Here is a 56,487-nt window from a genome sequence, read left to right on the forward strand (position 1 = left end):
ATGATCACACCACGCCCACCCTCAATGATCAACATGACGGACGGTCGCACACGGCCCAACCAGCAGCACAGCCCGTGAACGGCCTGAATGCTTACACTCACACCGTCACCACACTCACAACGTCGCACGTCACTCCCGGGGAGGTGCGTAGGATCGGTGTGGCCATGGAGCTTCGGCAACTGGAATATGTGCTGGCCGTCGCGGAGGAACTCCACTTCGGGCGCGCCGCCGCACGCATGCATGTGACGCAGCAGTCGGTGAGCGAGCAGGTCCGCCGGCTGGAGCGGGAGTTGGGCAGTCCGCTGTTCGTGCGTACCAGCCGACGGGTGTCCCTCACTACGGCCGGTGAAGCGTTCCTGCCCGAGGCCCGCCGGGTCGTCGACGCCGCTCGGCACGCCTTGGACGTCGGACGCCGCGCCGCCCGCGGGGCCGTGGAGATCCGCGTCGGCTACGCGGACGATCTCGGCCCCCGGCTCTTCGGCCTCGCGGTGCCGCGTACCCCGTCCATCACGGTGACGCCTCGGCCGATGACGACACCGGAGCAGATCGCGGCCCTGTCCGAGCATCGCCTTGACCTGGGGCTCGGCTGGACGCCGGATGTCGGCCCCGGCCTGTCCAGCCTGCTGGTCGCCCGTGAGCCGCTCGTGGTCGCGCTCACCGAGGGCCATCCCCTAGCGGACGGGACCGTCGTGGACCCGGCTGATCTGTCGCACCAGCCGCTCGCCGTCGTCCCCCGCGATGTGAACCCGTTGCTGCACGACCGCATCATCGGACAGCTCGTGACCCTCGGGACGGCCGTCACCGTCCACCAGGAGATTCCCAGCCTCGACCGGATGCTGCCGCTCGTCCTCGCCGGTTCCGCCCTGGGGATCACGGTTCCGAGCGCCACGGCGGCGAATCCGTTCGCCGGGGTGGTCTACCGGCACTTCATCGACCCCGTCCCGCACATCGACTGCAGCCTCATGTGGCGGCGTGACGACACCAGCGCGGCGGTCGCGGAGCTCGTTCGTGTGGTGCGCGAACTGCGTGACGAGGGCGCGTTCCTGCCGCCCGACCTGGATGGCGGACGCCGTGAGAACCGGGCGTAGGCGTGAGAACCGGGCGTAGGGTCGCGGGATGAATGAGCCGCGTGGGGATGTGCGTCCGCCTGGTCTGAACTCCGATGAGAGGACGACCCTGCTGGCGTTCCTCGACTATCTGCGGGACGCGGTGATGGCCAAGGCGTCCGGTGTCCCGGACGTGGCAGCGCGCACGCCCGGGGTCGCGTCCGGCACAAGCCTGCTGGGCCTGGTCAAGCACCTGACGCACACCGAACTGAACTGGTTCGTCTGGGCCTACGAGGGCGCCGACGTTCCGCGGTGGGACGGCGGGGAACCGCCGCGTGAGGAGGAGACGGCCGAGAGTCTCGTCGCTGCGTACCAGGCGGCCATCGACCGCAGCAACGCGATCATCGCGGGGTGCCCGGATCTCGATCGGGTGTGTGCCCGGTCGCTGCGGGAGTCGCCGCCGCCCTCGATGCGCTGGCTGCTGGTCCACATGATCGAGGAGACCGCGCGTCACGCCGGGCACGCCGACATTCTGCGGGAGCAGATCGACGGTTCGGTGGGCCGCTGACCAAGCCGTTCACCAAGCGGTTCACCATGCCCTTCACCAACCCTTGCTCGAGCCGTTCACCACGCCGTTCACCAAACCCTCCGCCGAGCCGTTCACCAAACCCTTGGCGGCCCCTTCGCCGAACCCTTGGCCGAGCGTCCCAGCGAGCCGTCCTGTCAGGGGTTCACTTCGACGAATTCGATCTCCATTAGGTCGGCGACGGCCTTCAGGTCGGCGATGCGGTGGCCGGTGCCGAGGGCCCAGTGGTGGGAGATGCCGGTGGCGCTCCACGCGTCGGTCCACTCGCCGGGGTCGCAGCCGAAGTCGACGCGGGAGGTGGTGTTGCCGATCTGCAGCAGGGGGCCGTCGACGGTCTCGCCCTCGGACGCGGCGAACGCGAAGCGGCCGTCGCGGCGCTGGATGATGCCGAACGCGGTGACGGGGCCGTGCTTGACGTCGAACTCGACGGACACGCCGTAGCCGCGCTTGCCGTGGTAGACGCCGAGGCCGCGCAGCAACGGCCGGCGGGCGCTGATCGCCAGGTGGGCGGGCCCGTCATGGCCCATCTCGACGTGGCCGCGTTGGAAGTCCAGGGCCTGCAGCTCGGTGAAGGAGCCGCCCGCGCCGAGCCGGTCGGCGATCAGCATGGCGAGGGACGTGCGCAACTCGTACTCGCCGGCCGCCGGGATCCCGCGCGCGGTGAGCAGCGACGCGCCGAGGATCATTCCGGCGCCGAGCCGCTCGTGAATCTCGCCGTCGAGCCCCCGGTGGTAGTAGGCGAGGCTGTCGAGCTCGAAGTCGTCCGCGAGCCGGTCGAGGCCGGCGGAGACGCGGGCCGCCCAGGTCAGGTCGTCGTCGTTGACGGACGGGTCCAGCTCGAAGATCTTCTCCGCCTCGGCCTTCTTGGCGGCGGCCTCGGCGGCTGAGACCTTCTCCACCCGGACGCGCAGGTCGTCGAACTCCAGTACCTCGACGTGCCCGCCGAAGTTGGCGCTGACGAGCGTCAGGTCGGTGGAGACGTCCAGCATGCCCGGGTAGAGGTGACCCATCAGGCCGTGCCGGCCGCGGCGCAGCGCGGCCCGGACCCCGGCGGCGCGGACCCAGCGACCGATCTTCGTCCAGGCCCGCTCGTCCTCCAGGTATCCGGAGACCGAGCGGAACGGGACGCCGCAGCGTTCGAACGCGTTCGCCATCTCCGGCAGCGGGCAGGCGCCGCAGTAGGCGAGCCACTGCCCGGTGTCGAAGGAGGCGTGGTCCATCGACTCGGTCGGCTGCAGGTTGATCAGCAGGACCGGGGCGTCCGCCCGCTGCGCGACGGGAACCAGCATCGTCGCGGTCATGTAGGTGGTGAGGAAACCGACGATGATGTCGCAGCCGGCGGCGCGGAGTTTTTCGGCGGCCGCCGCACCCTCCTGCGCGTCGGAGATGAAGCCGACGTCGACGACCTCGGCGCCGAGGCCGCGCATCCGCTCCGAGACCCGCTCGGCGGACCGCTGGAGTTGCGGCAGCAGGTCCGGGAACTGGGGCCAGTAGGCACCCAGCCCGCCGGCCACCAGGCCGACCTTCACCGGCGGCACCTTCACCGGCGGCATCACCGGCTGGGCGGTGTTGTCTGTCATTCCTGTCCTCCTGTCGGTCAACGGGCCGCGGCGCTCCCGGCCGGTCCCGCGTCCTCCCCAGCGCGGGAACACTTCCCCAGCGCGGGAACACTTCCTCGGCGCGGGAACACTTCCTCGGCGCAGGGACGCTGCTTCAGTGCAGGGGCGCTGCTTCAGTGCAGGGACGCCGCTTCAGTGCAGGGGCGCCGCTCAGCGCAGGAACGCTGCGGCGACGCCTGCGTCGACGGGGATGTGCAAGCCGGTGGTGTGGGTCAGGTCCCCGCCGGTGAGGGCGAAGACGGCGGCGGCGACGTGCTCGGGCAGCACCTCGCGTTTGAGCAGCGTCCGCTGGGCGTAGAACTCGCCGAGCTTCTCCTCCTCGACGCCGTACACGGCGGCGCGCTTGGCGCCCCAGCCGCCGGCGAAGATGCCGGAGCCGCGGACGACGCCGTCGGGGTTGACGCCGTTGACGCGGATGCCGTGCTCGCCGAGTTCGGCGGCCAGCAGCCGCACCTGGTGGGCCTGGTCGGCCTTCGTCGCACCGTAGGCGATGTTGTTCGGCCCGGCGAACACCCCGTTCTTGGAAGAGATGTAGACGATGTCGCCGCCCATCCCCTGCTCGATCATGACACGGGCGGTTTCGCGGGCGACCAGGAACGAGCCGCGCGCCATGACGTCGTGCTGCAGGTCCCAGTCGGCGGTGGTCGTGTCCAGCAGCGGCTTGGAGATCGACAGCCCGGCGTTGTTGACGACAAGGTCGACGCCCCCGAAGGCGAGGACGGCGTCGTGGACGGCCGCGGCGATCTCGTCCTCGGAGGTCACGTCGGCGACGACGGCGACGGCGGCGTCGAAGGGACGCGGCGCGTTCGCGCCGATCTCGGCGGCGACCTTCTCGGCGGCGGCGACGTCCCGGTCGGCGACGACGACGCAGGCGCCCTCGGCGGCGAGGCGGCGGGCGGTGGCGGCGCCGATGCCGGAGCCGCCGCCGGTGACCAGCGCGACCCGGGTGGCGAGCGGTTTCGGCTTGGGCATCCGGCGGAGTTTGGCCTCCTCCAGCTCCCAGTACTCGATGCGGAACTTCTCCGCCTCGTCGATCGGCGCGTACGACGACAGGGCCTCCGCGCCGCGCATCACGTTGATCGCGTTGACGTAGAACTCGCCGGCGACCCGCGCCGTCTGCTTGTTGGCGCCGAAGCTGAACATGCCGATGCCGGGGACCAGCACGATCGCCGGGTCCGCGCCGCGCATCGGCGGAGTCCCGGGGGTGGCGTGCCGGTCGTAGTAGGCCGTGTACTCCTCGCGGTAGGCGGTGTGGAGTTCCCTGAGGCGGGTGCGGACGTCGTCGAGGGGGGCGTCCGGCGGCAGGTCCAGGACCATCGGGCGGATCTTGGTGCGAAGGAAGTGGTCGGGGCACGATGTGCCGAGCGCGGCGAGCCGGGGGTGCTCGGCGCGGGACACGAAGTCCAGGACGGTGTCGCTGTCGGTGAAGTGCCCGACCTGCGGACGGTCGGTGGACGCCAGCCCCCGCAGCAGCGGGAACAGCGCCGCGGCGCGGGCGCGGCGCTTCTCGTGCGGCAGCGGCGGGTGGACGACGACGCCGAACGGGTCCGCCTCACCGTGTTCGGCGGCGCCGTGTTCGGCGGCGCCGTGTTCGGCGGTCCCGTGCTCGCCGGTCCCGTGCTCGGCGGTATGGGTCTTTGCGGCGCAGGTCTCGGCGATGTAGGCCTCGGCGGTGCGGATGATGTCTAGGGAGTTGGCCTTGCACTCCTCGCTCGTCGCGCCCCAGGCGGTGATGCCGTGGCCGCCGAGGATGACGCCGATCGCCTGCGGGTTCGACTTCTTGATCTCGGCGATGTCCAGGCCGAGCTGGAAGCCGGGACGCCGCCACGGCACCCACGCGACCCGGTCTCCGAAGATCCGGCGGGTGAGTTCCTCCCCGTCCGCCGCCGTCGCGATCGCGATGCCGGAGTCGGGGTGCAGGTGGTCGACGTGGGCGGCCTCGACCAGGCCGTGCATGGCGGTGTCGATGGACGGGGCCGCGCCGCCCTTGCCGTGCAGGCAGTAGTCGAACGCGGCGACCATCTCGTCCTCGCGTTCGATGCCCGGGTACACGTCGGCGAGGGCGCGCATCCGGTCGAGCCGCAGCACGGCCAGGCCCGCCTCGGTGAGGGTGCCGAGGTCGCCGCCGGACCCCTTCACCCACATCAGCTCGACGTCGCGGGCCGTCACCGGGTCGGTGACGGTCCCCTTCGCTGAGGCGTTGCCGCCCGCGTAGTTGGTGTTGCGCGGGTCCGAGCCGAGGGTGTTGGCGCGTTCCAGCAGCTGCTCCACCTCACGTGGGGTGGACGTCATCGGTTCGTTCTCCTTCACGTCAGGCGCCCCAGCCGGCGGCGTGGCCGTCCTTGCGCTCTTCGGCGATCCGCTCGTAGTACCCGGACGCCTTGTAGGCGGCGACCGGGTCCGGCGCCAGGCCCATCTCCTCGCGCAGTTCCGCCAGCAGCGGGCGGACGTCGGTGTTGTAGGCGTCCATGAAGACCGCGTTGGCTTCGAGCACGTCACCCGACGTCTGCGCGGCCGAGAGCGCCTCACGGTCGACCAGCAGCGCCTTCGCCGTGGCCTCCTGGACGTTCATCACCGAGCGGATCTGGCCCTGGATCTTGGGTTCGATGTTGTGGCACTGGTCGAGCATGAACGCCACGCCCGTCTCCGCGGTCCGGCCGGGCAGCGGGTAGCCTCCGCCCCGCACCACCTCGTACATGATCCGGAACAGCTGGAACGGGTCGGCGGAGCCGACCATCAGGTCGTCGTCGGCGTAGAAGCGGGAGTTGAAGTCGAACCCGCCGAGCTTCTCCTCCCGCAGCAGGAACGCGACGATGAACTCGATGTTGGTGCCGGGCGCGTGGTGCCCGGTGTCCACCACGACCTGCGCCTTCGGGCCGAGCCTCAGGCAGTGGGCGTAGGACGCGCCCCAGTCCGGCACGTCGGTCATGTAGAACGCCGGCTCGAACAGCTTGTACTCCAGGAGGAACCGCTGGTCGTCGCCGAGCCGCTCGTAGACGGCGGCGAGGGCTTCGGCCATCCGGTCCTGGCGGGTGCGGATATCGTCCTGCCCCGGGTAGTTCGTGCCGTCGGAGAACCACAGCTTCAGGTCGCGGGAACCCGTCATGTCCATGATGTCGACGGCTTCGAGCAGGTGGTCGAGGGCCTTGCGGCGGACGGCGGGTTCGGGGTTGGTGACGCTGCCGAGCATGTAGTCGTCGTCCTGGAAGACGTTGGTGTTGACGGCGCCGATCCGTACCCCCTTCTCTTCGGCGTGTGCGGCCAGTGCGGCGTAGTCGTCCACCTTGTCCCAGGGGATGTGCACGGCCACGCTGGGCGCGACACCGGTGAAGCGATGCACCTGCGCGGCGTCGTCGATCTTCTCCTGCGGGGTGCGGGGGACGCCCCGCTGGGCGAAGACCTTGAAACGGGTCCCCGAGTTCCCGTAGGCCCACGAGGGAGTCTCGATCTGCTGGCGGCGCAGGGCCTGCTTCACCGCGCTGGTGTCGTTCACGATTACCTCTCTCAATCCAGCACTTCACTCAATCCAGGTGGAAGACCTCGGGGAGCGGCCGCATCCCCTCATCGGGGCGGCCGTCGAGGTCCTCGAAGTACTGCGCCATCTCCGCCTGCCACCGCGCGTTGACATCGGTGCGGGCCATGCGCTCCTGCGCGGCTTCGAAGTCGTCGGTTTCCAGGTAGCCGACGAGCAGGCCGTCCTCGCGCAGGAACAGCGAGTAGTTGTGCCAGCCGGTGTCGCGGAGCGCGGCCCGCATGTCGGGCCAGACCGCCTGGTGGCGCAGCTTGTACTCCTCCAGGCGGTCCTGCCTGACCTTCAGCAGGAAGCAGATCCGCTTCTTGCGCGAAGTGTCCGTGTCCATGTGCTCAGAAGTGGTACTCGTCGATGTTCTTGGCGTCGAAGACCGTCGGCGGGCCGAGGATGATCTCGCCGTTGGCGCCGATGGTGCGCTCGCCGAGCTTGCCGGCCTTCAGCGTCTCGCCCTGCTTGCCGGTGATCTGGCCGGACGCCAGCGCCGCCGCCGCGTAGGCGGCGAGGTGGCCGAGGTCCTTCGGGTCCCACAGCGCGAACGACTCGACCGTGTCGTTCTTGATGAACTTGCGCATCTGGTCCGGGGTGCCGAGGCCGGTCAGGACGACCTTGCCCTTGTACTCGGAGCCGGAGATGTAGCGGGCAGCGGCGGCGATGCCGACCGTGGTCGGCGAGATGATGCCCTTGAGGTTCGGGTACGCCTGCAGCAGGCCCTGCGTCTGCTGGAACGACTTCTGGTCGTTGTCGTCGCCGTAGGCCACCTTGACGAGTTTCATGTCGGCGTACTCGGGCTTCTTCAGTTCCTCCTTCATGAACTCGATCCAGGTGTTCTGGTTGGTGGCGTTCGCGGTCGCCGACAGGATCGCGATCTCGCCCTTGTGGTCGATCTGCTCGGCGAGGAGCTTGACCTGGCTGCGGCCGATCTCCTCGGAGCTGGCCTGGTTGATGAACACGTCCCGGCATTCGGGGTTGGTGTCGGAGTCGTAGGCGACGATCTTGATGTCCTTCGCCATCGCCTGCTTGAGCGGGCCGCACACCGCGTTCTCGTCGTTGGCGGCGATGAGGATCGCGTCGTGCTGCTGCTGGATGAGCGTGTTGATGTAGGACACCTGCGAGGACGCCGACGCGTCGGACGGGCCGACCTCCTTGGCCTCCGCGCCGAACTCCTTGGCCGCCGCGATGCCGGCGTTGTCGACGATCGTCTCGTAGGGGTTGTTGACCTGCTTGGGCAGGAACGCGATCTTCAGGCCCTTCTTGAGGGGCGCGTTCGGGTCGGCGGTGGCGTTCCCGCCGGTCTTGCCCTCCCCGGAGGCGGACGAGGAGTCCTTGGTGGTTCCGCCGCAGGCGGCCAGGCTGAGGGCCAGGACACCGGCCGCGGCTGTGGCCGTCAACCGGGCCGCCAGCCGCCGCGGGGCGCGCGAACGAGTGGTCATTTGGGTGCCTTTCGCAATCCGTGTCGTGCTTCGGGGGTGGGTGGACGGGGTGGGTGGACGCGGCGGGGGGCTTGCGGGGGTCGCCCCCCGAACTAGGGCGCGGCGGCGGGGGTGGCAGGTCGCGCTCCCCTCCGTCTGCCTTGGGCCTCGCGCACCACGGCGATCAGCCGTGGCGTGAGGACGCTGATGATGAGCAGGAGGCCGGTGACGATCGACTGGACCTCGGTGGAGACGTCGTTGAGCATCAGCAGGTTGCGCAGCAGGCCGATCAGCAGCACGGCGGCGATGACGCCGCCGAGGGTGCCCTTGCCGCCCTCGAAGTCGACGCCGCCGAGCAGCACCGCCGCGATGACGGCCAGTTCCAGGCCGAGTCCGTTGTCGGCGCGGGCACTGCCGTAGCGGAGCGTGTAGACGATGCCGGCGAACCCGGCGACCAGGCCGGACATCACGAACAGGATCATCTTGATGCGCTTGACGCGGATGCCGGCGAAGTAGGCGGCGTCCTCCTGCGCGCCGATCGCGAACAGCGACCGTCCGATGCCGGTGGCGTGCAGGACGACGCCGGTGGCGATGGCGAGCAGGACGAACAGCGCGATCGGGTACGGGATCGGGGTACCGGGGATGGACGAGGTCGCGAGGTCGGTGTAGGTGAACGGGAACTCGGAGATGGCGCCGGTCCCGAGCGTCACGTAAGCGAGACCGCGGTAGAGGGTCATCGTCCCGATCGTGACGGCGAGGGACGGCAGCCCGAGCCTGGTGACGAGCAGCCCGTTGACGAGGCCGCAGACGACGCCGACGACCAGCACCAGCGGGATGATCGTCTCGATCGCCATGCCGCCGTCCCACATCTTGCCGGTCAGCGCGCTGCACAGGCCGAGGATGGAGGCGACCGACAGGTCGACCTGCCCGCACACGACCAGCAGCGTCATCGGCAGCGCGATCAGCGCGATCTCGCTGAGGTCGAGCAGCGCGAACGACAGGTTGCCGTTGCTCGCGAAGTCGGGTGAGAATCCGGCGCCGCCGAAGAAGACCGCGATCAGCAGCGCGGTGATGGCGGTCTCCCACCGCACCAGGTGTCCCAGTCGGCTCATGACCGGCCCTTCCCTTCCGGAGCCGTGGTCTCGGTGGTCCCGGCCGCCGTGTCCATGTCCCGGCGCGCGTCCCGATCGGCCTGCGCATCACCGTTGGGCCGCGCGTCCCGATCGGGCTGCGCATCACCGTTGGGCCGCGCCGCCACGTCGTGGTGCGCGGTCGACTCCAGGGACCGCTGTTTCAGCGCCCGCGTGACGCGGAGCGCCAGCAGCCGGTCGACGCTGATGGCCAGCAGCAGGAGGACGCCGGTGATCGCCTCCTGCCAGAACGAGTTGACCTTGAGCACCACCAGGACGCTGCCGATGGTGGTGAGCAGCAGCGCGCCGAGCGCCGCCCCGTACACGGTGCCGACGCCGCCGGTGATCGCGACGCCGCCGACGACGACGGCGGCGACGACCGTCAGCTCCCAGCCGTGCGCGGCGTCCGCGACGACGGTGCCGAACCGGGCGAGCCACAGCACCCCGGCGAGGCCGGCGAGCGCTCCGCTGACCAGGTAGGCGGTGAGGATGCGGCGGCGGATCGACACACCGGCGAGCATCGCGGCCTCGGGGCTGGACCCGATCGCGTAGTACTCGCGTCCGGACGAGTAGGAGCGCAGGTAGTAGCCGGCGGCCAGCATCACGGCGACGGTGATGATCGGCAGGTAGGGGATGCCGAGGATGCCGTCGTTGCCGAGGCTGAGCACCGACGCGGGAAGCTCGGAGGCGCTGATCTGGTCGCCGTGGGCGATGCGGTAGTCGAGCCCTTGGATCACGTACAGCGTGCCGAGGGTGACGACCAGGGACGGCACCCGGCAAAAGCTGACGAGCAGGCCGTTCACCAGCCCGCAGGCCAGTCCGATGAGGACGCCGGCCAGGAGGACGAGCACGACGTTCCGGTCGCCGCCGGAGGCGAACTTGCCGGCGGTGAACGCGACGAGCCCGACGACGGAGCCGACCGACAGGTCGATGTTGCGGGTGACGACGACCATGCTCTGCCCGACGGCGAGCAGGACCAGGATCGAGGCGTTGAGGAAGATGTCCTTCACGCCCTGCTCCGACAGGAACCGAGGGTTGGCGATCGTGGTGCCGACGACGAGGACGACCAGGGCGCCGAGGATGCTGAGCTCGCGTGCGCGCAGCACCAGTTCGACCAGGCGGCGCCCGCCCCCGCGGGCACCGCCCGATCCCGGCCGGGCCGGTGACTGGGTGAGTACGGTCATCGGTTCAGGCCGCCTTTCCGGTGCCGGCGCGGCCGGTCGCGGCGGCCATGACGCTCTCCTCGGTCGCGTCCGCGCGGGGGATCTCGGCGGTGAGCCGGCCCTCGTGCATGACGAGCACGCGGTCGGCCATTCCGATCACCTCCGGCAGGTCGGAGGAGATCATCAGTACGGCGAGGTCCTGCGCGGCGAGCTCCGACAGCAGCCGGTGCACCTCGGCCTTGGTGCCGACGTCGATGCCGCGGGTCGGCTCGTCCACGATGAGGACGGCCGGCTCGGTGGCCAGCCACTTGGCGAGCACGACCTTCTGCTGGTTGCCGCCCGACAGGACGCCGACGGCGTCGGTGAGCCGGGAGTACTTGAGCTGGAGGCGCAGCCCCCAGTCGGCGGCGCGGCTGCGTTCCACCTTCCGGGAGATCAGGCCGCCGCGGCCGGTCTCGCGGCGCAGCGTGCGCAGCTGGGTGAGGCCCATGTTGCGTTCGATGGACATGTCCATGACCAGGCCCTGCTGGCGGCGGTCCTCGGGGACGAGCGCGAGGCCCGCCGACATCGCGGCGGTCGGGCTGCCCGGGGGCAGCGGCCGGCCGGTGACCTCGACGTTCCCGGCGTCCCAGCGGTCCACGCCGAAGATCGCGCGGGCGACCTCGCTGCGGCCGGCGCCGACCAGCCCGGCCAGCGCGACGATCTCGCCGCGGCGGACGTCGAAGGAGATGTCGGTGAAGGCGCCCTCGCGGGTCAGCCGGCTGACCTTCAGCGCGACCTCTCCGGGTGTCACGTCCTGTTTGGGGTAGAGGGTGTCGAGGTCGCGGCCGACCATCCGGCGGACGAGGTCGTCGGGGGTGAGGCCGTCGGTCGGGTCGGTGCCGACGTGGGCGCCGTCGCGCAGCGTCGTGACCCGGCGGCACAGCTCGAAGATCTCTTCCAGCCGGTGCGAGATGAACAGGACGGCGCAGCCGTGCTCGCTCAGGGTGCGGGTGACGGCGAACAGGCGGGCGACCTCCTGGCCGGTGAGCGCGGCGGTCGGCTCGTCCATGATGAGGACCCGCGCGTCCCGGGAGATGGCCTTGGCGATCTCGACGACCTGCTGGTCGGCGATCGACAGGCCGCGGGCGGGCTGCTGCGGGTCGAGCGCGACGCCGAGGCGCCGGAACAGCTTCGCGGTCTCGGCGTGCATGGCGCGGCGGTCGATGCGGCCGAGCCCCGAGGGGAGAGAACGGGTGCGCGGCTGGCGGCCCATGAAGATGTTCTCGGCGACCGACAGGTCGGGGAACAGGGTGGGTTCCTGGTAAATGACGGCGACGCCGGCGGCCTGCGCGTCGGCGGGGCCGTGGAACGTCACCGGCTCGCCGTCGACGCGCACCTCGCCCGCGTCGGGGCGGTACACCCCTGCGAACGTTTTTACGACCGTGGACTTGCCGGCGCCGTTCTCGCCGGCCAGGGCGTGCACCTCGCCCGGGTACAGCTCCAGGGTGACGCCCTGGAGGGCGCGCACAGCACCGAACGACTTGCTCACGTTGACCAGTGCCAATGTCGGTGGTGCCGACCGGCCGGGTGCACCCATCGCGGCCCTCCTCGCGGGGCAGGTCTATGACGTACTGATGAAAAACGTTTTAACGAGATGTTGCGGAGGACGCTAGAGTCAGGCCGCGCAGCCGTCAAGAGGGAACCGGCCTCCAGATTCGGCTCGATCCAGCGAGAACCGCGTCGACACAGGGGCGCGGCGCATTTCGAAGTCACTCGCGGGCGGGGCTCGCGGGCGGGGCTCGCGGCCTCGTCCGGTACCCCGGCGCGGCGACAGCGGGCTTGACACGTTTTAATTCGATGACCACAGTTTCGATGACCACACTTCACCGACCACACTTCACCGACCACACTTCACCCACCACAGCTCGACGACCACAGCTCGGTGATCACGCTGAAGCGGCACCACCACGCGGACGGACCGGGGGCACACAGATTGAGCACAGACGGCCGCACAGACGGCCGCACGGACGGCACCGGGCGTCCCGGGCCCCTCAGCCGGACCGTCGGCATCAAGCAGGTCGCGGCGCACGCCGGCGTCTCACCGGGCACCGTGTCCAACGTGCTCAACCGGCCCGAGCGGGTCGCCGAGCCGACCCGGATCCGGGTCGAGCAGGCCATCCGCGAGCTCGGGTTCGTCCGCAACGGCTCGGCGTCGACGCTGCGCGCCGGGCACAGCAGCACGATCGGGCTGATGGTCCTCGACCTCGCCAACCCGTTCTTCACCGACGTCGCCCGCGGCGTCGAGGACATCGCCAGCGAACGCGGCTACGCGGTGATCCTGTCGTCGTCCGGCGAGTCGGACGAGCGCGAGCAGCGCAACCTGCGGGTGCTCGCCGAGCAGCGGGTCCGCGGCGTCCTGCTGACCCCGGTCGGCGATGACGGCGAGGCCGCCGACCGGCTGCAGGAGCGGGGCGTCCCCGTGGTGCTGCTCGACCATCCGACGCCCCGCGCGAACCAGTGCTCGGTCGCCGTCGACGACGTCGCGGGCGGCGAACTCGCGGTCGGCGAGCTGCTGGACGGCGGCGCCCGCACGCTGGCGTTCGTCACCGGCCCCAGCGTGCTGCGGCAGTGCACCGACCGCCGCAAGGGCGCGCTGCGGGCCCTGCGCGCCGCCGGTCTCGGCCGCGAGGTGATGCGCGAGGTGACCGTCGGGGCGATGAACGCCCGGTCCGGGCAGGAGGCGGCGCGGCGGCTGCTGGAGGCCGGCCCGCCGCTGCCCGACGCGATCTTCTGCGCGAACGACCTGCTCGCGCTCGGGGTGCTGCGCGTCCTGCTGCAGGCCGGGCTGAAGGTCCCGGCCGACATCGCGCTGATCGGGTATGACGACATCGAGTTCTCGGCGGCGGCCGCGGTCCCGCTGAGCTCGGTGCGGCAGCCCACCTACCAGCTCGGCCGGATCGCGACCGAGCTGCTGCTGGAGGAGTGCGACGAGGCGGGCGGGCATGCTCACCAGCAGGTCATGTTCCAGCCCGAGCTGGTGGTCCGCGAATCCAGCCGGCCGGGGACCGGAGGCGACGCGGGCACCGCGGGAGGCACCACATGAAGGTCGCACTGTTCCTCACCTGCGTGAACGACACGATGTACCCGGAGACGGGCAAGGCGATGGTGCGGCTGCTGCGGCGGCTCGGCCACGACGTCGAGTTCCCGGCCGGGCAGACGTGCTGCGGGCAGATGCACCTCAACACCGGCTACCGGCGGCAGGCCCTCCACCTGGTGAAGGGGTTCGCGGAGACGTTCGAGCCCTACGACGCCGTCGTGACGCCGTCCGCGTCATGCGCCGCGATGATCCGCGACTGGCATCCGAAGCTGGCGCCGCGGACCGCCGGGGTGGCGTCGCGCGTGCGTGAGCTGTCGGAGTTCCTCGTGGACGTGCTGGGCGTCACCGATGTGGGCGCCTACTATCCGCACCGCGTCACCTACCATCCGACGTGCCATTCGCTGCGGATGCTGCGCGTCGGGGACCGGCCGCTGCGGCTGCTGCGGGAGGTCCGCGGCATCGACCTGGCCGACCTGCCGGACGCCGCCGAATGCTGCGGGTTCGGCGGGACGTTCGCGCTGAAGAACTCCGAGGTGTCCGCCGCGATGTGCGCCGACAAGGTCACCGCCGTCCGGAAGACCGGCGCCGAGACGCTGTGCGCCGCCGACAACTCCTGCCTGATGCACATCGGCGGCGCCCTCACCCGGACCCGCGCCGGTGTGCGGACCGTCCATCTGGCCGAGATCCTGGCCTCCACCGAGGAGGACCCCTCATGACCTCCGGTTCCGCGATGCCCACGTACGTCGGGATGCCGTCCTTCCCGGACGCGGCCCGCCGCGCGGTGGCCGACACGCGGCTGCGCGGCAACCTCGCCCACGCGACCACCACGATCCGGGGCCGGCGCGAGTCCGCCGTCGCCGAGCTGAGCGACTGGCCAGAGCTGCGCGAGGCGGGCAAGCAGATCAAGGACCACGTCCTGGAGAACCTCGGCCACTACCTGCGCCTCCTGGAGGAGAAGGTCACCGAGGCGGGCGGGACGGTGCACTGGGCGCGGGACGCGGGCGAGGCGAACCGGATCGTCGCCGGCCTCGTGAAGGCGACCGGCGAGACCGAGGTCGTCAAGGTCAAGTCGATGGCCACGCAGGAGATCGGCCTGAACGAGTTCCTCGCCGGGGAGGGCGTCACCGCCTACGAGACCGACCTCGCCGAGCTGATCGTCCAGCTCGGCGACGACCGGCCGTCGCACATCCTCGTCCCCGCCATCCACCGGAACCGCGCCGACATCCGCGACATCTTCCTGCGCGAGATGGAGGACGTGCCGGAGGGGCTGACCGACTCCCCCGCCGCGCTGGCGGAGGCGGCCCGCCGGCATCTGCGCGCCAAGTTCCTGTCGGCGAAGGTCGCCGTGTCGGGCGTGAACTTCGCCGTCGCCGACAGCGGCACCCTCGTCGTCCTGGAATCGGAGGGCAACGGGCGGATGTGCCTCACGCTCCCCGAGACGCTGATCTCGGTGATGGGCGTGGAGAAGATCGTCCCGAGCCTGCGGGACCTGGAGGTGTTCCTGCAGCTGCTGCCCCGCTCGTCCACGGCCGAGCGGATGAACCCCTACACCTCCACCTGGACGGGCGTGCACCCCGGTGACGGCCCGCGCGACTTCCACCTCGTCCTGCTGGACAACGGCCGTACCGACACGCTGGCCGACGAGGTGGGCCGGCAGGCGCTGCGCTGCATCCGCTGCTCCGCGTGCCTGAACGTGTGCCCGGTCTACCAGCGCGCGGGCGGTCACGCCTACGGGTCGCCGTATCCGGGGCCGATCGGCGCGATCCTGTCCCCGCAGATCAGGGGCATCGGGTCGGACGTGGACGCCTCGCTGCCGTACGCGTCGACACTGTGCGGGGCGTGCTTCGACGCGTGCCCCGTCGCGATCGACATCCCGGAGGTGCTCGTCCATCTGCGGGCCCGGGCCGTCGAGAAGGGCCCCCGCCATCCGCTGGAGCGGGTCGCGATGACGGCGGCCGGGTGGACGCTGCGCTCCCCCACCCGGCTCGGGCTCGCGCAGCGCGCCGCGTCCGCGAGCCGCCGCGTCGTGGCGCGCGGCGGCCGGATCCGGCGGCTGCCCGGCCCGCTCGGCGCGTGGACCGAGACGCGGGACGCCCCCGCGCCACCGCCCGAGTCGTTCCGCGCCTGGTGGGCCCGCACGGGCGGACGCGAAGACACGGGCGGACGCGAAGACACTGGCGGACGCGAAGACACTGGCGGACGCGAAGACACTGGCGGACGCGAAGACGGACGCGGCGGACGCCGCGGGGAACGCAGAGCCGGAGAAGATCACTCAGGGGGGAACCCGTGAACGCGCGTGAGGAGATCCTCGGCCGGATCGGGGAGATCGTGCCCACCCGCCCGGCCGCCGAGGTCGCCGCCTCCTACGGCCGGATCGACCGGAACTACCTGCGCCGCCACCACGACGGGTCGGCGGCGGCGGGCGTCCTCGACCTGTTCGCCGAGCGGGTCGCCGACTACCGCGCGACGGTCCTGCGGGTCTCCCCGTCCGGCGTGCCGGCGGCGATCGCGGAGCGGCTCTCCGCCCGGCCCGGAACCTACGGCGTGCCCGGCGACCTTCCCGCCGAATGGCTCGCCGCGACCCGGCCGGTCGCGGGGACGGGCGTCCCGCTCGTCCGGGACCCGGAGATCGCGTCGCTGGACGGTCTGGCGGGCGCGGTCACCGGCTGCGCCGCCGCGATCGCCGAGACCGGGACGGTCGTCCTCGACCACGGCGCCGCGCAGGGGCCCCGCGCGCTGTCACTCGTCCCCGACTACCACCTGATCGTCGTCCTCGCCGATCAGGTCGAGCCGGACGTGCCCGAGGCCCTGGAACGGCTCGACCCCCACCGGCCGCTGACGCTGGTGTCCGGCCCGTCCGCCACGAGCGACATCGAGCTGTCACGGGTGGAGGGCGTGCACGGCCCGCGCACGCTGGAGGTACTCGTCGTCTCATGAGCCTCGCGACCTTCGCGGCCGTCGACCTCGGGGCGTCCAGCGGGCGCGTCATGGCCGGACGTGTCGGCCCGCACACCCTGGAACTGGACGAGATCCGCCGCTTCGCCAACCGTCCCGTCCGCGTCAACGGCACTCTGCACTGGGACATCCTCGGGCTTTACGGCAACGTCCTCGACGGTCTGCGTTCGGCCCCGCCGGGGCTGGCCTCGGTGGGCATCGACTCGTGGGCCGTCGACTACGGCCTCCTGGATGCGGGCGGGCGCCTGCTGGGAAACCCCGTCCACTACCGCGACGCCCGCACCGACGGCGTCATGGACCGCGTGCGCGCGGAGCTGAGCGACGACCTCCTCTACGGGACGTCGGGTCTGCAGTTCCTCCCGTTCAACACGATCTACCAGCTGGTGGCGGACGACCTGTCCCGGACGGGCACGCTGCTGCTGATCCCCGACCTTCTCGCCTACTGGCTGACGGGAGAGATCGGCGCCGAGCGGACCAACGCGTCCACGACCGGCCTGCTGGACGTCCGCGGCGGCACCTGGTCGCGTGATCTGCTGACGCGCCTGAACCTTCCGGCGGAGATCCTGCCGCCCCTGCGGAATCCGGGTGAGATCGTCGGGACCCTGCGCGGGGACGTGGCGGGCGAGACCGGCCACCCCGGTCTGCGGGTCGCCGCCGTCGGCTCCCACGACACCGCCTCCGCCGTCGCCGCCGTCCCCGACACCGGCGAACGGTTCGCCTACATCTCCTGCGGCACCTGGTCCCTGGTCGGCGTCGAACTGGACGCGCCCGTCCTGACCGAGGCGAGCCGCAAGGCCAACTTCACCAACGAGGGCGGCGTCGACGGGACGGTCCGCTACCTGCGCAACGTGATGGGCCTGTGGCTCCTCCAGGAGTCCCTGCGGACCTGGGGCGACGCCGAACTGCCCGCCCTGCTCGCCGAGGCGGAGCACGTCCCGGGCCTGCGCCGCCTCATCGACCCCGACGACCCGGAGTTCCTGCCGCCCGGCGACATGCCCGCCCGCATCGCCGCGCACTGCCGCCGCCGCGGCTTCCCCGCGCCGGTCACCCGCGCCGAGACGGTCCGCTGCATCCTGGACAGCCTCGCCCTGGCGCACCGCGCGGCACTCCGCCAGGCGTCCCGGCTGTCCGGCCGGGAGATCGACGCGGTCCATCTCGTCGGCGGCGGCAGCCGCAACGACCTGCTGTGCCGCCTGACCGCCGACGCGGCCGGCCTCCCGGTCGTCGCAGGCCCGGTGGAGGCGACCGCGCTCGGCAACGTCCTGATCCAGGCCCGTGCGCACGGTGTCATCGGAGACCTGGCGGAGGCCCGTGCCCTCGTCGCCGGGACGCAGGCGCTGCGCCGCTACGCACCGTCCGGCGACGAGTCCGCATGGGCGGCCGCCGCCGCCCATCTCGGCCTGGAGCGCTGACGGATCGGCCTGGGGCGCTGACGGAGCCGGCCGGGCCGGATAAGGATGTCACGACGACGAGACGGTTTACCCTCCCGAGGTTGACATGCGGCCCCCCAGGACGGTTGATGGCAGTGAACGTTGGTGGCAGTGACATTGGTGGCAGTTGAGCATTGGTGGCTTGAGCACTGGTTGCTTGAGCACTGGTGGCAGTGAACGCCGATGTCATTGGGAGGAACGGTCACGGAGGAGACCGGTCCGTGGGATGGCGCGCTGGCGGGAGGCGGGTTGTCCCACCTTATTGACGTTCCACCCGATAGGGTGAGTCTCGCCAGTTCTCAGGAACCGCAACGATGAGCAAGATCACGGCGTATCGGCCGCCTGTCGCTGTTGGGGTGTGGACATGGAGGGTCGTTCGGCCCGCGATGCCGGGGATCGGTCCGGCAACTCTCCGCTGGTTGGGCGACAGGCCGCGCTGCAGGACATCGGCCGCGCTCTCGACGCGGCCGAGCGCGGCTACAACTTCTTGGCGCTGATCGGCGAGCCGGGCGCGGGCAAGACGCGGCTGCTGAACGAGCTGGCGGACGCGGCCATCGCGCGGAAGCTGCCGTTCGTGGCGGGCCGCGCGGCGGAGTTCGAGCAGGAGATGCCGTTCGGCGCGGTGGTCGACGCCCTCGACGACCACCTCGAAGAGCACACGCTGAGCCTGTCCCCCGCGGCGCTGCGGCTTCTCGGGACGGTCTTTCCCGCGCTGGGCGACCTGTCCGACCCGGCTCAGATCACCGGCGGCGCCGGCTCCCCCGACTCGCACGTGGCCCGGTACCAGCTGCACCGCACCGTCCGGCACCTGCTGGAGCACCTCGCCGACCCGCACGGGCTCGTGCTGATCCTGGACGACCTGCACTGGGCCGACGACGCGACGATCGAGCTGATGGACCATCTGGTCCGGCATCCGCCGCGCGCCCGGGTGCTGGTGGCGGTCGCCTACCGCCCCGCGCAGGCGTCGCCGCGGCTGGCGGCGCTGGTGGACGCCGCGGGGCCGCAGGGCGCGCGGATCACCGCCGACCCGCTCACCCAGACCGAGGTGGCGGAGTTCCTCGGGCCGGGCGTGAGCCGGTCGCGCTGCGAGTCGCTGTTCAAGGCCAGCGGCGGCAACCCGTTCTACCTGGAGGCCCTGTCCAAGATGGGCGAGGGGGCCGGCCCGGCGGGACGTGACGAGACGCGGTTGCAGGACGAGAACGGTGTCGCGAGCCTGACCGAGGTGCCGCCCGCGGTGCGGGCCGCTCTGCAGGTGGAGCTGAGCGCCCTGCCGCCCGAGGCGCTGCTGATGGCGCGGGGCGCCGCCGTCGCCGCCGACGTGTTCGAGCCCGCCCTCGCCGCGGTGGCCGCGGAGATGGAGCAGAACGCCGCCTTGACCGCGCTGGACGTCCTGACCGGCCATGACGTGGTCCGTCCAGCGCCGGGTGGGCGGTTCAGGTTCCGGCATCCGCTGGTGCGGCACGTTGCCTACGCGTCGACGGCGGCGGGCTGGCGGATCGCCGCGCATTCACGGGTGTCGTCGCGGCTGTCGGAACTGGGCGCCCCGGCGGCCGTCCGCGCCCATCACGTGGTGCGGTCGGCGCGGTTCGGTGACCGCGAGGCGATCGGGACGCTGGTGGAGGCCGCCCGCGTCGTCGCGCTCCAGGCGCCCGGCACCGCCGCGTACTGGCTGAAGGCGGCGCTGGAGCTGATGCCGGACGCCGCCGGCGCGCAGCACCCTGACAAGACCCGCTCCCCAGATCAGACCGGCTCCCCGGACAGGACCGGGTATCCGGACAAGGTGGAACTGCTGGTCGAGCTGGCCCACATGCAGGCCGTCAGCGGCCACGCCGAGGAGGGCCGCGAGACCGCCCACACACTGCTGGGCCTGCTGCCGCCCGACGACACCGTCCGCCGCGCCCGGACGGTCCACATGTGCGCGATCATGGAACGGCAGGTCGGCCGGATCCACGAGGCCCGCGCGATCGTCCTGGACGAGCTGCGCCGCACCACCGACCGGCAGACCCCCGAGGCGGTCCTGCTGCGGATCCGGCTCGTCGCCGACCGCATCCAGCGGGCCGACGGCCGCGGGTCGCAGGCCATCCTGGACACCATCCCCGACAAGGCCCCCGGGTGGGGGCCGGGGCTGACGGCGGCGGTCGCGTCGATGCGCCCGATCGTCGCCTACGTCCGGGGGGAGGTCGAGGAGGCCATCGGGCACGCGCAGACCGCCGACCAGCTGTTCTCGGCCGCGTCCGACAACGACTTCGCCGACTGCCTGGACTGCTTCGCCTGGCTGGTGTTCGCCGAGTCGTTCCTCGGCATGTACGACCCGGCGCTGCGGCACGCGGAGCGGCTCGTGTCGATCACCCGGACGACCGGGCAGACGTTCATCCTCGGCTACATGCTGGCCGGGCAGTCCCGCGTCCTGGCGCAGCTGGGCCGCATGGAGGAGGCCGCCGCCGTCGCCGACGAGGCCGCCGCGGTCGGCCGTGACCTGCGCTCGCAGGAGGTACTGGCCTACGGGCTGATCCAGCAGTGCCTGACGGCGAGCTGGATGGGCGACCACGACCGGGCGCTGCGGGCCGGTGCGGAGGCGGTCGCCAACGACACCGGGTCGGGCGAGTGGTGGACGCACATGGCGCACGTCGCCCACGCCCTCGCGGTCGTCAACGAGGGCAGGCTGGAGGAGGGCGCCGCCGCGCTGATCGCCGCGTGCGGCGACGGCACGCTGGGCCTGGACTTCAGCACGCTGGTGATCTGCGCGGAGGCGCTCGCGGGGGTCCGCGCCGCGCAGGATGACGCCGGCGACGCCGCGAACTGGGCCGACATCGCCGAGGCGATCGCCGATCCGATGATGACCGGTGACGTCGGCCTGGCGCGGCTGACCCGCGCCCACGCGATCCGCGCCGCCGACCCGGCCGGGTCGGCGGCGCTGGCCGCCGAGGCCTCCGAGCTGCTCGCCAAGGCCGGGCGCCGCCCGGATGCGGGACGCGCCGACCTGGCCGCCGGCCTCGCGCACGCGGCCGCCGGCGACCGCGCCCGGGCCCGTGAGCGGGTCCGCGCGGCGGCGGAGACCTTCGAGGCGTGCGGGCTGCGGGGCCTGCACGCCCAGGCCGTCCGTGAGCAGCGGCGGCTCGGTGTCCGGGTGCCGGGCGGACGCTCCGCTTCGGGCACGGCCAAAGGCGCGAAGGGCACGAAGGAGAAACTGCGGTTCGGGCTGTCGCCGCGCGAGCACGAGATCGCCATGCTCGTCGTGGAGGGCTGCAGCAACCAGCAGATCGCCGAACGCCTCTATTTGAGCGTCCGGACGGTCGAGACCCACCTGTCGCGGGTGTTCGCCAAGATCGGCGTCTCCTCGCGAGTCGGGGTGGCCACCAAGATGAACCGGCCGGAGTAATCGGGCCGGAGTGATCGGGCCGCAGCGAACGGACCGCAGTGAACCGGGCGGAGTGAACCGGGCGGAGTGAACCGGGCGGAGTGAAGTGGCAAGGGTGAAACGCCCAGAGTGAACCACGCGGGCCGATTTCGACTCTTAGTTCACGTAGGTCCCGTAGGTTCGGCGCGCCCGGCGACGCACGTAAGTACGGGTTCTCCACGATGCCGAGCCGTTGTACGCGTTTGGCAAGGTTAGGGCGTCAGGAACCGGAGGGGATGGACACATGGACCAGCAGCGGATCGCGCGCTTCACCCGCGCGGGCGTCGCCGACGCCGAGGTGTCCGCCCACCCCTTCTCCACCGAGGACGGGATGGGCCTGAACCTGACCCGGTTCCGCCGCGCCGACTGCGACGATGTGGTCCTGCTGGTGCACGGGCTGACGACGTCCAGCGACATGTACATCATGCCGGAGCACACCAACCTGGTGAACTTCCTGCACGACGCCGGGTTCGGCGACGTGTGGGCGCTGGACTTCCGGATGAGCGGGCGGTTCCCGTACAACGCCGAGACCCACCGCCACAACCTCGACGACGTCGCGCTGTACGACCACCCGGCGGCGCTGGCCGAGCTGCGCCGCCACGTCGAGGGCAGGCGGGTGCACGTCATCGCCCACTGCCTGGGCTCGGTGTCGTTCTCGATGGCGCTGTTCGCCGGGACGGTCACCGGCATCACCAGCCTGGTCTGCAACAGCGTCTCGCTGACCCCGCGGACGCCGGCCTGGTCGAAGATCAAGCTGGGGTACGGGCCGGCGCTGATGGAGTACGCCGTCGGACCGTGCCACCTCGACCCGCGCTACGGGAAGGCCCCCGTGCTGACCCGCGGCTGGATGCTCGCCAAGGCGGTCGCGCCGTTCCATCGCTCGTGCGACGAGCCCGCGTGCCACATGCTCAGCTTCATGTGGGGCGGCGGGAAGCCGATCTTCTCGCACGACAAGATGTCGCCGGTCACGCACGGCCGCCTGCCCGACCTGTTCGGGGCGTGCAACGTCCACTACTACCGGCACATGCACACGATGGTGAAGGCCGGCCGGGCCGTGAAGTACGACCGCGGGAACCCGGGCCACGCGGACCTGCCGGACGACTATCTCGCGGACGCCGCGTCGGTCACCACGCCGATCCTGTTCCTCACCGGAGACCGCAACAACGTGTTCACCGACTCCAACATCGTCTGCCACCACCTGCTCGAATCGATCACGCCCGGTCTGCACGAGCTGGCGATCCTGCCCGGCTACGGCCACCAGGACCCCTTCATGGGCGCGAACGCCGACGCCGAGGTGTTCCCCCAGGTCCTCGACTTCCTGAAGCGGAAGGCGAGCTGACCATGGAGCATGTAGGCGGGGAGCATGTAGGCGGAGGGCATGCGAGCGGAGCGCATGCCGGCGGGGAGCATGTGGACGCCGTCGTCGTCGGGTCCGGGTTCGGCGGGTCCGTGGCCGCGTACCGGCTGGCGGAGGCCGGACGGTCGGTCGTCCTGCTGGAGCGCGGGCAGCCGTACCCGCCGGGCTCCTTCCCGCGGTCGCCCCAGCAGATGGGGCGCGCGTTCTGGGACCCGGCCGCCGGGCTGTACGGAATGTTCGACGTGTGGCGCTTCAAGGGCTGCGACTCCGTCGTGTCGTCGGGGCTGGGCGGCGGCTCGCTGATCTACGCGAACGTGCTGCTGCGCAAGGACGAGAACTGGTTCGTCCACGACCGGCCGCTGCCCGGCGGCGGGTACGAGCCGTGGCCGATCTCGCGCGCCGACCTCGACCCGCACTACGACGCGGTCGAGAAGATGCTGGGCGCGACTCCCTACCCGCTCGACCAGGTCCCCTTCGACGACACCCCGAAGACGCACGCGATGCAGGACGCGGCGGCGGAGCTGGGGCTGCAGTGCACGCTGCCGCCGCTGGCGGTCAGCTTCGCGTCGCAGCCGGGCGGCACGCCCGCGCTGAGCCTGCCGATCGCGGACGCCGGGTACGGCAACATCCACGGCGTCCCGCGGCGGACGTGCCGGCTGTGCGGCGAGTGCGACATCGGCTGCAACGAGGGCGCCAAGAACAGCCTCGACCACACCTACCTGTCGGCGGCGGCGCACCACGGCGCCGACATCCGCACGTCTCGCGAGGTGAAGGCGCTGCGGCCGCGGCCCGGCGGCGGGTACGAGGTCGACTACGTCCACCACGCGGATCTGACGGCGGGTGAGAGCCGCCCGCCCGTCCGGACGATCACGTGCGACCGGCTGATCCTGGGCGCCGGCACCTACGGCACGACGTTCCTGCTGCTGAAGTCGCGGGAGGCGTTCCCGGGGCTGAGCGACGCGCTCGGCACCCGGTTCAGCGGCAACGGCGACCTGCTGACGTTCCTGATGCGGGCCAAGGACCGCAACCGGGTCCGGCCGCTGAACGCCAGCCGCGGCCCGGTGATCACCACCGCGATCCGGCTGCCGGACGAGCTGGACGGCGTGCCCGGCGCCGGCCGCGGCGCCTACATCGAGGACGGCGGCTACCCCGGGTTCACCGACTGGATCGTCGACGGCATCGACATCGGCAACGACTTCGAGCGCGCGGTGAAGTTCCTGTGGGACCGGTTCACCGACCTGTTCCGGGACGCGCCCGACACCAACCTGTCCAAGGAGATCTCGGACCTGATCGGCAACGGGGCCCTCACGGTCAGCTCGCTGCCGCTGCTCGGCATGGGCCGCGACTCCGCCGACGGGCGGCTGCACCTGAAGGAGGGACGGCTCGCCGCCGACTGGACGGCGGAGACCAGCGAGGAACTGTTCAGCCGGGTCCGCAAGACCATGCAGCGCATCGCGGACGTCCTCGGCGCCGACTACGCCGACAACCCGATGTGGTTCCGCAAGCGCATCATCACCGTCCATCCGCTGGGCGGCGCCCCCATGGGCGTCCACCCGGGCGAAGGCGTCTGCGACGCCTTCGGCGAGGTGTTCGGGTTCCCGGGCCTCTACATCGCCGACGGGGCGGCGATGCCGGGACCGGTGGGCCCGAACCCCTCGCTCACGATCGCCGCGCAGGCCGACCGGCTGGCCACGCGGCTGCTTGAGGACGCGTCCGCACAACGGGGTGCGGGCGGCTCCGCCACGACCGTCCCGTCTGCCACGGGGGCCGAGCCGGTCGGGGGAACCGGCTCGCCGGACGGGGCGGGGAACGGCTCGGCGTACGGTCCGGATTCGGGGCGCCACGGAGGGACACGGGGACCGTCCACCGTGGCGGCGGACCGTACGTCGCTGTCGTTCACCGAGGAGATGAAGGGGTTCGTCACCTACGGGGAGACCGATCCGCGGATCGGTGAGCTCGCCGACGGCCGCCGCCCGCTGTCGTTCCGGCTGACGATCACCGCGGAGGACACCGACCGGTTCCTGTCCGAACCGGGCCACGAGGCGCGCGCCGAGGGGTGGGTCGACGCCGCCGGCCACGGGGGCCGGTGTCCCGTGGAACGCGGCACGTTCAACCTGTTCGTCGCCCCCGGCGGGCCCGGGGCGGATGACGGGCGCGGGCAGGTTGACCGGCGGCTGATGAAGTACCGGCTGTTCTACACCGACGGCGATGGCGCGCGGCGCACGCTGAGCGGGCAGAAGGACGTCCTGCACGGGCCGCCGACGCGGATCTGGCCGGACACGTCCACGCTGTACGTGCGGGTGCTGGACGGCCATGTCGGTGAGGACGAGGAGGACGGCGCCGAGGTCGTCGCGGCGGGTGTGCTGCACATCCAGCTGACGGACTTCGCGCGGCAGCTCACGACGTTCCGGACGGCGGGGCCGGGCGGAGTGGAGAAGCTGCTGAGCTTCGGCAGGTTCTTCGCCGGTGAGCTGTGGGAGGTCTACGGCCCCGATCCCGTGTGAGCGGGAGGGGCCCGACGGGGGCCATGTTCGTGCAGGCCGAGGGAACTGCGGGGTGCTCTCGGCCTGCACCTTTTCGCCGGAGGTCGCGCGGGGGGTCGCGCGGCCTCCGGCCCCATGGTGTCCGGGGGGACGCCGCCGGACCCTGGCGTGTCCGCCGGGCTCAGATGTCGCCGGCCTGGCGGGCGGGGCAGTCCGGGGGGCACTTCTCGACGTGCGCGGGCAGCCAGCGGGTGAAGGCCGAGATCATGTGCCGGAACACGAACCGCATCAGCGGGCCGGTGCCGGGGATCAGCGGCTCGAGCTCCGCCTCCCAGCGGATGGCGGTACCGGAGTCGCGGGCCTCCAGGTGGACGTCCGACCGGTAGCGGCGGACGGGCAGCCCCGACAGGGCGATGTAGGCGAAGTGCGTGTACGGCTCGCAGACGACGGTCTGCTCGCTGGCGGGCCCGATCTTCTTGACCGTCCCGACGCCGTAGGTGGTCGTGTCGCCCTTGCGTGTCTGCTTGGCGGAGGTGGGGAACCTGCCCCACGCGCTCCACGCCTCGGGGACGGCCAGATGCCGGAACAGTTCCTCGGGCGTGGCGGTGGACGTGGCGGTGGCCTGGATCATTACCGAAAGGTAGCCAGCCGGGCACCGCGGACACAAGCGCCCCTCCCCGTCTGTGTCAGTGACCACTTGCATGCGTGCAATTCGGTGCGCCCGTATCGGTGCGCCCGTATCGGTGCGGACGCGGTCAGCGGGCGATGCCGTACAGGCGCTCGACGCGGAGGCGGATGACGAGGCGGCGGTCCTCGACCATGGCGCGGCGGTAGTCGTCCCAGTCGGGGTGTTCGCCGCGGATGTCCCGGTACACCGCGACGAGTTCCTCCACGGCCGCGTCGCCGGGGTCGGCTGCGACGGCCGACAGGTCGGCGCCGCCCTCGGCGACCGCGTACGACCAGCCGTCCGGTGAGCTGACGTGCAGGCTCGCCCGCGGGTCGCGGGCCAGGTTGCGGGCCTTGGCGCGGTCGGCGGTGACGGAGATCCGGACGAGCCGGCGGTCGGGATCGAAGTGGTAGTTGATGTTGGACAGCTGTGGCCGCCCGTCGCGCTTGAGGGTGGCCAGCACCCCGAGGTCGCGTTCCGCCACCAGCTTCGCCAGCGCCGCGTCGTCCGCCATCGTCCGCCTCCGTTGGGTAGTTCCGGTTTCCGTCGACAACCCCGCGGCGGATCGATCCCTTCCCGCCCCCGGGAGGGGATCCGGGCGGGCTACCTGGACGCGAGGGCGGGGAAGTCGAGGACGCGGGCGCCGGGGGCCGGCCCGATGTCCGATCCGTCCCGCTCACCGCCCGCGTCGCCCGCATCGTCGCGGCCGTCGCGGCGGGCCGCGCGGCCGGTGAGGATGTGGCCGCGGAACGACGCGCCCTTCGCGGTCACCTTGATGGCCTGGAACGCCCCCGGCGGCAGTGCGCAGAACCCGGTGCGGACGACGTCCTCGAACAGCGAGTCGGAGACGACGTAGGCCAGGTCGCGGTCCGCGTCGTCCACCAGCAGGCGGCGCAGCGGCGCGGCGTCCAGCAGCCGCTGGACGACGATGGGCGCGTCGCCGGCGGGCCCGAACGGCCCGGCCGTCAGCGTGCCGTGGTGCAGGGAGAGCCGCACCCGCAGCCTGAAGCGGCCCGCGTCCCGGTTGACCTCCCGCAGTGCCTCGGCGAGGCCGATGACGAAGTCGCCGGCCACCGGTGCGGGGTCGATCCCGTCCGGCAGCGTGGCGAGTTCGCCGTCCCCGCCGACCTGTTTGTCCCAGCGGCCGCGGTCGAGGCCGACGCCGCGTGCCGCGTGGTCGAGCGCGTCCGACAGCTGTCGCTGCGCGAGCAGCTGCTCGCGTGTGTCGCGCTTGCTGTACCCCTGGATGTCCACCGCCAGCAGCAGGCGGTAGATGAGCTGCGTGTTCCCGTTCCCTTTCATCACCATGCCGATCCGCCCCTCGGTCCTGTGTGGGCAAATGGGCCTGATGCCCGCATTCGCTCCAAGCGTGGAGTGAGCGTTGCCCGGCGGAGGTCCGCCACGGTGGGTCGTCTGGCTGGTGGGTCGTCTGTGGGTCGTCCGGCAGTAGGACGCGGGCGGCGGGCGCCACGCGCCAGAGGTAAGGAAAAGGTAGCGAACTAGTAAGGGCTGAACTGGAAAATCCATGGTGAATCCATGGTGAATCGTGCGCCGTTGAACCTCCGGCCGCCGGGATCCCGTACTGCCTCCCAACGTGACACCAGGCTCACGGTCACCGCGTCGCCCAGCCCCCGCACCCGCCGGAGACCCCCGATGGCCCACAGATCACCGACCGCCGTGTCGGCCGCGCGAGAACGACCCGCCGGCCCGTGGAGCTGGTTCCGCGGCCCGCAACCCTCGGGCGGTGTCGACGACCAGGTGATCGTGACCGAGCTGTACCGGGTGTACGGCCGCCCGCTGCTGTCGTTCGTGCTCCGCCTCACCGGCGGCGACCGGCACTGGGCCGAGGACGTCGTGCAGGAGACCATGATCCGCGCGTGGCGCAGCGCGCACCAGCTCGACGAGAACGCGGCCTCGCTGCTGCCGTGGCTGGCGACGGTCGCCCGCCGGATCGTCATCGACGACCAGCGCCGCAAGAACGCCAGGCCGCAGGAGGCGGGCGAGGGCCCGCTGGAGAACATGCGCGTCCCCGACGGGTTGGAGGATCTGCTGCGCTCCGTCGTCGTGTCCGAAGCCCTCCTCGCGCTGTCCCCGGCCCACCGCGAGATCCTCAACGAGACGTTCTTCCGGGACCGTTCGGTGAACGAGGCGGCCAAGCATCTCGGCATCCCCGTGGGCACCGTGAAGTCCAGGGTCTACTACGCGCTCCGGGCGCTGCGCGTCGCCTTGGAGGAGAGGGGTGTGACGCCATGAGCGCGGACATGCTGCACATCGACGTCGGCGCCTACGCCCTCGGCCTGCTGGAGGAGCCCGACAGGCGCGCGTTCGAGGCGCACCTGCCGACGTGCGCCGCCTGCCACGAGGAGCTCGGCGAGCTGCGCGGGATCGCCCGGACGCTGGACGGCATCGGGCCGATCGCCGAACCGGCGGGCGCGATCCCGGTGCCGCCGGAGCCCGCGGTCGTTTCGGACCTGATGCGGCACCGGGTCCGCAAGCAGCGGCGGTACCGCGCGGCGCGGGCGTTGGCCGCGGCCGCCGCCGGGGTCGTCCTGCTCGGCGGGGCGCTCGGCACCGGGTTCACGCTCGGCGCCGACCGGGAACAGGAACCGCCGGCACAGCCCGACACCGGCACCGCCGCGCTGCTGCGGGACGGCGACCAGGTGTCGGCGTCCGACGCGGGCACCGGCGTGACCGGGACGGTCGCGATGCAGGGCAAGGCGTGGGGGAGCCGGATCGGGCTGAAGCTCAGCAAGGTCCGCGGACCGCTGCAGTGCGAGCTGGTCGCCGTGGACGGGCGGGGCGACGCGCACACGGTCGCCGGCTGGTCCGTACCCGCCAAGGGGTACGGGCTGCCCGGGTCCGCGCAGCCGCATCTGACGCTGCAGGGCGGCACGGCGTTGAACCCCGAGGAGATCAGCCGGTTCGAGGTCCGGACCATCGGTGAGGGCCGCACGCTGCTGACCGTCCCGGCGTAGGCCCGGCGGATACGACCGCGCAGGCAGACCAGCGGCGCGTTCCCACGGCCCGGCCGCACCGGCCCGCGGGAACGCGCCGCCGCCCTGCGTACCGGGGCCCTGCGTACCGGGGCCCTGCGTACCGGGCCCTGCGTACCGGGGCCTGCCTACCGGGGCCTACCTACCGGTGCCTGCCTACCGGGGCCTTACGTACCGGGGCCGCGTGTCTCATAGGCTGATGTGGTGAGTGCGATCCGATCGTCCGCGAGCCCGGAGCTGATGCTGCCGGGGCTGCGCGAGGTGTACGCGGCCTACGTCCGGGAGGCCGGCGCCCTGCCGTCGCTGCCCGGCCCGCTGCAGGCGGAGGTGTGGGTGTCCGCGCAGCTCGGCGGCCTGGAGGCCGCGGCCCCGCACGTGCAGGGGCGGCGCGCCGCGCTCGGCGACCTGATCACCTGCCTGCGGGCGGCGGCGACTCCGGGCGCGCGAGCCTTCCTGCGGGCGCTCGCCGTGATCGGCCCGGTGGAGGGACGCAAGGCGGCGGGACGCGCGGCCGACGGGCTCGGGGACGTCCCGGCGGCGCCCTGGGAGGGGTCGCTCGGACGCGTCGTCCCAGGCCAGGTGTGGCTGATCCAGGAGGGGCCGCTGGACGGCGACCGCCTCGTCTGCGAGTTCCGCTACGAGGACGCGGGCACGCGCGGCATGCACGCACTGGCGGTGCGGATGTCGCACGGGGACGCCCCCTCCGAAGTGGTGATCGTCGGGGACGTCCCGGCGCTGATGGGGGCGGCGCGGCAGGCGATGCAGGCGGAGCTGTGCGTCGTCCAGCCCTACGACCCCGCGGCCGTCGGGCCGAGGCTCCGCGCCGCCCTCGGCAACGCGGAGCCGCTGCCCGAGGGGTGTTATCCGGCGCTGGCGCTGGCTCGCCACCGCGCCGCCCTCCTGCCCGGCGGCTGACCGGGCGGCCGGGCCGGCGGCGTGGCACCGGCCTCGTGGCCGAGTACGGCTAGCGGCCCATGGCGCGGTAGCGGCGCACCGACAGCGGGATGAACACCGCCGCGATCACCAGCGGCCACACCAGGGCCATCAGGACGCTGTGCTGCGCCGCCCACGAGGCGCCCGTCTCCGCGTGCCCCGGGGCGCCGAACAGGTCCCGGCACGCGGTGACGGTCGCCGACATCGGGTTCCACTCGGCGATCGCGCCCAGCCAGCCCGGCATCGTGCTCGGCGCGATCAAGGCGCTGGACAGGAACCCGATCGGCCACACCAGGATCTGGATCGCCGCGACCGACTCCGGTCCCTTGGCGATCAGGCCGAGGTAGATGCCCAGCCACACCAGCGAGAACCGCAGGAGCAGCAGGAGCCCGAACGCGGCGAGGGCGCCCGCGGCGCCGTCGTGGACGCGCCAGCCGATCAGCACGCCGCACACCGCCATGACGGCCAGGGCGGCGACCGAGTGCAGCATGTCGGCGGTGGCGCGTCCCACGACGACGGCGGACTGGGCCATCGGCATCGCCCGGAACCGGTCGGTCACCCCCTTGGCGGCGTCACCGGCGACCGCGGCGAACGTCGTCTCCACGCCGAACGCCATCGTCAGCGCGAACATGCCGGGGACGATGAACTCGCGGTAACCGCCGCCGCCCGGGACGTCCATCTGGCCGCCGAACAGGTAGCCCATCATCAGCACGACCATCACGGGGAACAGCAGCGCGAGGGCCACCTCGCCGGGCCGCCGCGCCCAGTGCGCGAGGGCCCGCCCGGTCAGCGTGCGGCCGTCGGCGACGGCCCACCGCAGGGTCTGGACGCTCATGAACGCACCCCCTCCCTGTCGTCGCCGGCGTACTCGTCGCCGGCGGTGTCGGTGTTGTCGGTGTCGGTGTTGTCGGTGTCGGTGTTGTCGGTGTCGGTGTTGTCGGTGTCGGTGTCGGTGCCGGTGCCGCTGTCGGTGAGGTGCAGGAACACCTCGTCCAGCGTGGGGCGGCGCAGGCCGATGTCGGCGACGGTGATGCCCGCCTCGTCCAGGGCCCGGACGGCCTCGGTCAGCGTCGCGGCGCGGCCGGTCACCGGCGCCCCGATTCGCAGGGCCTCGGCGTCCACGTCGACCTCGCCGGACGCGACGCGTCCGACGATCGCGGCGGCGGCGGTGAGCGACCCGGGGTCGTCCAGGACGACCTCGATCCGGTCGCCGCCGAGCCGTGCCTTCAGCGTGTCGGGGGTGCCCTCGGCGATGGCGCGGCCGTGGTCGATCACGGAGATCCCGGTGGCGAGCCGGTCGGCCTCCTCCAGATACTGGGTGGTGAGCAGGACGGTCGTGCCGCCGTCCACCAGGGTGCGGATCGCGTCCCACACCTCGTTGCGGCCGCGCGGGTCGAGGCCGGTGGTGGGCTCGTCCAGGAACAGCACGGGCGGTGCGAGGATCATGGACGCGGCCAGGTCGAGGCGGCGCCGCATGCCGCCGGAGTACTCCCCGGCGGGCCGGTCGGCGGCGTCGGTGAGCCGGAACCGCTCCAGCAGCTCGTCCGCCCGCCGCCGCGCCCGTTTCGCGCCGAGGTGGTAGAGGCGGGCGAACATGACGAGGTTCTGGCGTCCGCCGAGCACCTCGTCGACCGCCGCGTGCTGCCCGACGAGGCCGATCCTGGTGCGCACCTCGGCGGCCTCGCGCACCACGTCGTGCCCGGCGACGCGGGCGGTCCCCCCGTCCGGCGCGGTCAGGGTCGTCAGGATCCGGACGGCGGTGGTCTTGCCGGCGCCGTTCGGGCCGAGCAGCCCGTGCACGGTGCCGGCGGGCACGCGCAGGTCGAGCCCGTCCAGGGCGCGGGTACCGCCGTAGCGCTTGCGCAGGCCCTCGGCTTCGACCGCGAACCGTGATTCGGCCACGCGTCCTCCCCAGCTGTGTGCGCCAAAACTATGTACGCAGTACGGATTTACCATCGGGAGCAATATAACGTACTAGGTACAGAGTTTCATCCCTGGAAGGATGCAGCGGGTGACGACCGAGTACAGCGGGGCCGGTGATCCCCGCCGCAGCCTGGAGCTTCTCTGGGGGGTCAGGGAGGCTCCCAAGCGCGGCCCCAAGCCCCGCCTGACCGCCGAGAAGATCGTCCGCGCCGCGATCGGGGTGGCGGACGCCGAGGGCCTGGACGCCCTGTCCATGCGCCGCATCGCCGAGGACCTGGACGTGTCCGCCATGTCGATCTACACCTACGTCCCGGGCAAGGCCGAGCTGATCGACGTGATGGTGGACCGTGCGTTCGGCGAGCTGTCGCCGCCGTCCCACACCGGCTGGCGGGCGCGGCTGGACCACATCGCCCGCGACAACTGGGCGCTGTTCCACCGCCACCCATGGCTGCTGCGGGTGACCCTCGCGCGCCCGCCGATGGGCCCGAACACGATCGCCAAGTACGAGCACGAGCTGAGCGCCGTGGAGGGCGTCGGCCTCACCGACCTGGAGATGGACTCGGTCGTCGCCCTCGTCACCGGCTTCGCCGAGAGCGCCGCCCGGGTCTCGGTCAACGCCGCCGAGGCCGAGCGCCGCAGCGGCATCAGCGACATGCAGTGGTGGGAGGCCGTCGCACCCGTCCTGGACGCTTTCGTGAACGAGGACGACTACCCGCTCGGCACCCGCGTCGGCACAGCCGCCGGGGCGGAGTACGGCTCCGCCATCGCACCCGGCCGCGCCTTCGAGTTCGGCCTGGCCCGCGTCCTGGACGGCATCGAGGTCCTGATCAGCTCCCGCTAGCGCGCTTGGTCCGCTTCGTCGGGACGGCCCCGGCCGGGTCCTCGGGCCACGGATGCTTCGGGTAGCGTCCGCGCAGCTCGGCCCGGACGGCCTTGTAGCCTTCGCGCCAGAACGAGGCCAGGTCCGCGGTGACCGCCGCCGGGCGTCCCGCCGGGGACAGCAGGTGCACGACCAGCGGCACCCGCCCGCCCGCGAGCCGGGGCGCCGCGTCCCACCCGAACAGCTCCTGCAGCTTCACCGCCAGGACGGGCCGCTCCGGCGCGTAGTCCACCCGGATCCGCGACCCGGACGGCACCTCGACCCGCTCGGGCGCGTACTCGTCGAGCCGCCTCGCCTGCTCCCACGGCAGCAGCCCGCGCAGTATCGCCGCGACGTCGAGGCGCCGCAGGTCGGCCCGGCGCCGCGCGCCCGCCAGCCACCCGGGGGCGCCCTCCAGCAGCGCATCGTCGCCGACGTCGGGCCACGGCTCGCCGAGCGCCTCATGCAGGAACGCGAGCCGCTCCCGCAGGGCGACGGCGGCCGGCGTCCAGTTCAGCAGGCCGAGCCCTTCGGCGCGCACCCCGTCCTGCAGCGCCGCCCGCACCCGCTCCGGATCGGGGTTCCGCAGCGGCGCCGCCTCCAACTCGATCGCGCCGAGCCGCTCGACCCGGCGGGCCGCCACATCCCCGTCCCGCCAGGCGATCTCCTCGGCGGTCTCCAGCAGCGGCGCCGCGGCGAACCGCGCCACGTCCTCGTCGATCACCACGGCCTGCCGCACCCGCGCCGACGCCGACCCGGCGGGGCGGTCGGCCGCCGCGACCGCGAGCCACTCCGGCCGCGCCGCGGCCAGCGCGGACCCGCCGGCGAGCACCGCCCCCGTCCCGGACGCCATCAGGTGGCCGCTTCCCCGCCGCGCCCGCGCCACCCGCTCCGGGAACGCCAGCGCCACCACGACCCCCGCGACGGCGTCGTCCCCGCGCCCCGCCCAACGCGAGGCCGTCCGCCTCGCCGCCGGCGCTCCCCGGCCGGGCGGGCGGTCCCGCCGGGACGTCCCGCCACCGCCGGCGTCTCCCCCGCCGACCACGTCGGCGCCGGCGGACGCGCTCACATCGGGCGGCGCGTCCCCGGCGGGCGGTCGGCCGGCGGCGTGGAGACGTGCCGTGAGGGCGTTGCGGAGGCGTTTGGTCTCGTCGCGCCAGCGGGCCGCGTGGGCGTCGGCGGGGCGGCCCGCGCGGCGGAGCGCGCGCCAGGTGGCGGTGAGGTCGTCACCGGCGGAACGGGGCGGAGGTTCGGACAGCAGGGCGACGATCTCGGCGGCGGCGCCGGCTCCGACCTCGGTGGCGCCGTCGATCAGGGCGCGGGCCAGGCGGGGGTGGAGGCCGACGCGGGCGAGGGCGCGGCCGCGGTCGGTGACGCGGCCGCCGTCCACGGCGCCGAGGGCGCGCAGGGTGGTCCGGGCGGCGTCCAGGGCGGCGGGCGGCGGCGGGTCGGGGAGGGCGAGGCCGCCCGCGCCGGGGTCGCCCCAGCAGGCGGCCTGGAGCGCGAAGCCGGTGAGGTCGGCCAGTTCGATCTCGGGGCGGGGCCGGGCGGGCAGGCGTTCGTGCTCGGCCTGCGTCCAGCAGCGGTAGACGGCGCCGGGGGCCTCGCGTCCGGCGCGTCCGGCGCGCTGACCGGCGGTGGCGCGGGACGCGCGGACGGTCGTCAGGGCGCCGAGGCCGCGGGCGTGGTCGGTGCGGGGTTCGCGGGCGAGGCCGCAGTCCACGACCGCCCGGACGCCGGGGACGGTGAGGCTCGACTCGGCGACGGAGGTGGCGAGCACGACGCGCCGCTGGTCGGAGGGGGCGAGGACCGCGTCCTGCACCGCCGGCGGCGCCTGCCCGTGGACCTGCAGGACGTCGGCGGGGACGCCGCCGAGCAGGCCCGCGACGCGGGCGATCTCACCGGCGCCCGGCAGGAAGCACAGGACGTCGCCGGCGCGTTCGGCCAGGGCGCGGCGGACGGTGGCGGCGACGTGGTCGAGCAGCGCCGGGTCGACGCGCATGCCGTGCGGCGGCGGGACGGGCCGGGGCGGCGGAGACCAGATCGTCTCGACGGGGTGCAGCGCGGCCGCGGTCTCCACGACGGGGGCCGCGCCGCCGTCACCGCCGAGGAGGCGCGCCCACGGGCCGGTGTCGGCGGTGGCGGACGCTGCGACCAGCCGCAGGTCGGGGCGGAGGGCGGCGCGGACGTCCAGCAGGAACGCCAGCGCCGTGTCGGCGTCCAGGTGCCGCTCATGGCATTCGTCCAGGATCACCGTGCCGATGCCGGCGAGTTCGGGGTCCGACTGGAGTCGCTGCAGGACGACGCCCGTGGTGACGACATCGACGCGGGTGCCGGGACGGGTCTCTCCGCGGACGGTGACGCCGACCCGGCCGCCGGGGCGTTCGCCGAGGAGCCAGGCCATGCGGCGGGCGGCAGCGCGGGCGGCGAGGCGGCGCGGTTCCAGAACGAGGACCTTGCCGCTGGTGGGCGGGCCGGGGGCGCGCGGGCCGTCCTGCCGGGGCGCGAGCGCGAGTCCGGCGAGCGCGAGGGGGACGAGCGTCGTCTTGCCCGTCCCGGGAGGCGCCGCGAGCACGGCCGCGCCGCGCTCGTCCAGGGCCGCGCGCAAGGCGGGGACGGCGTCGCGGACGGGCAGGCTCTCGGCGGCGCGGAGGTGCATCCGACCAGTGTGCCCGGTGCCGGTGAGTGATCGTTCATGCCGGAAAAGCAACCGAAACGAAAAAGGCTCCGAGCGTTGCGGTGATAGTTGCACCGTGCCTTTCAGCCATTCGTGGTGGACACTTAAAAGTTTTCCCCGGGAATCGGAGCCGCAACCACGGGAAACGCCAGGTGGGCAATGATGTCAAGACCCGCGCTTGCCTTTCCGTTTGGTTTACGTCACCTTGCGAACTGTAGCGACAATGCCGAACGCATCCCCATAATGAGGGCGTCATCGCAGGGTGCTGGGAGGTTCGTCATGATCGGCAGCTCCATCTACCTGAGGGACCGGGCCGCGTTCACCGGCGGTTCCCCCCAGGCGGTATACGAGGAGCTCTGGCAGCGCGGCCGAAAAGGTAGATTGCGGACCCGCGCAATTCTGGCGGGCGCGACGCTCATACTGTGCGGACTGCTCGTCAACGCCGTATTCGGAATCGCGATGGCCGCCGCGGTGGCGTCCGCGGACGCGTTCGTCCATTGGCGCCTTTACAGCGCGTCCAGCGTGTGGCGGCGCGGGCTGCGCGGCGAGCAGCGGATGAACCGGCTGCTGCGCCACACCCTGGAGCGGCGCGGGTACCGGGTCCTGTACGAGCGGACCGTCCCCGGGCACGGGCAGGCCGACGAGCTGGTGGTCGGGCCGGGCGGCGTGTGGCTGGTGCACAACGAGGCGTGGCACCCGGAGGCGGAGATCTCCCAGCACGGGGGCAGGCTGTTCATCGACGGCCGGACCCAGTCCAAGCTGGTCGGTGCGGTGACCGCCCGCGCCGACGCCGCCGCCGAACTGATCTCGCAGGTCACCGAGGTGCCGGTGAAGGTGACGCCGGTACTGGCCGTGCACTGCGGCAAGCTCGTCAGGACGCCGTTCACCGCGGACGGGATCGTGTTCGCGCCGCCGCTGAGGCTGATCCGCTGGATGAGCCGCAACCCGTCCGCCGACCGCTCCCCCGACGAGGTCGAGGCGATCACCAGGGCCGCCGTCCACGCGCTCCCCATCGGCGGCCGCATCACCCCGCCCGCGGCCGCCGCGTGACCGGGCCGGCGGCCCTCACACACCTGTGGCCGGAGGGCTCACACGCCGCCGCCCACAGGGCGCCCACCGCCCGTTTCGGGCCCGCCACCCAGACGGGCGGTGCGGCGCAACCACAGCAGCCCCGCGACCGGGAGCACCAGCGGAACGAATCCGTACCCGCGCCCGAAGGCGGACCAGACGGTCTCGTCGGGGAACGCCGCGGAGTCGGTGAGGCTGAGCGTTCCCACGATCAGCACACCGGCCAGCTCGACGCTGCAGGCCGCTACGGCGACCCGGAACGACGTCCGGCCGCCGAGGGCCAGCGCGACCGTCGCCAGGACGTAGACGGCCGCGGCGAACGCCGACAGCGCGTAGGCGGCCGGCGCGTCGGCGAACCGGGTGGCGATCTGCACACCCGCGCGCGCACCGGCCGCGAGCGCGAAGATCCCGTAGACGGCGACCAGCACCCGTCCCGGCCCGCCGCCGGTGCTGGGGCGGGCCGCGCTGGGGCGGGCCGCGCCATCCTTGCCGTCCTTGCCGCCCGTGCGGGCGTCGGCGCCGGCGCGGATGCCGTCGCCCGCACGGGCCTCGCGGGCGCCGTCGGGTTCAGCCACCGGTGCCGCTCCACAACTGGTTCATCCGAACCATCATGACGGCGACCACCAGCCCGGCGACCACGATCACGCCGGGCCCCCACCGGGTGCGTTCCAGCAGGCCCCACCCGGCGCCCGCGAGGGGGATGAGCAGGACGCCGACGAGGTAGCCGATGAAGGTGGCGGAGCTCTCGGGGCCCTCGTCGCCGGACAGCCTGACGAACCCGACGACGGCCTGCGCGATCAGGAGGACCTCCAGCACGCCGAGGGCGGCGAGGTCCCCGGTCCCCATCGGACGGTTGCGCAGGGTCGTCACCAGGGCGTAGCCGGCGACGAGCAGCGCCACCACGATGATCACGGTGGCCAGGACGTTCGTCACGGCACAGAGAGTACTACCGGTCGTAGAGGACGGCACCGCGCCGCCGCCCGATTTGCGGCGGCATGTGGAGCGGCATGGGGGGCGGCGTGGCAGCATGGCGGGGGATGAACGCGCTGCAGTGGCTGAACATGACCCGGCATGGCGAAAGCACCGGCAACCTCGCCTACCGGGCCGTGGAGGGCACCGACGCCGAGGAGGCCGGCATCCCCGAGCGGGACGCCGACGTGCCCCTGTCGGACACCGGCCGCGCCCAGGCGGCGACGCTCGGCCGCTGGCTCGCCGCGCTCCCCGAGGACGAGCGGCCGACGCTGGTCGTGTCCTCCCCCTACGTGCGGGCCCTGGACACCGCGACGATCGCGCTCGCCCAGACGGCCTACGCCGCCCCGCAGGACCCTGGCGGGCTGCGGCCGCGGGTGGACGAGCGGCTCCGCGACCGCGAGCAGGGCGCACTGCAGGGCCTCACCGCCGTCGGCGTCGAACGCCGGTTCCCCGACGAGGCGGAACGGCTGCGGCACCTCGGCAAGTTCTACTACCGGCCGCCCGGCGGGGAGTCGTGGGCCGATCTGGCCCTGCGGCTGCGCAGCTTCTACCGCGATCTGGAGGCCGAAGCCCCAGGCGGGCGGGTCCTGGTCGTCGCGCACGACGCGGTCGTCGTGATGACCCGCTATCTGGTGGAGGACCTGACCGAGGAGGAGGTCATGGAGATCGAGAAGGAGACGGTCGGCAACGCCTCCATCACCCGGTGGCGCCAGGACGGCTCGGGCCTGCAGGCCGTCCGCTACAACGACTGCGCCCACCTGGTCAACGCGGGCATCTCCGCCCCGTGACCCCGGCGCCGCGCCGCCGGCCGGCCGCGCGTCAGATCTCGCCGTCGAGAAGGCGGTCGCTGCGGGAGGCGACGGCCGCGAGCCGCGGGTCCCCCGGCGGCAGGACGGCGCCGAGCCGCTCCAGCACCTCCAGGTCGGCGCGGCCGGGCTCGGTTTGGGCGTAGGTCCACAGCGTGTCGCCGCATCCCCGGTCGAGCACCTGCCGCCGGACCCGCACCGCCAGCTCGTCCCGCTCGGCCCGGACGGCGGGCGCGTCGGAGCGGGGCAGCAGCTCGCCGGTGTACAGCCGCACGGCCGCGGCGACGTCGCCGCCGTCGTCCAGGAGCCGCCGCACGGTGAGGAAGTCGGCCTCGACCACGCACCCGAGCCGGTAGGGGCGGGCGGAAACGATGCCGCCGAACTGCTGGCGGAGCCGGTGGATCTCGGGCCGGACGGTCGCGGCGCTGCCGTCGTCGCCGTACAGGCACAGCGCCAGCCCGTCGCCGGTCAGGCCCCGGGGGTGCAGGGCGAGCAGCGCGAGGATCTCGGCGTGCCGCAGCGTCAGGATGACCGGCCGGCCGGCCAGGCGGGCGTGCGGGCGGCCGTCGCCGAGGAACGACAGTGTCAGCGGCGGCCCCCCGCCGGCCGCGGTCCGTGCCGCGTCCCGCGCGGAGGGGCGCCGGCCGGGCGGTACGTCGCGGCCGGGGCGGGCGCGGAGACCGGCCGGGCGCAGCAGGAACGCTTCGCCGAGCGGCTCGGCGACGGCGGCGCGGCCGTCGGGCAGAGTGACCGTCCCGCCGGACTCGGGGACGTTCACACGCCGCCCCCGCCACCCCGCCGGACCGGAACCCGCGGAGCCCGCGGAACCCGGGGCGGCCGGGTCGGCCGGGTCGGTGAGGATGCGGCCGGTGGCGGTGACGAGCACACCGCCGTCCCGCAGCCCCCGCAGGTGCGGCAGGAGCCGCTCGCGCAGCCGCTCGTCCCGCTGCCGCATCTCGTTCTCCAGCCGCGACTCGGCGAGCCGCGCGGCGGTCGCGACGAGCGCGACGGCCGCAGGATGCAGCGCATGCACGGTCGCGCTGACGTCGATGCAGCCGATCACCCGCCCGGAGTCGGGGTCGGTGATCGGGGCGCCCGCGCACGACCAGCAGTGCAGGACGTGCGCGACGTGCTCGGCGGCGTACACGAACTCGGGGCGGCCGGTGGCCAGGGCGGTGCCGATGCCGTTGGTCCCGACGGCGTCCTCCGCCCAGCGGAACCCCTCGGTCAGCCCGATCGCGTCGGCGGCGCGGCGCGCGGCGGGCGGGCCCTGCGTCCATAGCACGTGCCCGGCCTCGTCGGTGATCACCATCAGGTGCTCGGTCTCGTCGGCGACCCTCCGCAGCAGCCCCTCCAGCATCGGCAGATGCCGTTCGAGGGGGTGGGCGCCGCGCGCGTCGGCGACGACGTCCCGGTCGAACACCAGCGGCGCCGCCGGCACGGTCACGTCGACGCCGGCGTCCCGGGAGCGCCGCCACGACTCGGAGATCGGCGGCCGCACGGCCACCGGCTTGCGCACCATGAGCGAAACCTTTTTCGTCCTCGGCAGGAGCTGCAGGGCAGGGCTCTGGCGACACGCCCGGCGAAAGGCTCAGCCCTTTCCCCGGAGCGAACCTCGGCCCGTCCGAGGATCAGCCCATCCGCGGGGGCGGCGCAACCGATTCGCGATATGTCGCCAACCCGAATCCGGCACGGTGCGTGACCGAATCGTCGCAACGTGCATGCAACCTGAGCATGCGTACCGTGGGCCCGCGCTGGGAGCCGACGGGCCATCGTGCGGCCCCGCCGTCCCGCACGCATCGGGGGGGGGAATGCGGGCGGGACGGCGGGCTCCCGGCATCACGGGGAGGACGAACGACGCATGCTCTGCCTGACCTGTCACCGTGTCCGCCCGGCGCTGAGCCGGGCCGACTACACCGCCGAACGCGCCTGGCTCATCGTCCGGCGGGGCCTGTGCACGTGCAGCGGGCCGCCGCCGCACGCCACCCGCGCCGCGGCCGTTCGAAAACCCACCCGGACCGCCAAATAAACAACGCGGTTCATAAAATGTTCACGCCCGGTTGGCCTAGAGTTTAAGGAGAATCCATTCGCCCTGCCCCTTGGAGGGAGCGCCATGACCTTGATCCCGGGTCTCGTCCGCCGCGCCGCCGCCGAGGCGGAGCGCCATGTGCGCGAGGGCGCCTGCCTGCTCGGCAGGCTCGGGCGAGATCTGGAACGGTCGGCGGAACTCGGGCGGCTCCTGCCCGCCTACATCGAACGCATGGCGAGTCTGGAGCAGGCCGTCCGGCACCAGGACGCCGAGCTGCGGGCACTGCGCACCGAGCTCGACTCGCTCGTCGGGCAGCTCAACGACCGGCTGCTGCCGCGCATCGACGAGCGGATGGACGACACCGAGCGTGACCTGGCCTCCGTCGCCACCAGCCTGATCCGCACCGGCCGCGACACCGCCGCCCACCGCACCCGGCTGGAGACCGCCGAGCGGCGCATCACCGACCTGCGCACCAAGATCGCGCAGCTGGAGCAGCGGACCGGCCTGTGGCGCGACCTCCAGGCCACCATGGCGCGGCTCGGCGACGACCTCGACGCCGTGCGCGCCCGGATGGCGCTGCGCTCCGCCGATCCCCCGGCCGACGCCGCGCCCGCCCCGGTGCAGAACATCACCGACCGTCCGGCCTGACCCGCGGCCCCCGCCGGACACGGAAAACGCACGGGCACGGGAATGGCACGCCCGGGTCCGCGTGAATGCCCCGGGGTGAATGCCCCGGGGTCCGCTTCAATGCCCGAGTCTCAATGCCCGAGTCCTCAATGCCCGAGTCCGCGAGAATGCCCGGGGTCCGCGTGAATGCCCCGGGTCCGAGAGAATGGAACCATGACGCAGCCGCCGGCCGAGCACCGATCCAATGGCAGTCCGACCGCCGCGCGCGGTTTCGCCAGCGACAACCAGGCGGGCGTCCATCCGGACGTCCTCGCGGCGCTGGCCGCCGTGAACGACGGGCACCAGCCCGCCTACGGCGACGACGACGTCACCCGGCGGCTCCGCGAGGTCGTCCGGCGGCATTTCGGCGACCGCGCCGAGGTGTTCCCCGTGTTCAACGGGACCGGCGCGAACGTGGTGTCGCTGCAGGCGATGTCGGAGCGGTGGAGTTCGGTCGTGTGCCCCGAGTCCGCCCACATCAACACCGACGAGTGCGGCGCGTCCGAGAAGATCGCGGGCCTGAAGCTGATCACGGCGCCGGCACCGGACGGCAAGCTGACGCCCGAGCAGGTCGAGGCGCACGCCACCGGCTTCGACAACGTGCAGCGCCGCCGCCCCGCCGTCGTGTCGATCACCCAGAGCACCGAGCTCGGCACCGTCTACACCGCGCGGGAGACCGCGGCGGTCGCGGCGGCGGCACACGAACGCGGCCTGTCGGTGCACATGGACGGCGCGCGGATCGCCAACGCCGCCGCGTCCCTCGGCCTGCCGCTGCGCGCCCTCACCACCGACGCGGGCGTGGACGTGCTGTCGTTCGGCGGCACCAAGAACGGGCTGCTGCTCGGCGAGGCGATCGTCGTGCTGAACCCGGACGCGGTCCGCGGGGTGGCGTACCTGCGCAAGTCGAGCATGCAGCTGGCGTCCAAGATGCGGTACGTGTCCGCGCAGCTCCTCGCGCTGCTGGACGGCGACCTGTGGCTGCGCAACGCCTCCCGCGCCAACGCCATGGCCGGGCGTCTCGCCGGCGCCGCCCGCGCGGTGCCCGGCGTCGAGATCACGCAGGCCGTGCAGGCGAACGCGGTGTTCGCGACCATCCCGAAGGACGTGGCGGAGCGGCTGCGCAAGCGGTTCCCGTTCTACACGTGGGACGAGCGCACCGGGGAGGTCCGCTGGGTGTGCTCGTTCGACACCACCGAGTCCGACGTGGACGCGTTCACCGCCGCGCTCGCCGGCGAGATGTCCGCCTGACCGGCGGGTTCCCCGCACCGGCCCGGGGGCGTCCCGGCCATCGGGATGCGCGACCGGCGCGCGTCCGGGCCGGCACGTTATCGTGGCACCGAACATGATTCGGTACAGGAGGCGAGCCTGATGGCCAACCGCACCTTCGTCGTCGGCGTGGGCATGACCAAGTTCGAGAAGCCGGGCTCCCGCGACTGGGAGTACCCCGACATGGCCAAGGAGGCCGTCGGCAACGCCCTGCAGGACGCCGGCGTCGCCTACGACCGGATCGAGATGGCCTACGCCGGCTCGATGTACGGGTCAATGGGCCAGCGCGCCCTTTACGAGACCGGTATGACCGGCATCCCGGTGATGACCGTCCAGAACGCGTGCGCCACCGGATCCAGCGCGCTGTTCCTGGCCCGCCAGGCCGTCCGCGGCGGCCTCGCCGACTGCGCGCTCGCGCTCGGCATGGAGAAGATGAAGAAGGGCTCGCTCGGCGCGGGCATGGGCGAGTCCAAGGTCACCATCATCGACCACCACCTCACCTCGATGGCCGCGGGCCGCGCGTGGGAGATGGACAAGGCGCCGATGCCGCAGATGTTCGGCAACGCCGGCCGCGAGCACATGGAGAAGTACGGCTCCACCCCCGACCACTACGCGTGGATCGGCTGGAAGAACCACAAGCACTCGGTCAACAACCCGTACGCGCAGTTCCAGACCGAGTACTCCCTCGACGACGTCAAGAACGCCACGATGATCTTCGACCCGCTGACCAAGCTGCAGTGCTCCCCCACCTCCGACGGCGCCGCCGCCGCGGTCGTGGTCAGCGAGCGGTTCGTGGACGAGCACGACCTGTGGGACCAGGCCGTCGAGATCGCCGGCCACCACATCGCCACCGACATCCCCGAGAGCTTCGCCGACAACTCCTCCATCCAGGTCGTCGGCGCCGGCGTGTCCCGGCTCGCCGCCCGCAAGGCGATGGACGAGGCGCAGGTCTCCATCGAGGACGTCGACGTCATCGAACTGCACGACTGCTTCAGCGCCAACGAGCTCATCACCTACGAGGCCCTCGGCATGGCCGAGGTCGGCGAGGGCCACAAGCTCGTCGACGACGCCGCGACCACCTACGGCGGCACGTGGGTCGTCAACCCGTCCGGCGGCCTCATCTCCAAGGGCCACCCGCTCGGCGCCACCGGCCTCGCCCAGTGCGCCGAGCTGACCTGGCAGCTGCGCGGCCAGGCCGGGAACCGCCAGGTGGACGGCGCCCGCGTCGCCCTCCAGCACAACATCGGCCTCGGCAGCGCCTGCGCGGTGGCGGTCTACAAGCCCGCCACCGTCTGACACCCGACTCCCGTCTCCGTGCGGTGTGTCGCCCTTATGACGGTGTTCCTACAGCGGGGCTCGTAAGGGCGGCACTCCGCAGGCGGGTACGGCACGGCCTGGACGTGTGACAAAGATTGACTCTTGTCTCATCTCGGCTATCCTCGCAGTAAGTGGTCACTGCCAGGAGGTGCGATGCCCGCCTCGTCCTCGCCCCCGACGGTCGTCACCGCCGCCGCCCGGACGTCACGGCACACCGCCGCGCACGCACCGCTCGGACCCGGGACGCTGCTGTGGCGCCACGCCGCCGACCTGCGTTCGCTGCTGCCCGGGGCCGCGGCCGGGCTCATGCAGCTCATGCATCCGGGCATAGGCGCGGGCGTCGCCGAGCACTCCGCGTTCTTCGACGCCCCCTTCGACCGCATCCACCGGTCCGTCCCCCAGATCTGGGCGACGATCCTCACCCCCGACGGCGCCGCCCCCGACGGGACCGCCCGCGCCCGCACCATCCGCGACCTGCACCGCGCCATCGGCGGCGTCGACGAGCACGCCCGCCGCTACCACGCCCTCGAACCCGAGACGTTCTGGTGGGCGCACGCCACCTTCACCTGGGAGATCTTCAAGGCCGCCGAGACCTTCCACCCCGGCACCCTCACCGCCGAGGACCACGAGCAGATGTACGCCGAAACCGTCACCTGGTACTCCCGGTACGGCGTCAGCATGCGTCCCGTCCCCGCCGACTACGCCGCCTTCCAGTCCAAGTTCTGGCACATCTGCACCAAGCGACTGGAACTCACCCCGGCCGCCGCCCGCGCCCTGGAGATCGCCAAGCACGGCTCCGAGACCATCACGATCCTGCCCGTGGGCGGGCCCCGCCTCGACCGCGCGGGACGCCTCGTCATCGAACGCCCCCTGCGCCTGCTCACCTTCGGCTGCCTGCCCACCATCGTCCGGCAGCGCTTCGACATCCCATGGACGCCCCTCGACCAGGCTCGGTTCGCCGCGCTCGCCCTCGCCAACCGGCAGGGCTACCGCATGATGCCCACCGGCATCAACCACTGGGCCCTCCGCAGCATGCTCCGCTACATCGGCGCCCACACCCGCCCCCACCGCTACCGGCCGGCGGCGTGATCCACCGGGGGTTCAGCCCGCCGGGGCCGGGGCGGCGAGTTCGGTGACCAGGCTGCGGCAGGCGGCGACGATCCGGTTCACATCGTCGTCGGTCAGGCCGGCGTGGGCCGAAAGGCGCACCAGGGTGCGGCCCACGGACGCCGTGGGCGGGAACAGTGCGGCGCTGAAGATGTCGCGCGCGACCAGCGCGTCCCGTATGAGGGTCGCGTCGGCCTCCGAGCCGGTCTCGAGCGCGATGATCTGCGTGTCGGACTCGACGAGCCGGTAGCCGAGACCGGTCAGGCCGTCCCGCAGGCGGCGCGTGACGGCGTGCAGGCGGTCGCGGCGGCGGCGCTCCTCCCGGACGACCTTCAGCGCCGCGGCGAGGCCCGCGACATCGTGCGGCAGCAGCGTCGAACTGAACACGGACGGCAGCGCGGTATGGACGAAGTAGTCCGCGAAGCCGGGACGGTCGCAGGCGATCAGCCCGGCGCGTCCGGACAGGGCCTTGGCCAGGCTCGCGGTGCGGAAGTCGACACGGCCGGTGAGGCCCAGCGCCGCGACGAGTCCCTCGCCGCGCGCACCGTGTGTGCCGAGCGAATGCGACTCGTCCACCACCAGGAGGCAGTCGTGCTCCTCGGCCACCTCCACCAGGCCGGGCAGCGGGCACACCGAGCCGTCGGTGCTGTAGACGGCGTCCACGGCGATCACTCCGGAGCCGCCCACCTCGATCCGGCGGCGCAGGTGGCCGAGGTCGTTGTGGCGGTAGTAGGCGAGCTCCGCGCCCGCCGTCCGCGCGCCCTCCCACAGCGACATGTGGGCGAGGGTGTCCAGGTAGACGGGGACGTCCGGCCCGGCCACCACCTGCATGAGCCCGGTGTTGGCCGCCCAGCCCGACGGGCACAGCACACCGGCCCGCGCGCCCATGTGCCGGGCGAACTCCGCACCGAGGACGATCTGCGGGTGGTCGTCGGGCAGGCACGGGCCGGGCACCGGCGCCGCGCCGTCCGCCGCCCGCAGGCTGGCGATCATGGCATCGGCGATCGCGGGATGCTCGGAGAGGGCGAGATAGTCGCTACAGGTCAGCATGATCGTCCGGCTGCCGAGGGCCTTGGCGGGCGAGGGGCGCCGGCCGCCCCTGGTGCCCCGGAAGCGGCTGATGCGTTCGCCCAGTCGCTGGTGAGCGCTGGTCATGGTCGTCACTCTCCCCCGGCATGTGATCGTCACATCCTGTAGCGGACCCTGATCATAGTGTGAAAAGAATCTAAGGTGTCGACCAAAACCCGCGCTCCGCACGGGAAGAATTCCATCAGCGGAACGAATCATTCCGTTCTGCCATGAGGCCCGCATGAACGAGATCACGCCCTCCGGCTGGGCGTCCTCGACACCGCCCACGAGGCCCTGCGCGTCATCGTCCGCGACCCCGGCTGGAGGCCTGAGAACCCGCCGTGCCCGCCCGCCGGCCACGGACGTCCGTCAGCGTTCGCGTCGAACCACCCTGGCCGTCGCATACTCTTCAACCAGGCAGCCGAACAATAAGGTGTGGAGACGATCGCCGCAGGCGCTGAAACCGCGGCGCCCGCCAAGCTCCCCGAACTTGGCGGAAACGCCGCCGCCCCACCCCGCGTCCGGCGGATCCCCCGGGTCCGCTGGGCCGTCCTCGGGACCCTGCTGACCGCCCTCGTCACCGCGGGGCTGGTGACCGCCGGCGCGCCACGCCCGGCCCTGTCGGAGCTCCTGACGCCGATCGGCACGATGCACTGGGCGTACCTGCCCGTCCTGCTCCTGCTGTCGCTGCTGCACTTCGTCTGCTCCGCGGTCGCGCTGCGCGCCGCGTCCGGCCGGCCGATCCCGCTCTACCAGACGACCCTGACGCAGTTCACCGCGGCGGCCGCCAACCGCGTCACGCCGGGCGGCCTCGGCGCCGTGGCGGTCAACACCCGCTACCTCGTCTGCCGCGGGCTCCCGCTCCCTCAGGCCGCCGTCACCGTCGCCGCCGTGCAGGTGGCGGGCGTCCCCGCGGACCTGCTGCTGCTGGGCGCGGTCGTCGGGCTCGGCGGCGGGAACGGCCGGCTGCTGGACGCGCTCGGCCGGCACGCCGCCGACGCCGCCGGGCTCGTCCCTCCCGTCCCGCTGCTCATCGCCGCCGGTGCGCTGCTCCTGGCCGCCGGGCTGTGGGGCCGCCGCGCCCTCCGCTCCGCCGTCGTCGGACGGGCCGTGGCCGGGCTCACCGGGCTGTGCCGCCGGCCGCGCGACCTGGCGGTGGTGCTCGCCGGGTCGGCCTCGACCACGCTCGTGCTCGGCCTGGCGTTCGCGCTCAGCGTCCTCGCCGTGCCCGGCACGGCCGCGGGCCCGGCCGACGTCCTCGCGCTGGTGACCGCCTACCTGGTGGGGGCCGCCGCGGGCTCGGCGGTGCCGTCCCCGGGCGGCGTCGGCTCCACCGAGGCCGCGCTGGTCGCCGCGCTCGCGGCCCTCGGCATCGCCGCCGGCCCGGCCCTGTACGCCGTGCTGCTGTTCCGGGCCGTCACGTTCTGGGCGCCCGTTCCGCTGGGCCTGATGGCCTGCCGGACGCTCCGCCGCTGAGCGCCTTTACGTTGTAGATCATTAAGTTTGGATCATTAAGTCGGGTCGTCAGAGATGGAAGACGTGCTTGGCGTTGCCCGACAGGAACGCCTCCTTCGCGTCGTCGCTCAGCCCCAGGTCGTCCAGCCCCTTGAGGGCCCGCTCCGCCGTCATCATCGGGAAGTTCGTGCCGAACAGGACCTTGTGCCGCCGGTCCTGGGTCATGTAGCGGACGAGTTCCGGCGGATACCTCCGCACCGTGTAGGCGGACGTGTCGATGTAGACGTTCTCGTGCTTGCGGCACACGGCGACCATCTCCTCCGTCCACGGGTAGCCGATGTGCCCGCCGACGATGACGAGCTCCGGGAAGTCGAGCGCGACCTGGTCGACGTAGGGAATCGGACGTCCCGTCTCGCTCGGGCGCAGCGGACCCGTGTGCCCGACCTGCGTGCAGAACGGGATGCCCAGCTCAACGCACTCGGCGAACAGCGGGTAGTAGCGCCGGTCGGTGGGAGGCAGCTCCCACAGCCACGGAACCACGCGCAGACCCCGGAACCCCAGTTCGCGGACGCACCGCCGTAGCTCCCGGACGGCGTCCATGGGCTTGCGCAGGTCCACGGACGCGATGCCCAGCAGGCGTCCCGGGGCCCGCTCCACGTACGAGGCGACCTCGTCGTTGCTCACCAGGGCGCCCTCCGGGCCGTACCAGGCGCTGATGAGCCCGACGTCCACTCCCCCGGCGTCCATGGCGCCGACCGTCATCTCGACCGGCACCTCCTCCTCCGGAGGCTTCTGCCCGGTCCACCGCCACAGCGAATCCAGCATCTCGTGCTGGAGGAACCGCACCGTCCCGTGCTGCATCCACGCGTCAATCACCATGGTTACCTCCCACCGACCGCCATGCGGCCTCGCTAAGCAACACGACCTGTTCGTCGACCGGCTCCCGAACCTGGCCGTTGAGCCACAGCCGGCTCAGTTCCTGCGCGGGCCCGAGCCACAGCACGAACGCCGTCACGACGTCCACGTCGGCCAGTTCCCCGTGGCGCACCTGAACGCGCCACCAGCTGCGCACCTCACGGAAGAACATCCGGTTGCGCTCGTCCAGCCCGGCACTCCCGGACGGACGTTCCGTGAACATGAACCTCGCCTGCTCCGGATGCTCCCTGCACCACCGCACATGAAACGCCACCACCCCGGGCACCGCCCCGCGCGCGCTGTCATGCGCCCGAAGCTCTTCCAGGAAGGCGTCCTGATACCGCGCAAGGCACTCGATGAACAGCGCCTCCGCGACCTGTTCCTTGCCCGCGAAATGGTGGTAGAAGCTGCCCACGCTGACGCCGCTCGCCGCCCGCAGGCTGCTCAGCGTCGTCCCGGCGACCCCGTCCCGCCCGAACAGCTCCAGCGCCGCGCGCAGCACCTTCTCCCGGCCGGCCTCGCTCATAGAACATTATTCTGCCATCACAGAACAATATTCTGTCAACTCACGGCTCACCGGACATGCCCGGGCCCCGGCCACCGCTCGCCCGTGGGGGCGGAGGTGACCGGGGCCCGCGGCCGCTATGGCGTCGCGCTCGTGGCGCCGGCCGTCACCCTTCGCTCTTGGAGGAGGTCTTGGCGGGGCTCTTCAGGGCGGTCCGGGCGGAGCCGGTCAGGGCGGGCAGGTAGCCGAGCCGGTGGCCCCGCGCGGTCGGGTGGTAGGACGACTCGATCGGCCACGTCACCGCGTTGAGCCAGTCGTCGCCGGAGCACAGCTCGTGCCCGGCGAACTCGTCCCGGACGTCGGACCAGGTGAAGCCGGAACGGCCCGCGGCCTTGGCGGTCACGCCCGCCAGTGTGTCGGCGGCGTTGTTGAGCGCGGTGCGCTTGGCGTTGCCCAGCCCCACGCACCAGTCGACGATCGTGTACAGGCGCGGGTAGCCCAGCACCACCACGCGCGCCGACGGCGCCTTCGCCCGGATCTTCGAGTACAGCGAGTCGAGGCGTCCCGGCAGGGTGTCGCGCATGTAGGTCTCGGCCTGCGCCGCCCTGCTCTGGCACGTCGAGGTCGAATTCAGGACGCATGTCTGCATCACGTCGCTGAAGCCGGCGTCGTTGCCGCCGGCCGTGACGCTCACGAGCGTCGTCGAAGAGTTGAGCGCGCCGAGCTGGCCGCTCGCGACGTCCGTGGTCGTCGCCCCCGAGCAGGCGACGAACCTGAACGACTCCGTGGTGTGCGCCGCCGCCCACAGGTTCGCGTAGGCGTTGGCGCTGCGCTTGCACGACCCGCTGTCCGGGTCGTAGCTTCCGGCCCCCGTGCCGGACGAGTAGGAATCCCCGAGTGCGACGTAGTTGGGCCCGGCCGCGTGAGCGGCCCCGGACCACACCATTGAACCGGCGGCGAGAGTCACCGCACCGAAAGCGGACAGAAGGGGGCGGGAGAGACGCATCTGCACTCCGGAGCGACGAAGCGAATTGGGTCGCCCGCCTTATACCCGCGCCACCATTCTCCCAAGCTTCAACTCTGATCAACAACATTTGTCATAATTTGCCGCAGAAATCCGCGAATCTCACCGATTCGCCGCTGTCAAGACACAAAAGGTAACAACCATTTCAGTCCAAATCACAATAGCCTCAGAAACCCCAAGAGCCCATTCTCCACACCGCGTCCTCCGGCCGGCCGGGACCGCGGTCCGCGGGGGGTGGGCACGCGCAGCCGCTTGGCGAGCCGGGGCACCCGGACAACGGCCACCGGCACGAGTCTCGACGCCGGTGCCCGGCCCGTCAGTCGCCAGAGCAGGGGTCCAGCCACATGGTGGGGTACTTGTCCTCGCAGACCTGGACGGAGCTCGCGGTCGGGTACGACTTGTGGCTGCACCCGCCCGCCGACCCGTTCGCGTCCCACAGGTAGCGGTCGCCGCCGAACCATCCGTAGACGCCGTTGCCGTCGGACTCGTTGTCGCAGACCCGGGCGACTCTCGTCCCGAGGTCCAGGCAGGCCTTGTCGGCCCCCTCGTACACGCACACCTCCTGGGCCGCCGCCGGCAAGGCCGTCGTGAGCATGAACGCCGTCGAGCTCAGCAGCGTCAGCGTCGCGAATGCGCCGATTCTCCTCACACCGTGCTCCCTCTCGAGCAGGAAACTCGCGCGATGCCTCCTCGCGTCCTGTGACCCGATTCGCCCCCGCGTCCCGTCCGTACAAGAGAACCGGATCCCGCCTTTCAGCCGGCTATACGTTCCCTGTCAGGGCAGGTCGCCCTGGGCCCTCCACCTCACTCGTTCGCGGCCGGTGGCACACTCGTTAGCGGACCCGGCCTCCGCCAGACGCGCCCTCGCCGCTTCTCCGCGCGGTCCGTCTTCGTCTACGCGCTGCCCATCCGTGCAGACGCGCGCGGAAGACGTAGAGGATGCGCCCCTGCGAGAGGAACGGCGGCATGCTCCTGGAGGACGAGGCCGGTCGCCGGGTCGGCCCGGAGGGGCCGCATGCCGGCACCGCTGCGCGGCGGGTCCGACCTCGAGGACGAGCGCCACACCTGGATCCTGCTCCGGCGCCTGCTCGCCGAACTCCCCACCGGCTCCTGGACGACTTTCGGCGACCTGGCCACGGTCATCGGCTCGAACCCCGCCGGTGTCGGGCACAGCGCGATGCTGCTCCTTTACGCCCGCACCAAGACCGAGGCCGTTTACAACGCGTCCGCGTTCCTGGGCATGGTCACCGAGCACGGCGGCGTCGGCGCCGCCAAGCGCCTTCTGGCGTCCCCGCACATCTCGGACGGCTTCACCGGCCTCCACGAACGCGGCCACCTCGACCTCACCGTGGAAGCCCACGCCATCGACCCGCGCTTCGTGCCGCTCTTCACCGGAGACGAACGGGACAGAGCCCACCACCGCCTGACCGAGGCCGGCTACCGCCCTTAGCGGCTCGATCACGAAGGATCTGATTTTTCTGTTATCGCCCGTCCTGTCGGGGGTCTGCTGCGTATTCACAGGCACCCGACGAGATAGGACGTGGCATCGCCATGAGCAACCCCAATCCCCCCAGGCGCGGAGGGCCGGGCCCGAGGCGGCGGCAGCGGACGGTGTCCGGGCGCACCGCGGCGTGGACGGCCGCGGGTGCGGCGGGGCTGATCGTGATCGGCGGGATCGCCGGCACGGCGAGCGGCGCCTTCGACGACGGCGGCGCCGGCAAGGCCTCGGCGGCCGGCGGGCAGCCGTCGCCGCCCACCGTCCGCGCGCCCGACGCGGCGGAGCCGTCCCCGGCCGAGACGTCCGCCGAGCCGACGCCCACCAAGGCATCGCCGTCACGCAAGGCGACTCCATCGCGCAAGGCGACTCCATCGCGCAAGGCGGCTCCCAGCCCGACGCGTAAGCGGCCTAGCAGGCCCGCCCGGACGAAGGCACCGGCCGCGCCCACGGGCGGAGGCACCGCCGCGCAGGTCATCGCGCTGGTGAACCGGGAGCGCGCCAGGCAGGGCTGCCGCGCCGTGAGCGCCGACTCGAAGCTGACGCGGGCGGCGCAGGCCCACTCCGCCGACATGAAGCGGCGGGGCTTCTTCGACCACACGAACCCGGACGGCAGGAACCCCGGCGACCGGATCACCGCCACCGGGTACCGCTGGTCCACCTACGGCGAGAACATCGCCAAGGGCCAGCCGACGCCCGCGAGCGTCATGAAGGCCTGGATGAACAGCCCAGGCCACCGGCGCAACATCCTGAACTGCGGCTTCGCCGAGATCGGCATCGGCGTGGTGAAGTCGGGCGGCCCGTACTGGACGCAGGTGTTCGGCACCGCCCGCTGATCACCGCGGCGTCGCGAAGACCTGCGTCCACCACGGCCCGCCGGCGCCGCGGACGACCCCGACCCCGGCCATCGTGAACCGGCAGTTGAGGATGTTCGACCGGTGGCCGGGGCTGTTCATCCAGCCGTCCACGACTGCGGGCGGGGTCGGCTGGCCTTGCGCGATGTTCTCCGCCCACGCGCTCCAGTGGAACCCGGCGGCGGTGATCCGGTCCCCCGGCCCGCGGCCGTCCGAGCCGCGGTGGTTGAGGGCGCCGCGGGCCACCATGTCCGCGGAATGCCGCTGCGCCGCGCGGTGCAGGGCCGGCGAGGTGCGCAGCGGACGGCATCCGGCCCTGGCCCGTTCGGCGTTGACCAGCCGGACGACCTGCTGTCCGGCGGTCGGCGCGGCCGTGCGGGCAGGCGGCTCGACTCGGTCCTTGTCCGCCGCCCGTTCGGGCGGGGCGTCCTCCGGCGACGGTGTCCGCTGGACGGGCGCCACGGGGTCGCGGACGGGAGGTGCCGCCTCCGGCGGCGCGTCCCGCACACCCCAGAAGATCGCGGCGGCGGCGACGCCCACCGCGGCCGTCCCGGTGATCCAGCGGGCGGCCCCGGACAGCCCGCCTCCCTTCCCCGCGCCCGCGGCCGTCCCGAGCCCCTGGCCCGCGCTCGCCGCGGCCTCCGCGCCGGTCGACGCGGCGTGGAGCGGATGCTCGGCGGGGAACGGCACCATGACCAGGCCCGCGAGCAGCGCCTCGGGCGGCGCCAGATCCCGCTGGCGGGCGGTACAGAACCGGCATTCCCGGATGTGCCTGGCGATCCGCTTGCGCCACAGGGGCGACGGCCGTCCGTCCCAGCCGGAGAGCACCGGGCCGAGCTCCTCGCACCGCGGGCCCGCCACCGCCCGGGCCACGCCCCGGCATGTCGCCAGCTGCTTCTTCATCCGCTGCACCCGGACGGCCGCGTGCGGCGCCGACAACCCCAGCCCCTCCGCCAGCTCCTTGCGGGTGAGGTGCCCCGACGCCTCCAGCCACCACAGCGCGAGCAGTTCGCGCTCGTCCGGGTCCAGCCATCGCGTCGCCGCGGCGATCTCCTTGCGCTGCTCCGACAGCTCCAGCCGCAGGACGGCCAGCTCGGCGAAGTCGGCCTCGGCGCCCGCGACACGGGCCATGGCCTCCGGGTCCATCGCGGTCCTGCCGCGCTGCGACCTCCACCGGTGACGGACCTGGTTCATGGCGATGGAGATGAGCCACGACCGGAACCGCGCGGGTTCCCGGAGCCGCCCCAGCCCGCCCAGCGCGCGCAGCACCGACTCCTGGACGACGTCGTCCACGTCCGCGTGGCCGCCCAGCGCCCACCCGACCACGTTGTAAAGCAGCGGCAGATGCTCGGCGACCAGTTGCTCCCGGGCGTCGGCGTCCCCCTCCTGCGCCTCCCGGACCAGCCTGTCCACATCCGTGCCCACACGCATTCCCGTCCTCCGGAGACTCACCACTGATCCTTTGGAGACGTCCCAGAGCACCACAGATAACAAGAAGCCCACCCAATTCTCCACGCAACAGGCTTCTTCCGTCCCAGTGCGGCGCCCCCCGACCGCGCCGGGATGTCACGCGGGTGTGTGAGAGTGGGCTCATGCCGTTCAACGCGCCACCGGGCACCGCGCCCTGGCGGCACCTCGAAGCACGGGACGGCCGCATCGAGATGGAGACCGACGGCGCCGGGAACTGGCGCGTCGACGGCGAGCCCGCCCCGCACATCGGCGGCTGTCTCGACGTCGACCTGGAATCGGCCCCACGTCGGCGACACCCCTCCCACTCCGCCGGACGAAGTGCCGTCGACTACGCAGAGAATGCCCACTCGGCGCGGATGGCCTGCCACATCAAACTCGCCGGGCCGGTATCGCCGTTCCGCCGGTTTCAGATCACGATCTCGGACCGCCGTACTAGGGTGGTGCACGGTGGTTCCGGGAGCCGGGGAGTGTCAAATGTCGGTGGGGCATGTCGGGGACGTCAGCTTCAACAAATTGATTTCCGCGGATCTGCGCAGAACTATCACGGCGGTACCCAGTCGCTCGATAATCAGTGGTTCGATCGTGAGCTTCTGGAGCGGGCGCTTCGGGAGGGCGGGGTCGGCAAGGCCATTCTGAGGGAGCAGGCGCAAAGGTCGCGGCGCGAGTATCTGCGGGCCCTGCTGAACGCCGAGAAGGTCGTCATCAATCGCGCGTTCCTGTACAACAACCCGCAGGTCTATCAGGACTTCGCGAGCAAGGGACGCGATCAGGACGCCTTCCGCGACATGCTGGAGCGCGGAGTGATCATTCCGATGCTGCTGTCCGAGGACGGCCCGCTCCCGGCGAGCGGCCCGCAGTTCCAGGTGACCGAGGGACTGCAGGCATGGCGGCGGGTGGCGGAGACCACCATGATGTCGTGCCTCCGCCTGTCCTGGGACGACACCGAGAACATGGCGCTCGCCGAAAGTGTGAACAAGACGTTCGGCGCATTCCTCACGGGCCTCGTCCAGTTCGAGGTGCCCGCGCTGCAACGGGACTTCGATTTGGACGAGGACGCGGCTCGTAGTGCGCTCGCCCGGCTGAAGGAGGTCGGGCGGTGGGTGTTCGACGAGCTGGACGCCGGACGGCCGGTGGTGCGGCATAGGGTCTACGAGAAGTTCGTCGTCGGTGAGGGCGGGGACGTCGCGCGGCGGCAGTACGATGCCCGCCTTCCTCACCTGCCCGTTGTGAAACAGCTGATCGACCTGAAGTACGCCACGAATCTGGCGGACGCGGTCGACGTCTTCACGCTGACGCCGAGCAATTCTCTGCGGCGTACCGCGTTACAGGAGGGTCTGGCGCACGTCCGGCGGCGACGGGAGGGGGCGGCGGCCGAGTCGACGGACGCCGACGAGCTCATCAGGCTGCTGCGGAACCTGGCGTTCGATGACGTGCAGGGCCTTCTTGAGGCGGTCCCCACCCTCGACCATCTCTCACTGGCCGAAATCTGGCAGGTCCGCAAAGAGAAAGAATGGCATGCGTACAAGACGGCCCTCGCCGGCGTCATCAACACGCCGTCCATCGATGCCCTCGCCGACCCCGACACCGGGGTGGTCGAGATCTGCAGGGCCTACCTCACGATGCTCAACAAGGCGGAGGAGATCCGCAACGACCGTTCCTCGGGGCGGCTCGGGGGCCTGACCGAGATCGCCATCGACATCGGCGCACTGACCGTCAACGTCCTCTACATGCCCGGCGACCATTTCGGGTATGAGGTCGTCGGGGAGCTCGCCGGCCTCGCGAGCACCCGGCTGGCGAGGGTCACGCTCCGGCTGGGGCTGGGCCGATTCCGCGGGAACAGATCGCAGCACCGGATCGACACGACCGCCCAGCTCCTCGACATGCGCATGGAAGACCCTTACCGGGAGGCGAAGAAACTGCTTGAGTTTCTTTCCGCGCAGGGCCGTGCGCTAGGCGGCGCCAATGACGGCGCGGACCTGTCGAATGAGGGAGAATGACAACGCCGGAAGAGGAGTACGAACGGCTTCGCCGGAACTGGCCGGACCTGTTCGACAACCCGCCCGGCGCGTGGAGCGTGATTCTGGACGAATTTCCGGCGGAGGGCGGCCCGTACGGAATCTGCTACCGCGACCAGTACCTCATACTGCTGCGCGACCCGGTGAGGTTCCCGGACGGCCGGATCGGCGCGTATCTCCGGGCCGTGCAAGCGAACAGGCAGGCGGGAGCCGCCGTCCTCGCGACCTGCGACGGCAGGGCCGTTCTCATGCGGCACTTCAGGCATGCGACCCGTGAATGGCACTGGGAGATCCCGCGGGGCTCCCCCGAACCGGGTGAGACACCGGAACAGACGGCACGCCGGGAACTCGAAGAGGAGATCGGCGTACCGGCACGGTCGATCGAGTTCCTCGGTGACTTCTACGCCGACACCGGTGTCGTCGGAAGCAAGGCGGGCCTCTTCTGGGCGGACGTCGCCCACCCCCGCGATTCGCACCCCGAAGAGGGCATCGACCGGATCGAGCTGTTCTCCCCGCAGCAACTCGACCTCATGCTGGACCGGGGTGAGATAACCGACTCGTTCACCATGGCGGCGCTCCTGCACGCTAGGCGGCGCGGCCTCGCCCCATTCTCGTTCTGACCTGGTGCCACGCGGCGCGGGCGTAGCCGTTCACGCGTTCGCTGATGCGGCGTGCCCGGGGGAACTCGGTGCCCAGCAGTCCCAGCCCGGCGAGGATCGCCACGATTCCGGGGCCGGGCAGCACCAGCATCGCGACCCCCGCCGCGATCAGGCCGGACCCGACGACCGCGACGCCGATCTTCCGCAGCAGCCGGACGGGCACCCTGTGCCGCGGTACCGGCGCCGAATCGGCCTCCGTCTCTGGTCGGTGCATCACGCTCGCGGTCAAGTCGGCCCCCAGGGTCGTCGGCTCTTTCCTAAAGGGACGAACCGGAACGTCCCCGAAGATCCCGATCAAGCCGTGGTGTGGCCGAAGCCACATCGGTCCGGGACGGCTAGCATTCCGCAATGAAGATCCGGTTTGCCGCGCTGCGTGCGCGAAGGCGCCTCGGGACGCTGGTTCACCGGACGGCCGCGCGGATGTGGAAACGCCTCGGCGGGCGGATGCAGTGGCGGCTGGCCCGGCTGAGGCATCGGACGTTCCTGGTGTACGCGGGCGGGATCGTCCGGGACGATCAAGGGCGGATCCTGCTGCTGCGGCACCGGCTCTGGCCCGCC

Annotated in this window: 50 protein-coding genes (1 of these 50 only partly in view); 26 read left to right on the plus strand and 24 right to left on the minus strand. The window is 72.3% G+C overall.

The window, feature by feature from the left end; all coding sequences use genetic code 11:
• The first annotated feature begins 164 nt into the window (after positions 1-164).
• Together ACGFIS_RS33045 and ACGFIS_RS33050 are read left to right on the plus strand one after the other, a co-directional pair.
• Positions 165-1,088, plus strand: a complete 924-nt coding sequence (locus ACGFIS_RS33045) for a LysR family transcriptional regulator (protein WP_392973530.1) — start codon at positions 165-167, stop codon at positions 1,086-1,088.
• Between the two features lie 28 nt (positions 1,089-1,116).
• The gene (locus tag ACGFIS_RS33050) at positions 1,117-1,614 is read left to right on the plus strand and encodes a DinB family protein (protein WP_392973532.1); all 498 of its coding nucleotides are present in this window, start codon (positions 1,117-1,119) and stop codon (positions 1,612-1,614) included.
• Positions 1,615-1,769: 155 nt separating this feature from the next.
• On the opposite strand, the gene ACGFIS_RS33055 is transcribed toward ACGFIS_RS33050, so the two are convergent.
• The 8 genes from ACGFIS_RS33055 to ACGFIS_RS33090 all read right to left on the minus strand — a co-directional run bounded on the left by ACGFIS_RS33055 (position 1,770) and on the right by ACGFIS_RS33090 (position 12,064).
• A complete protein-coding gene (locus ACGFIS_RS33055; RefSeq protein WP_392973534.1) occupies positions 1,770-3,212 on the minus strand; it encodes an arabinose isomerase in 1,443 nt (480 codons plus the stop codon).
• Between the two features lie 189 nt (positions 3,213-3,401).
• Complete coding sequence (gene rhaD / locus ACGFIS_RS33060) at positions 3,402-5,543, minus strand: bifunctional rhamnulose-1-phosphate aldolase/short-chain dehydrogenase (RefSeq protein WP_392973536.1); 2,142 nt, start codon at positions 5,541-5,543, stop codon at positions 3,402-3,404.
• Between the two features lie 19 nt (positions 5,544-5,562).
• On the minus strand, positions 5,563-6,744 hold the full coding sequence (gene rhaI / locus ACGFIS_RS33065; protein ID WP_392897760.1) for an L-rhamnose isomerase: 1,182 nt from the start codon (positions 6,742-6,744) through the stop codon (positions 5,563-5,565).
• 28 nt (positions 6,745-6,772) lie between these two features.
• Positions 6,773-7,111 (minus strand): L-rhamnose mutarotase, encoded by a 339-nt coding sequence (locus tag ACGFIS_RS33070; RefSeq protein ID WP_392897763.1) that lies wholly within the window; start codon positions 7,109-7,111, stop codon positions 6,773-6,775.
• A gap of 4 nt (positions 7,112-7,115) precedes the next feature.
• Positions 7,116-8,213 (minus strand): rhamnose ABC transporter substrate-binding protein, encoded by a 1,098-nt coding sequence (gene rhaS / locus ACGFIS_RS33075; RefSeq protein WP_392897766.1) that lies wholly within the window; start codon positions 8,211-8,213, stop codon positions 7,116-7,118.
• Between the two features lie 92 nt (positions 8,214-8,305).
• On the minus strand, positions 8,306-9,304 hold the full coding sequence (locus ACGFIS_RS33080; RefSeq protein ID WP_392897768.1) for an ABC transporter permease: 999 nt from the start codon (positions 9,302-9,304) through the stop codon (positions 8,306-8,308).
• Positions 9,301-10,506 carry an ABC transporter permease gene (locus ACGFIS_RS33085; protein ID WP_392973538.1) on the minus strand — a complete coding sequence of 402 codons (1,206 nt, stop codon included), beginning with the start codon at positions 10,504-10,506 and terminating at the stop codon, positions 9,301-9,303. The genes ACGFIS_RS33080 and ACGFIS_RS33085 overlap by 4 nt, the downstream gene beginning before the upstream one ends.
• 4 nt (positions 10,507-10,510) lie before the next feature.
• Positions 10,511-12,064 carry a sugar ABC transporter ATP-binding protein gene (locus tag ACGFIS_RS33090; protein WP_392897774.1) on the minus strand — a complete coding sequence of 518 codons (1,554 nt, stop codon included), beginning with the start codon at positions 12,062-12,064 and terminating at the stop codon, positions 10,511-10,513.
• 396 nt (positions 12,065-12,460) lie between these two features.
• Between ACGFIS_RS33090 and ACGFIS_RS33095 the strand changes: the two genes are divergently transcribed.
• From ACGFIS_RS33095 to ACGFIS_RS33130, 8 genes are all read left to right on the plus strand, one after another.
• Positions 12,461-13,570: a LacI family DNA-binding transcriptional regulator gene (locus tag ACGFIS_RS33095; RefSeq protein WP_392973540.1), complete on the plus strand. Its 1,110-nt coding sequence runs from the start codon at positions 12,461-12,463 to the stop codon at positions 13,568-13,570.
• On the plus strand, positions 13,567-14,280 hold the full coding sequence (locus tag ACGFIS_RS33100; RefSeq protein WP_392897780.1) for a (Fe-S)-binding protein: 714 nt from the start codon (positions 13,567-13,569) through the stop codon (positions 14,278-14,280). The genes ACGFIS_RS33095 and ACGFIS_RS33100 overlap by 4 nt, the downstream gene beginning before the upstream one ends.
• Positions 14,277-15,854, plus strand: coding sequence for a LutB/LldF family L-lactate oxidation iron-sulfur protein (locus ACGFIS_RS33105; RefSeq protein ID WP_392973542.1), 1,578 nt, complete (start codon positions 14,277-14,279; stop codon positions 15,852-15,854). Before ACGFIS_RS33100 ends, ACGFIS_RS33105 begins: the two co-directional genes overlap by 4 nt.
• A complete protein-coding gene (locus ACGFIS_RS33110) occupies positions 15,851-16,501 on the plus strand; it encodes a lactate utilization protein C (RefSeq protein WP_392897785.1) in 651 nt (216 codons plus the stop codon). Before ACGFIS_RS33105 ends, ACGFIS_RS33110 begins: the two co-directional genes overlap by 4 nt.
• A complete protein-coding gene (locus ACGFIS_RS33115; RefSeq protein ID WP_392897788.1) occupies positions 16,498-17,931 on the plus strand; it encodes a rhamnulokinase family protein in 1,434 nt (477 codons plus the stop codon). Before ACGFIS_RS33110 ends, ACGFIS_RS33115 begins: the two co-directional genes overlap by 4 nt.
• 382 nt (positions 17,932-18,313) lie before the next feature.
• Entirely contained in the window at positions 18,314-21,328 is a 3,015-nt protein-coding gene (locus ACGFIS_RS33120; RefSeq protein ID WP_392897791.1) for an AAA family ATPase, read from the plus strand.
• Between the two features lie 262 nt (positions 21,329-21,590).
• The gene (locus ACGFIS_RS33125; RefSeq protein ID WP_392897793.1) at positions 21,591-22,685 is read left to right on the plus strand and encodes an alpha/beta hydrolase; all 1,095 of its coding nucleotides are present in this window, start codon (positions 21,591-21,593) and stop codon (positions 22,683-22,685) included.
• A gap of 2 nt (positions 22,686-22,687) precedes the next feature.
• Entirely contained in the window at positions 22,688-25,207 is a 2,520-nt protein-coding gene (locus tag ACGFIS_RS33130; protein WP_392973544.1) for a GMC oxidoreductase, read from the plus strand.
• Positions 25,208-25,367: 160 nt separating this feature from the next.
• Here the strand turns inward: ACGFIS_RS33130 and ACGFIS_RS33135 are convergent, their stop codons facing one another.
• The 3 genes from ACGFIS_RS33135 to ACGFIS_RS33145 form a co-directional block, all read right to left on the minus strand.
• Positions 25,368-25,817 carry an SRPBCC family protein gene (locus ACGFIS_RS33135; protein ID WP_392897799.1) on the minus strand — a complete coding sequence of 150 codons (450 nt, stop codon included), beginning with the start codon at positions 25,815-25,817 and terminating at the stop codon, positions 25,368-25,370.
• A gap of 124 nt (positions 25,818-25,941) precedes the next feature.
• Positions 25,942-26,367: a PPOX class F420-dependent oxidoreductase gene (locus ACGFIS_RS33140; RefSeq protein ID WP_392897802.1), complete on the minus strand. Its 426-nt coding sequence runs from the start codon at positions 26,365-26,367 to the stop codon at positions 25,942-25,944.
• A gap of 89 nt (positions 26,368-26,456) precedes the next feature.
• A complete protein-coding gene (locus ACGFIS_RS33145; RefSeq protein WP_392973546.1) occupies positions 26,457-27,161 on the minus strand; it encodes a hypothetical protein in 705 nt (234 codons plus the stop codon).
• Positions 27,162-27,617: 456 nt separating this feature from the next.
• Between ACGFIS_RS33145 and ACGFIS_RS33150 the strand changes: the two genes are divergently transcribed.
• The 3 genes from ACGFIS_RS33150 to ACGFIS_RS33160 all read left to right on the plus strand — a co-directional run bounded on the left by ACGFIS_RS33150 (position 27,618) and on the right by ACGFIS_RS33160 (position 29,761).
• A complete protein-coding gene (locus ACGFIS_RS33150; protein WP_207400443.1) occupies positions 27,618-28,106 on the plus strand; it encodes a sigma-70 family RNA polymerase sigma factor in 489 nt (162 codons plus the stop codon).
• The gene (locus ACGFIS_RS33155) at positions 28,103-28,828 is read left to right on the plus strand and encodes an anti-sigma factor family protein (protein WP_392897807.1); all 726 of its coding nucleotides are present in this window, start codon (positions 28,103-28,105) and stop codon (positions 28,826-28,828) included. Before ACGFIS_RS33150 ends, ACGFIS_RS33155 begins: the two co-directional genes overlap by 4 nt.
• A 222-nt stretch (positions 28,829-29,050) precedes the next feature.
• Complete coding sequence (locus ACGFIS_RS33160; RefSeq protein WP_392897809.1) at positions 29,051-29,761, plus strand: hypothetical protein; 711 nt, start codon at positions 29,051-29,053, stop codon at positions 29,759-29,761.
• A gap of 49 nt (positions 29,762-29,810) precedes the next feature.
• On the opposite strand, the gene ACGFIS_RS33165 is transcribed toward ACGFIS_RS33160, so the two are convergent.
• Positions 29,811-30,614: an ABC transporter permease gene (locus tag ACGFIS_RS33165; RefSeq protein WP_392897811.1), complete on the minus strand. Its 804-nt coding sequence runs from the start codon at positions 30,612-30,614 to the stop codon at positions 29,811-29,813.
• Complete coding sequence (locus tag ACGFIS_RS33170; protein ID WP_392973548.1) at positions 30,611-31,681, minus strand: ATP-binding cassette domain-containing protein; 1,071 nt, start codon at positions 31,679-31,681, stop codon at positions 30,611-30,613. The genes ACGFIS_RS33165 and ACGFIS_RS33170 overlap by 4 nt, the downstream gene beginning before the upstream one ends.
• 100 nt (positions 31,682-31,781) lie before the next feature.
• On the opposite strand from ACGFIS_RS33170, the gene ACGFIS_RS33175 reads away from it, so the two are divergent.
• A complete protein-coding gene (locus tag ACGFIS_RS33175; RefSeq protein WP_392897816.1) occupies positions 31,782-32,543 on the plus strand; it encodes a TetR/AcrR family transcriptional regulator in 762 nt (253 codons plus the stop codon).
• Here the strand turns inward: ACGFIS_RS33175 and ACGFIS_RS33180 are convergent.
• Entirely contained in the window at positions 32,530-35,220 is a 2,691-nt protein-coding gene (locus ACGFIS_RS33180) for an ATP-dependent RNA helicase (RefSeq protein WP_392973550.1), read from the minus strand. The two genes, ACGFIS_RS33175 and ACGFIS_RS33180, sit on opposite strands and share 14 nt — an antisense overlap.
• A 297-nt stretch (positions 35,221-35,517) precedes the next feature.
• Between ACGFIS_RS33180 and ACGFIS_RS33185 the strand changes: the two genes are divergently transcribed.
• Positions 35,518-36,288: a nuclease-related domain-containing protein gene (locus ACGFIS_RS33185; protein ID WP_392897821.1), complete on the plus strand. Its 771-nt coding sequence runs from the start codon at positions 35,518-35,520 to the stop codon at positions 36,286-36,288.
• A gap of 38 nt (positions 36,289-36,326) precedes the next feature.
• On the opposite strand, the gene ACGFIS_RS33190 is transcribed toward ACGFIS_RS33185, so the two are convergent.
• Positions 36,327-36,734, minus strand: coding sequence for a hypothetical protein (locus ACGFIS_RS33190; protein WP_392899555.1), 408 nt, complete (start codon positions 36,732-36,734; stop codon positions 36,327-36,329).
• A gap of 139 nt (positions 36,735-36,873) precedes the next feature.
• Positions 36,874-37,239, minus strand: coding sequence for a hypothetical protein (locus ACGFIS_RS33195; protein ID WP_392897824.1), 366 nt, complete (start codon positions 37,237-37,239; stop codon positions 36,874-36,876).
• Positions 37,240-37,343: 104 nt separating this feature from the next.
• Here ACGFIS_RS33195 and ACGFIS_RS33200 point away from each other — a divergent pair, with 104 nt between their 5' ends.
• Positions 37,344-38,066, plus strand: a complete 723-nt coding sequence (locus ACGFIS_RS33200; RefSeq protein WP_392973552.1) for a histidine phosphatase family protein — start codon at positions 37,344-37,346, stop codon at positions 38,064-38,066.
• A gap of 31 nt (positions 38,067-38,097) precedes the next feature.
• On the opposite strand, the gene ACGFIS_RS33205 is transcribed toward ACGFIS_RS33200, so the two are convergent.
• Entirely contained in the window at positions 38,098-39,606 is a 1,509-nt protein-coding gene (locus ACGFIS_RS33205) for a GAF domain-containing protein (protein WP_392897829.1), read from the minus strand.
• Positions 39,607-40,197: 591 nt separating this feature from the next.
• Here ACGFIS_RS33205 and ACGFIS_RS33210 point away from each other — a divergent pair.
• The 4 genes from ACGFIS_RS33210 (at position 40,198) to ACGFIS_RS33225 (ending at position 44,451) form a co-directional block, all read left to right on the plus strand.
• A complete protein-coding gene (locus ACGFIS_RS33210; RefSeq protein WP_392897832.1) occupies positions 40,198-40,761 on the plus strand; it encodes a hypothetical protein in 564 nt (187 codons plus the stop codon).
• A gap of 192 nt (positions 40,762-40,953) precedes the next feature.
• On the plus strand, positions 40,954-42,027 hold the full coding sequence (locus ACGFIS_RS33215) for a threonine aldolase family protein (protein ID WP_392897834.1): 1,074 nt from the start codon (positions 40,954-40,956) through the stop codon (positions 42,025-42,027).
• 120 nt (positions 42,028-42,147) lie between these two features.
• On the plus strand, positions 42,148-43,341 hold the full coding sequence (locus ACGFIS_RS33220) for a beta-ketoacyl synthase N-terminal-like domain-containing protein (protein WP_392897837.1): 1,194 nt from the start codon (positions 42,148-42,150) through the stop codon (positions 43,339-43,341).
• A 174-nt stretch (positions 43,342-43,515) separates the two neighbouring features.
• Positions 43,516-44,451, plus strand: a complete 936-nt coding sequence (locus tag ACGFIS_RS33225; RefSeq protein WP_392897841.1) for an oxygenase MpaB family protein — start codon at positions 43,516-43,518, stop codon at positions 44,449-44,451.
• Between the two features lie 12 nt (positions 44,452-44,463).
• Here ACGFIS_RS33225 and cqsA read toward each other — a convergent pair whose 3' ends face one another.
• Positions 44,464-45,624, minus strand: a complete 1,161-nt coding sequence (gene cqsA / locus ACGFIS_RS33230; RefSeq protein ID WP_392897843.1) for an alpha-hydroxyketone-type quorum-sensing autoinducer synthase — start codon at positions 45,622-45,624, stop codon at positions 44,464-44,466.
• Between the two features lie 348 nt (positions 45,625-45,972).
• Here cqsA and ACGFIS_RS33235 point away from each other — a divergent pair, with 348 nt between their 5' ends.
• On the plus strand, positions 45,973-47,013 hold the full coding sequence (locus ACGFIS_RS33235) for a YbhN family protein (protein WP_392973554.1): 1,041 nt from the start codon (positions 45,973-45,975) through the stop codon (positions 47,011-47,013).
• A gap of 48 nt (positions 47,014-47,061) precedes the next feature.
• Here ACGFIS_RS33235 and ACGFIS_RS33240 read toward each other — a convergent pair whose 3' ends face one another.
• From ACGFIS_RS33240 to ACGFIS_RS33255, 4 genes are all read right to left on the minus strand, one after another.
• Positions 47,062-47,871, minus strand: coding sequence for an amidohydrolase family protein (locus tag ACGFIS_RS33240; RefSeq protein ID WP_392973556.1), 810 nt, complete (start codon positions 47,869-47,871; stop codon positions 47,062-47,064).
• A complete protein-coding gene (locus ACGFIS_RS33245; RefSeq protein WP_392973558.1) occupies positions 47,861-48,433 on the minus strand; it encodes a TetR/AcrR family transcriptional regulator in 573 nt (190 codons plus the stop codon). Before ACGFIS_RS33245 ends, ACGFIS_RS33240 begins: the two co-directional genes overlap by 11 nt.
• Positions 48,434-48,578: 145 nt before the next feature.
• Positions 48,579-49,418 (minus strand): SGNH/GDSL hydrolase family protein, encoded by an 840-nt coding sequence (locus tag ACGFIS_RS33250; RefSeq protein ID WP_392973560.1) that lies wholly within the window; start codon positions 49,416-49,418, stop codon positions 48,579-48,581.
• Positions 49,419-49,752: 334 nt separating this feature from the next.
• The gene (locus tag ACGFIS_RS33255) at positions 49,753-50,085 is read right to left on the minus strand and encodes a hypothetical protein (RefSeq protein ID WP_392973562.1); all 333 of its coding nucleotides are present in this window, start codon (positions 50,083-50,085) and stop codon (positions 49,753-49,755) included.
• Between the two features lie 366 nt (positions 50,086-50,451).
• On the opposite strand from ACGFIS_RS33255, the gene ACGFIS_RS33260 reads away from it, so the two are divergent.
• Positions 50,452-50,886, plus strand: a complete 435-nt coding sequence (locus tag ACGFIS_RS33260; RefSeq protein WP_392973564.1) for a hypothetical protein — start codon at positions 50,452-50,454, stop codon at positions 50,884-50,886.
• A 101-nt stretch (positions 50,887-50,987) separates the two neighbouring features.
• Positions 50,988-51,767, plus strand: coding sequence for a CAP domain-containing protein (locus ACGFIS_RS33265; protein ID WP_392973566.1), 780 nt, complete (start codon positions 50,988-50,990; stop codon positions 51,765-51,767).
• On the opposite strand, the gene ACGFIS_RS33270 is transcribed toward ACGFIS_RS33265, so the two are convergent.
• Positions 51,768-53,216 carry a sigma-70 family RNA polymerase sigma factor gene (locus tag ACGFIS_RS33270; RefSeq protein WP_392973567.1) on the minus strand — a complete coding sequence of 483 codons (1,449 nt, stop codon included), beginning with the start codon at positions 53,214-53,216 and terminating at the stop codon, positions 51,768-51,770.
• 161 nt (positions 53,217-53,377) lie between these two features.
• Between ACGFIS_RS33270 and ACGFIS_RS33275 the strand changes: the two genes are divergently transcribed.
• Both ACGFIS_RS33275 and ACGFIS_RS33280 read left to right on the plus strand, forming a co-directional pair.
• The gene (locus tag ACGFIS_RS33275) at positions 53,378-55,252 is read left to right on the plus strand and encodes a putative glycolipid-binding domain-containing protein (RefSeq protein WP_392973569.1); all 1,875 of its coding nucleotides are present in this window, start codon (positions 53,378-53,380) and stop codon (positions 55,250-55,252) included.
• Positions 55,249-55,890, plus strand: coding sequence for an NUDIX hydrolase (locus ACGFIS_RS33280; RefSeq protein ID WP_392973571.1), 642 nt, complete (start codon positions 55,249-55,251; stop codon positions 55,888-55,890). The genes ACGFIS_RS33275 and ACGFIS_RS33280 overlap by 4 nt, the downstream gene beginning before the upstream one ends.
• Here the strand turns inward: ACGFIS_RS33280 and ACGFIS_RS33285 are convergent.
• Entirely contained in the window at positions 55,856-56,143 is a 288-nt protein-coding gene (locus ACGFIS_RS33285) for a PGPGW domain-containing protein (protein ID WP_392973573.1), read from the minus strand. The two genes, ACGFIS_RS33280 and ACGFIS_RS33285, sit on opposite strands and share 35 nt — an antisense overlap.
• A gap of 134 nt (positions 56,144-56,277) precedes the next feature.
• On the opposite strand from ACGFIS_RS33285, the gene ACGFIS_RS33290 reads away from it, so the two are divergent.
• Positions 56,278-56,487: the 5' portion of an NUDIX hydrolase gene (locus ACGFIS_RS33290; RefSeq protein ID WP_392897866.1), read on the plus strand. 291 nt of this gene lie beyond the right edge of the window; the window shows 210 of its 501 coding nt (coding positions 1-210); it begins with the start codon at positions 56,278-56,280; its stop codon lies beyond the right edge, outside the window.

This window comes from Spirillospora sp. NPDC048824 (assembly GCF_043198455.1).
Classification (GTDB): Bacteria; Actinomycetota; Actinomycetes; order Streptosporangiales; family Streptosporangiaceae; genus Spirillospora.

Excerpts from the sequence above, each read along its gene's own strand:
- ACGFIS_RS33045 (WP_392973530.1), top strand. The coding sequence starts at position 165 with ATGGAGCTTCGGCAACTGGAATATGTGCTGGCCGTCGCGGAGGAACTC.
- ACGFIS_RS33050 (WP_392973532.1), top strand. The coding sequence starts at position 1,117 with ATGAATGAGCCGCGTGGGGATGTGCGTCCGCCTGGTCTGAACTCCGAT.
- ACGFIS_RS33055 (WP_392973534.1), bottom strand. The coding sequence starts at position 3,212 with ATGACAGACAACACCGCCCAGCCGGTGATGCCGCCGGTGAAGGTGCCG.
- rhaD (WP_392973536.1), bottom strand. The coding sequence starts at position 5,543 with ATGACGTCCACCCCACGTGAGGTGGAGCAGCTGCTGGAACGCGCCAAC.
- ACGFIS_RS33070 (WP_392897763.1), bottom strand. The coding sequence starts at position 7,111 with ATGGACACGGACACTTCGCGCAAGAAGCGGATCTGCTTCCTGCTGAAG.
- rhaS (WP_392897766.1), bottom strand. The coding sequence starts at position 8,213 with ATGACCACTCGTTCGCGCGCCCCGCGGCGGCTGGCGGCCCGGTTGACG.
- ACGFIS_RS33080 (WP_392897768.1), bottom strand. The coding sequence starts at position 9,304 with ATGAGCCGACTGGGACACCTGGTGCGGTGGGAGACCGCCATCACCGCG.
- ACGFIS_RS33085 (WP_392973538.1), bottom strand. The coding sequence starts at position 10,506 with ATGACCGTACTCACCCAGTCACCGGCCCGGCCGGGATCGGGCGGTGCC.
- ACGFIS_RS33090 (WP_392897774.1), bottom strand. The coding sequence starts at position 12,064 with ATGGGTGCACCCGGCCGGTCGGCACCACCGACATTGGCACTGGTCAAC.
- ACGFIS_RS33100 (WP_392897780.1), top strand. The coding sequence starts at position 13,567 with ATGAAGGTCGCACTGTTCCTCACCTGCGTGAACGACACGATGTACCCG.
- ACGFIS_RS33105 (WP_392973542.1), top strand. The coding sequence starts at position 14,277 with ATGACCTCCGGTTCCGCGATGCCCACGTACGTCGGGATGCCGTCCTTC.
- ACGFIS_RS33115 (WP_392897788.1), top strand. The coding sequence starts at position 16,498 with ATGAGCCTCGCGACCTTCGCGGCCGTCGACCTCGGGGCGTCCAGCGGG.
- ACGFIS_RS33120 (WP_392897791.1), top strand. The coding sequence starts at position 18,314 with ATGGAGGGTCGTTCGGCCCGCGATGCCGGGGATCGGTCCGGCAACTCT.
- ACGFIS_RS33125 (WP_392897793.1), top strand. The coding sequence starts at position 21,591 with ATGGACCAGCAGCGGATCGCGCGCTTCACCCGCGCGGGCGTCGCCGAC.
- ACGFIS_RS33130 (WP_392973544.1), top strand. The coding sequence starts at position 22,688 with ATGGAGCATGTAGGCGGGGAGCATGTAGGCGGAGGGCATGCGAGCGGA.
- ACGFIS_RS33135 (WP_392897799.1), bottom strand. The coding sequence starts at position 25,817 with ATGATCCAGGCCACCGCCACGTCCACCGCCACGCCCGAGGAACTGTTC.
- ACGFIS_RS33140 (WP_392897802.1), bottom strand. The coding sequence starts at position 26,367 with ATGGCGGACGACGCGGCGCTGGCGAAGCTGGTGGCGGAACGCGACCTC.
- ACGFIS_RS33145 (WP_392973546.1), bottom strand. The coding sequence starts at position 27,161 with ATGGTGATGAAAGGGAACGGGAACACGCAGCTCATCTACCGCCTGCTG.
- ACGFIS_RS33155 (WP_392897807.1), top strand. The coding sequence starts at position 28,103 with ATGAGCGCGGACATGCTGCACATCGACGTCGGCGCCTACGCCCTCGGC.
- ACGFIS_RS33165 (WP_392897811.1), bottom strand. The coding sequence starts at position 30,614 with ATGAGCGTCCAGACCCTGCGGTGGGCCGTCGCCGACGGCCGCACGCTG.
- ACGFIS_RS33175 (WP_392897816.1), top strand. The coding sequence starts at position 31,782 with ATGCAGCGGGTGACGACCGAGTACAGCGGGGCCGGTGATCCCCGCCGC.
- ACGFIS_RS33180 (WP_392973550.1), bottom strand. The coding sequence starts at position 35,220 with ATGCACCTCCGCGCCGCCGAGAGCCTGCCCGTCCGCGACGCCGTCCCC.
- ACGFIS_RS33185 (WP_392897821.1), top strand. The coding sequence starts at position 35,518 with ATGATCGGCAGCTCCATCTACCTGAGGGACCGGGCCGCGTTCACCGGC.
- ACGFIS_RS33200 (WP_392973552.1), top strand. The coding sequence starts at position 37,344 with ATGAACGCGCTGCAGTGGCTGAACATGACCCGGCATGGCGAAAGCACC.
- ACGFIS_RS33205 (WP_392897829.1), bottom strand. The coding sequence starts at position 39,606 with ATGGTGCGCAAGCCGGTGGCCGTGCGGCCGCCGATCTCCGAGTCGTGG.
- ACGFIS_RS33210 (WP_392897832.1), top strand. The coding sequence starts at position 40,198 with ATGACCTTGATCCCGGGTCTCGTCCGCCGCGCCGCCGCCGAGGCGGAG.
- ACGFIS_RS33215 (WP_392897834.1), top strand. The coding sequence starts at position 40,954 with ATGACGCAGCCGCCGGCCGAGCACCGATCCAATGGCAGTCCGACCGCC.
- ACGFIS_RS33220 (WP_392897837.1), top strand. The coding sequence starts at position 42,148 with ATGGCCAACCGCACCTTCGTCGTCGGCGTGGGCATGACCAAGTTCGAG.
- ACGFIS_RS33225 (WP_392897841.1), top strand. The coding sequence starts at position 43,516 with ATGCCCGCCTCGTCCTCGCCCCCGACGGTCGTCACCGCCGCCGCCCGG.
- cqsA (WP_392897843.1), bottom strand. The coding sequence starts at position 45,624 with ATGACCAGCGCTCACCAGCGACTGGGCGAACGCATCAGCCGCTTCCGG.
- ACGFIS_RS33240 (WP_392973556.1), bottom strand. The coding sequence starts at position 47,871 with ATGGTGATTGACGCGTGGATGCAGCACGGGACGGTGCGGTTCCTCCAG.
- ACGFIS_RS33245 (WP_392973558.1), bottom strand. The coding sequence starts at position 48,433 with ATGAGCGAGGCCGGCCGGGAGAAGGTGCTGCGCGCGGCGCTGGAGCTG.
- ACGFIS_RS33250 (WP_392973560.1), bottom strand. The coding sequence starts at position 49,418 with ATGCGTCTCTCCCGCCCCCTTCTGTCCGCTTTCGGTGCGGTGACTCTC.
- ACGFIS_RS33260 (WP_392973564.1), top strand. The coding sequence starts at position 50,452 with ATGCCGGCACCGCTGCGCGGCGGGTCCGACCTCGAGGACGAGCGCCAC.
- ACGFIS_RS33265 (WP_392973566.1), top strand. The coding sequence starts at position 50,988 with ATGAGCAACCCCAATCCCCCCAGGCGCGGAGGGCCGGGCCCGAGGCGG.
- ACGFIS_RS33270 (WP_392973567.1), bottom strand. The coding sequence starts at position 53,216 with ATGCGTGTGGGCACGGATGTGGACAGGCTGGTCCGGGAGGCGCAGGAG.
- ACGFIS_RS33275 (WP_392973569.1), top strand. The coding sequence starts at position 53,378 with ATGCCGTTCAACGCGCCACCGGGCACCGCGCCCTGGCGGCACCTCGAA.
- ACGFIS_RS33280 (WP_392973571.1), top strand. The coding sequence starts at position 55,249 with ATGACAACGCCGGAAGAGGAGTACGAACGGCTTCGCCGGAACTGGCCG.
- ACGFIS_RS33285 (WP_392973573.1), bottom strand. The coding sequence starts at position 56,143 with ATGCACCGACCAGAGACGGAGGCCGATTCGGCGCCGGTACCGCGGCAC.